A 46,243-nucleotide genomic window follows, 5' to 3' on the forward strand; every position below is an offset into this window, starting at 1 on the left:
TACTATTTCTAGTCTTATCTGACAGTATGATTGATACTGGTTAATTATCAATACGTTAGAGACAAAAATAGTTTTAAGTTATTATAAGTAATCCGCTATCTAACATTATGGAATTTTAGCTATGAATATATTACCTAAATGATTAATCTTTCTTTATATAAAAACGATCGAGTTATGACGCTGCTTTTGATCAATCCTTTAAAAAGCAGAAGGCAATACGGCACTACATTATTTAGTATGGTAAAACCTTGCTATCTAGCGTTTTTATACCTATTTTGCTATAGTATCTACCTTTATAGGGATAGTCATTTATAATTAGAAAACCCCGTTTGCTCTGGTACTTATATGGTATAGGTACTAATTAAATTACTTGCCATTTATATAATATCGTATGTTATAGATAATTTTTTAAAATTTTAGTTTAGGTTTAAATCGTATTAGGTTGAATAGGCTGCATAATGCGGCAATAATTGATGTGGTCTTACGGTCATATGATTGATGGTTGCAATCATCACTGCTAGCGGACTCAAAAAGGTGAATAGATTATGGTAGCGATTACTTTACCCGATGGTAGCGTAAAAGACTTCGAAGGCAACACCACCGTTATGGAAGTGGCGCAAAGTATCGGGGCTGGACTTGCTAAAGCAACGATAGCTGGGCGGGTTAATGGTCAGCTGGTAGATGCGTGCGATCCGATTGTGGCGGATGCAAGTGTTGAAATCGTTACGGCAAAAGATGATGATGGGGTTGATATCATTCGCCATTCTTGTGCTCACCTATTAGGTCATGCTGTTAAGCAGTTATATCCTGATGTGAAAATGGTCATCGGTCCGGTGATTGAAGATGGTTTTTATTATGATATCTATAGTGAAACGCCGTTTACGCCTGAGCATATGGAAGCCATCGAAAAACGTATGATGGTGCTGATAAAGCAAGATTACGACGTTGTTAAAAAAATGACGCCACGTGCCGAAGCGATTCAAATTTTTGAAGAACGCGGTGAAGACTATAAGCTAAAGCTGATTAATGACATGCCCGGCGAAGAAGCATTCGGTCTGTATCATCATCAAGAATATGTGGATATGTGCCGTGGTCCGCACGTACCTAATACTCGATTCCTGAAAGTATTTAAACTCACTAAGATGTCAGGTGCGTATTGGCGCGGTGACGCGAAGAACGAACAGCTGCAACGTATTTATGGTACAGCGTGGGCAGATAAGAAACAGCTAAAAGCTTACATTCAACGTATTGAAGAAGCTGAAAAGCGTGATCACCGTAAAATTGGTAAAGCGTTGAACCTATTTCATATGCAAGAGCAAGCGCCAGGCATGGTGTTTTGGCATCCGAATGGTTGGACCATTTATCAAGTACTTGAGCAATACATGCGCAAAGTACAAAACGATAACGGCTATGAAGAGATTAAAACGCCACAAATCGTCGATCGCAGTCTGTGGGAGCGTTCTGGTCACTGGGGCAACTATGCGACCAACATGTTTACCACTTCTAGCGAAAGCCGTGACTATGCGGTAAAGCCAATGAACTGCCCATGTCACGTGCAAGTATTTAACCAAGGCTTAAAGTCCTATCGTGACTTGCCATTAAGAATGGCTGAATTTGGCTCTTGTCACCGTAATGAACCTTCAGGCTCGTTGCATGGCTTGATGCGGGTACGTGGTTTTACGCAAGATGATGCCCATATTTTTTGTACCCAGTCGCAGATTCAACAAGAAGTCGCTGATTTTATTAAACTTACCCTTGCAGTTTATGATGACTTTGGCTTTAAAGACATTATTATGAAGTTATCGACCCGCCCTGAAAAGCGCGTTGGTAGTGAAGAATCTTGGGATTTTGCAGAAAAAGCATTATCAGATGCGCTTGATAACTCAGGACTTGATTGGGAATATCTGCCGGGCGAAGGCGCATTTTATGGTCCAAAAATTGAGTTTAGTCTTAAGGATTGTTTAGGTCGCGTTTGGCAGTGCGGTACGATTCAGGTCGATCCCAATATGCCTGAGCGCCTTGATGCTGAATTTGTTAATGAGCAAGGCGAACGTCAAGTACCTATCATGTTGCACCGTGCCATTTTAGGCTCATTCGAGCGTTTTATCGGTATGCTTATCGAGCATTATGCCGGTTGGATGCCAGTATGGCTTGCACCGCAGCAAGTGGTCGTGATGAATATCACGGATAACCAAGCTGAAGCATGTGAAAACGTGGTAAACGAGCTGAAAAAAGTAGGTTTGCGCGCCATTAGTGACTTGCGTAACGAAAAGATTGGATTTAAGATACGAGAGAAAACATTAGAACGTATTCCCTATATGCTAGTATTAGGGGATAAAGAAGTCGAATCAGGCAGTGTTAACGTCCGAACCCGTGAAGGTGAAAACCTAGGTGTGATGAGCGTGCCTGAATTTATCGCCTTAATTGAGACAGCCGTCGCCGAAAAAGGTCGACAGAATCAAAAAACAGATCAGGAGTAATACCTATTAAACAGTCGAACCGTTTGAACATCAACGAAGATATCAGTGCTAAAGAAGTCCGTTTGGTCAAAGAAGACGGTGAACAAATGGGCGTGGTCGATATCGCAACCGCTATGCAAGCGGCACGTGATGATAGCCTAGATTTGGTTGAGTTAGTCCCTGAAGCTAAGCCGCCTGTATGCAAAATCATGGATTATAAGCATTTCCTCTATGATCAAAAGCAGAAGGCGAAAGAAGCTAAGAAGAACCAAAAGCAAACTCAGCTTAAAGAGATGAAACTGCGTCCTAGCACTGAAGAAGCTGATTATCAGGTTAAACTGAAGAAAATCGTGAGCTTCTTAGAAGATCAAGATAAAGTTAAAATCAGCATCCGCTTCCGTGGTCGCGAAATGGCGCACCAAGAAATTGGTCGTAAGCAGCTTGATCGCATCATTGAAGATACCGCTGACATCTCGAATGTCGAGCAGTATCCAAAAATGGAAGGTCGCCAAATGGGTATGCTATTAGGTCCTACCAAGAAAAGATAAGTTGATATTAGGTTTTATTTATTAATATTGCCTATCGATTACTTTTAACCATCAATATGCTTCGGGATATTGGTGGTTTTTTGGTTTTTGTTGATGCGGTTACTAGTAGCACAACGTTCATGGCATTAATTATATTATTAAAAGTATTTAGGTTACAAAACCAGTAACCATTAATAACGGATAACATAGTAATCTTAATCATTGTTTTATACTTAGCACCTAACATAGCAGTAAATATTATATCGGTCGGGCAGCGTTATTCTTAGAAAATATAGTGCCTAACTCTCTGCTAATAAAAGCTTGATAATAGAAATAATGAACATGTGAAATAAAAGGTTTAATCATTATATTTAATTCATAATAAAAAAATTCACTTTAATACCTCACTAATACTGAATATCTCACTACTAACTATAAAAAAAATAGGAAAAATTATGCAAGAATTGACCCCGCCAGAAAACGCCACTGTACCAACCATTACCCTAACGCCACCTGAGCCGATAAAAGAAATACAAAAAAGTGAAGCCGATCAGATGGTCACCTTGGACGCAAGCCATATTCCAGAGCTGGATGCCAAAGTGGATGCGTTTGTTGACCATGTGATTAATAACTCGGTTCACAGTCCTGAATTCCAGCAAAATGTGCAATCTATTCATAATTTGGGCAACAAAGAAATTCGTGAATCGGCTCAGATATCCAATCGTATGCTAGAACTGCCGGCTAAAAGCCTAAACGAAAGCTTATTCGATAATTCACCCATCGCCAAATCATTAACGGAACTGCGCGGTATTGTTGAAGATTTAGACCCCAGTAAGAAGGAGTTAACCAGCTCGCGTAAATTGTTTGGCTTGATTCCTTTTGGTAATAAAGTACAAGATTATTTTCGCCAATATGAATCGGCGCAATCGCACATTAACGCGGTAGTGACTAGTCTCTATAACGGTAAAGACGAGCTGCTTAAAGACAACGCCATGATTGAGCAAGAAAAAGTCAATATGTGGGAGCTGATGCAATCGATTCGCCAATATATCTACGTTGGCAAAAAAATCGATGAGCAACTTGAGCAAAAGGTATATGCCGTAGAAGCCACTGACCCTGAAAAAGCACGCATTATTAAAGAAGAAATGCTGTTTTATGTGCGCCAAAAAAATACAGATTTTTTAACTCAGCTTGCGGTGAACGTTCAAGGCTACTTAGCACTCGATACCATTCGTAAGAATAACTTGGAATTAATTAAAGGCGTGGATCGAGCGACAACGACGACTATTTCTGCCTTGCGCACAGCGGTTATCGTGGCACAAGCGATGACCAATCAAAAACTGGTACTTGACCAAATCACCGCGTTAAATAAAACCACCAGCAGTCTGATTGAATCAACCTCAGTGATGCTAAAACGTCAATCCCTTGAGATTCATGAGCAAGCAACCAGCAGCACGATTGAGCTGGATAAATTGCAAAATGCCTTTAATAATGTTTATGAAACGATGGATATGATCAGTAATTATAAAATTGCAGCACTGGAAAATATGAAACAGACGGTCAATACCTTGACTACAGAAGTCGATAAAGCACAAAAATATCTTGATAAGTCCAATCAAACGACTGTGCTTGAAGTATCAAAAGAGTTGAATACGAAACGCATTACGGATAATTCAGGCAGTCTTGATATCGATATTTAACGCATGCGTTTTGCTAAACGGGCAAGGCAGTCGCTAACACATGGCACAATTGCCGCAAGATATTGTGGCGTGGTTCGTGTTAAGATAGCCTTTATTAATAATTTGAAACTAGATACGGTATTTTATGAGTTGGAATGATCCAAACGCCTCGGCTGAAGCCAAAAAATATATTAACCCTGTTCCTAGTCGTGAGCTGATACTCAGCACGATTACTGAGCAAGGAGAACTGACGCACCCACAGCTGGCAAAAGTTTTTAACATCACTGATCCTGATCAATTTGATGCGCTAGGTCATCGCCTAAAAGCGATGGTTCGTGATGGACAAGTCAATCGTGACGGGCGCCCTTATCGCTTCCGCACGGTCACGCAGCATGATGTGGTGCGTGGTACGGTATCTGCGCATCCTAAAGGCTTTGGCTTTGTCTTACTGAGCGATATGCCTGATTTATTTTTGCATGAAAAGCAAATGCGCTGGGTATTTAACGGCGATATTGTCGATGCTATTGGCACCTCAACTGACAATCGTGGTCGCACTGAAGGACGAATTGTTGAAGTTACTGAGCGTCATCAAGACCATTTTATCGGCACATTAGCACAAGATGAAGACGGTTATTGCGTAGAACTTGGTAGTCCTAACAACCATCAACCGATTACGGTTACTGATGATAATGTGCAAGCTGTAGGCGCTAAAATCGGTAGTCCAGTTAAAGTCGACGTGGTTGAATGGCCAAATCAGCATGAATTTGCGACGGGTAACATTACTGAAGTGCTCAACGATGATAATGACCGTGAACTTATTATCGAAACCACCCTCCTTAACTATGATATTCCATCAGAGTTCAGTGAAGCGACGTTAAAACAAGCCAATGATTATCGTGAGCCCAGTAAAAAAGATTTTAAAGGGCGCACCGATTTACGTGACTTACCATTGGTTACGATCGATGGTGAAGATGCGCGCGACTTTGATGATGCGGTATTTGCAGAAAAGCGTCCGGGTGGTAACTATCGCGTATTAGTAGCGATTGCTGACGTCAGCTTTTATGTGACGCCAAACTCACCGCTTGATATTGATGCCTATGAGCGCGGAACGTCAGTTTACTTCCCGCACCGCGTGATTCCGATGTTGCCAGAAGTGTTATCGAACGGTTTATGCTCATTGAATCCGAACGTCGATCGTCTTTGTATGGTGGCGGATATCAAGGTATCGCGTGCTGGCAAAGTGACGGGTTACGAGTTTTATCCCGCTGTGATGAATTCGCAAGCGCGCCTGACTTATAATCAGGTGAATGATTATCTTGCCAATCCAAAAGATGACAGCATTCCTAAATCATTAACTGACAATCTAGCCGTTAGAAAGTCGGTAGATACGCTACATCAACTGTATGATTTATTGCTTAAAAAGCGTGAAGAACGTCATGCGATGGAGTTTGAGACGGTCGAAACCTATATCGAATTCAATGAAAAAGGTGGTATTGCAGCGATTTTACCGCGTACGCGTGGCGATGCTCATAAGCTGATTGAAGAATGTATGCTACTTGCCAATACGTGTGCAGCAAACTTTGCCTTGGAAAATGAGCTACCCGTCTTATATCGTAACCATGATAAGCCGGACAGTGAAAAATCGCTGCGTATTCATGAATATGCGAAAAACTTTGGTATCAGTTTCCCAGAAGAGAGCCCAACGCAAGCAGATTATCAGCGTCTGATTGAAGCCACTAAAGATCGCCCTGATGCGATTAGTGTGCATAGTATGTTATTGCGCTCTATGATGCAGGCGAACTATTCTCCTGATAACATCGGGCACTTTGGCTTGGCTTATGATGAATACAGCCACTTTACCTCACCGATTCGCCGCTATCCTGACTTGATGCTGCATCGTGCTATTAAAGCTAAAGTGACCAATAGCCCGCAACCTGTGATGGAGTTTTCTCTTGAAGGGGCTGGCACGCAGACGTCTGATACCGAGCGCCGCGCTGAAAAGGCATCACGCTTTGTAGAATCATGGCTCAAATGTCACTATATGAAAGACCATGTTGGCGAAGAGTTTGATGGTGTGGTGACTACAGTCACCAGCTTTGGCTTATTTGTGACGTTAAAAGACTTATATATCGATGGTCTGGTACATATCTCCAATGTCGGCAATGACTTCTTTGTTTATGATGAAAAGCAACAACAGCTTATCGGTAAAGACAAAGGCACATTATTCGGTCTTGGTGATTCGGTGCGCGTTAAAGTAGCTGGCGTCAATATGGACTTGCTGCAAATTGATTTTGATTTGCAAGAAAAGCTGCAAGCCAGTCAGATGAATCAAACGCATGCGAAACCAGCTGAATCAGCGCCTGCTAAAAAGAAACCGCGCCGTAGCAGTGGTAAAAGCAAAAAAGAATAAAAGCACTCAGCTCATGCAATAAAAAAAGGCTAACGTTATCGTTAGCCTTTTTTTATATAAATAACTGGGTTTGCTCAAGAATGGATAAAGATTAAAGCTGCTATTTTTATGTGCTTGTTATACGCTCTCAATATTCTGAATAACTATTGCGCGTCACCCATTTGCTGTAAACGTTCGTTCTCTATTTGCTGAGCGCTATCTAGTTGAGTGGTGGCTTTATCCATGATAGCTTTAGGCTGTTCGGCTAACGGCTGATTATTGATATCAGTTGCGCTACTGTCAATCTTGCTATCGGCAGTACTGGAATTAACGATATTAGTATCCGCTAGTGTGTCGGTACTTACCGTCACTGCTCTATTATTTTCATGGCGATTGCCATTAATAATATTAAAGCCTAATAGCAAAACCATCGCCAGTAAAATAAGAATAATGAAAGGTTTTAACTGCATAAATCATGTCTCGTATATATAACAATGTTTTAGATATATACGATGTTGCACTTTTCATGCCTATTTTATGCCAGCTTTATAATTATTGGCATAATTTTTACTTTTTTGTTCGCTAACTCTGGTTATAAGCAACTATTCTTGTGGACTGTCATTATTTAATAAATCCGTTTCGTTAGAATGCTCAGCGATTTCTTGCTCGACCTTTTCCATCAGTTTTTCATCGGGACGCGCATTTAAGATATCATCGCAATCCTCGCCTTGCAAAATCTGCTTAGCCCGTATTTTGGCTTGTTTTTTCTCTACTGGTTCTGAGGTCATTGAGTTTATTTCTATATTCTTTTTACGCAGCGCAGTTGTAGAGGGAAACCGACTGCTAGTGTCTTTTACAGATTGTTCATGGCGCTGTGGTAATGTCTCCAACAATTTCTCTAACCCTTCATCGAAGCGCAACCGATAAATGGGTTCTGGTAAGCTAAAGCCGGCATTTTCTAGCGCGTGTTTGGCTTCACGAATGGCAATACTACGTGCTTTATAAAAGTCAGTATCTAATTGATTGACCCAAACTTTAAACTCAAGAACAATATTGGAATCGCCAACTGCTTTAATCGTAGCGATGGCTTTGGGCTTATCCAGAACAAAATCTATGTCGCGTATTACATCAATACCAACTTTAATGGCAGCCAGCGGATCGTCATTGGCATCAACGCCAAGCTCAAAGCTAAATCGCCGCTCAGGATTTTTAGTATAATTTAAAATGGTACTTTTAAAGACTTCCGCGTTGGGAATACGCAGCTGATTGCCATCAAGGGTCATTAAAATAGTTGCGCGCGAGGTAAGACGCATGACAATGCCTTCTTTACCATTGATCAAGATATGATCACGGGCGCGAAAAGGCTGGCGAAGGCTGAGCATGAGTGAGGCAATATAATTTTCGATGGTGTCTTTTACTGCAAAACCGACAGCAATACCAATGACCCCAGCACCGCCCAGCAAAGTACCCAAGATAGTCTCCGCACCGATTAAGCTCAGCGCCAATATCAAGCCGATAATAATAAAAATAACTTTGCTCGTTTGCGCTATTAATTCAGCGACAAACGGATTAGGCGTAATGCGTTGCCACATTTTTTGGCGTTTGGATAACCAGCTACCAAACCAAGCCACTATGACAAAGATGACGATGCCTACTAGCAATAATGGTAAGGCTTTAATCAGGGTTCTGGCTTGGTTTTTGAGTCCTTGATAGACCGTGGTGACATTGTCTTGTACATCCAAGGTACGATTGATGCGATCTTCTACCGTGACCACATCAGTTAAGCGGTTGGTTAAATTAATCGCTTGCTGGGCTTTTTTCTCATTGGGCGTCTCACCCGTTAACGTGACCACACCTTGGGTCACACTGACATTGACGGCATGTAACCCATCAACTTCAGAGAAAATACCACTAATACGCTGACTAATGTCGTTGTCTTTTAATGGGGTTGGGCTGGTTTCAATTTGTGCATTATTAGTGCTTTCACTAGTAATGGCTGGAGAAGTTGACGGGTCTGGAAGTGGTAACGTTGATAAAATACGATTTTGAATAGGGGTTTTAGCGCTGTCGGTCTCGCTATTTTTGGCTGGTACTGTTACGACTGGTGTGTTTGATACATTCTCAATTACATCAGCATCAACCGCGTAAGCAGGAGATAGACAAACAATACCTAACAGCAGGAGCAGCTGAGCCCAAACCTGCATAAACCTGCTTTTTAATGAGTGGTCATCAGCTGCCATAAGCATCCTTTATTGTCGGTTATTGAGTCATTATTTACGGTCTAAATAGTTTTGTGCCTCACCCAAATCTAAGGTGCCTTCATAAATAGCTCGACCAGTAATGATACCCTCTAAGCAATCACCATACGGCTTTAACAATTTGATATCTTGCATATCCGTAACGCCACCCGATGCAATAACGGGAATACCACCTTCGCGGGCAAGATTGACGGTTTGCTCAACATTGACGCCTTGCATCATGCCATCACGGTTAATATCGGTATAGACAATCGATGAGACGCCCACATCAGCAAAGCGTTTTGCCAGCTCAGTCGCCTTGGTGTCAGTGACATTTGCCCAACCATGGGTGGCAACCAAGCCATCTTTGGCATCAATACCGACAATAATATGTCCTGCAAACTCACGGCAAGCCTGTGCTACAAATTCTGGGTCTTCAACGGCTTTAGTTCCGATAATAATATAGGTCAAGCCAGCAGTAATATATTGTTCAATGGTATGCAAATTGCGTACACCGCCACCCAGTTGGATAGGCAACTTCGGGAAGGCTTTGGCAATGTCATTCACCACACTCTTATGTACTGGCACCCCATCAAATGCCCCATTTAAATCGACCAGATGCAGTCGGCGCGCGCCCTCTTTTACCCAGCGTGCTGCCATCGCAACGGGGTCGTCAGAGAATACGGTGTCATCCTCCATCCGTCCTTGTTTGAGACGCACACATTTACCGTCTTTTAAATCAATAGCAGGAATAATCACAGGCGCAGCACACATACAGCACTCCTTATAGAAGATATGAGGTTAGAATAATTGAGAGGTAATACCGTTAAATCGAACAACCATTAGATTGAAAAATAAAGACTAATAATGACTGTTATTAATAGCGACTGTTAAAGCAGGCTTTAAAAGAAATGGGTAACAAGCGGATGCCAGTATTAGCAGGCACATGACGCTCATCCTAAGCATAGTTTGATCAAACCGTGTTATAGCCTAGATTTCTAGCCAAGACTTATCGTTACTTTTTATCGACTCCCTTTCGAGCACCAACCCGTGCCGTTAGCGAGAGGAAAATAGTTGGTAGTAAAGATAAGTTTCACAATCATAAAGATAAGAGTATACCTTGATAATACCTTATTAGGGCTCTCTTTTGCAGGGTAACAACTCTCCTATAATGAGATAAAACCCATTACTAACTGGCAATTTTAGGGCAATTTAGCGTATAATCCTAGGTAAATTTGTATTTGTTTCTAGATAAAGATGAGTCGTCGTTGGTGTTATGTCATTGTTTAACAATGATAATAAATCTGCCGCAGACTAATACTAGAACATAACAAGTACAATTTTTAAAGTTTTGATAAAAAGTATGGCAATAATATCGTCAGTTACAATAAGTTGTTTTTTGCCTAGATTTTGCGGTCATACACGTGTGTGGTGATGGCGTTATGCGGGCGTTTATTTTCTTATTGTAGCCACTGCCGATATTATCATGCACCTTGGTAGCCGGGCGCACCTTTGGTAATTCGCATAAGATTTTAACGTGTTGTTAAGGAGTCTAAGGTCAGCGTTAATACTCTTAAGCAGTAATGTCTTAGCATTGTTGGTACAAAATACTTAATCAGGATTGGCTTTATAGTTATAGGCAAATACTGATTGGGTGCTTTGAGAATGTCTGATGCGCATTATTGCCGATGTATCGTACAGGACGTCTGGTATCGTTTTAGACTATGGACTAAGTTTTCGCTTATGATTACCATCAAAAAAGGTTTGGATTTGCCCATTACCGGTGAACCGTCCCGCGAGATATCTGAGCACAGACCCGCACATGTGGCAATGATTGGCTATGATTATGTGGGCATGAAGCCCACAATGAACGTCAAAGAAGGCGACATCGTAGCAAAAGGTCAGCCCGTTTTTGAAGATAAAAAACGTGTTGGCGTGATTTATACTGCCCCTGCTGCTGGTAAAGTCATCGCTATTAAACGTGGCGAGCGTCGTGTGTTTGAAAGTCTTGTGATTGCGGTTGACCCCAATGGCGAAGAGATAGACTTTCAACGCTATGACTCCCAGCAACTTGCTGACTTAGACTCTGAGATCGTTGAAACCCAACTGCTGGCTTCTGGTGAATGGACGGCATTTCGTACTCGTCCCTACAGCCGCTCCCCCGATATCGGCGCACGTCCGCATGCCATCTTTGTCACCGCGATGGATACCAATCCATTAGCGTTTGACCCGATGCTGCTGATTAATGAGCAGATTACCGCATTCAATGACGGTCTAGCCGTATTGTCAACCCTAAGTCCAAAGACCTTTGTCTGTCATCATGGCAATAGTCAGTTGACGCCAGTTGCAAAAACGGCAGCGAACAATGTCACTGAATATCACAGCTTTGCAGGAAAGCATCCAGCGGGTCTTGCTGGCACGCACATTCACTTTTTGCACCCTATCATGCGCGGCGTGAGCGTGTGGACGATTGGTTATCAAGATGTGATTGCGATTGGTAAATTGTTTACCACAGGTCGCCTATATACGCACCGTCTGCTCAGCCTTGCAGGTCCTGCGGTCAAGAATCCGCATCTGGTTGCAACTGAACGCGGTGCTGATATCAATGCGTTGACCAAAGATCAGCTGGCAGCTGGTGAGAATCGTGTGATTTCAGGCTCGGTATTGTCAGGTCGTCAAGTATTTGGCAACACAGCATATCTTGGGCGCTTTCATAATCAAATCAGCGTGTTAGCAGAAGGTCGTGAGCGCCCAGCGTTCCACTTCTTTACGCCTGGTGCCAATCGTTTCTCTAAACTGCCCATTTATATCTCGCAGTTTTTTGGTGGCAAAAAATATAATTTTACCACCTCAAGTAATGGCTCACCGCGTGCAATGGTACCAATTGGTGTCTATGAAGAAGTAATGCCGCAAGATTATCTGCCAACGCAATTACTACGTGCCTTGATTATTGAAGACATTATCAGCGCTGTAGATTTGGGCGTGCTTGAATTAGACGAAGAAGATTTAGCATTATGCACCTTCGTATCTCCTGGCAAATATGAATTCGGCGATATTTTGCGTGATAACTTAACACGCATTGAGCTGGAGGGCTAACCACGATGAAATTTTTACACAATATGTTCGATCGTATGGAGCCGTCTTTTACCAAGGGTGGCAAACACGAAAAATATTATGCTCTCTTTGAGATGTTTGATACGTTTTTGCGTCAACCGGGCTCAACCACTTATGCGTCCTCGCACGTGCGTGATGGTATCGATTTAAAACGCATTATGATTACCGTGTGGATGTGTACGTTCCCAGCGATGCTTTGGGGTATGTATAACGTGGGTCACCAAGCCTTAATGGCTATTGATCAGTTGGGTCTACAGCCCGATGGCTGGCGTACGATGATTACCAGTATGGTTGGCTATAACCCTGAGAGTATTTGGGCATGCTTTGTTTATGGTGCGATGCAATTTTTACCCATCTATTTGGTCACCTTTGTGGTCGGTATTCTTTGTGAAATTATCTTTGCGGTGGTGCGTGGTCATGAAGTCAATGAAGGCTTCTTTGTCACCTCAGTGCTATACGCACTGTGCTTGCCACCGGATATCCCATTATGGCAAGTGGCATTAGGTATCATCTTCGGTGTGGTCGTTGCTAAAGAAGTGTTCGGCGGTACTGGTAAAAACTTCTTAAACCCTGCCCTATCTGGTCGGGCGTTTTTATACTTTGCGTATCCGGCTTATATGTCAGGTGACTCGGTATGGACGGCAGTTGATGGTTTCTCAGGCGCAACCCCGTTGGGTCTTGCCGCGCTTGGCGTGACTCCAGATAAGTTCGTTGATGCTTATGGTCAAGCGATTACGTGGAGCGATGCGTTCTTTGGCAACATGCAAGGGAGTATTGGTGAAGTTTCAACTTTAGCAATTTTAATGGGTGCAGCGGTTCTATTATGGACCCGTATTGCGTCATGGCGCATTATGCTCGGCTGTGTGGTCGGCTTGGTTGCCACCTCATTAGTGTTTAATATGATTGGCTCTGCTGACAATCTGATGATGAACCTGCCGTTTCATTGGCATCTGGTCATCGGTGGCTTTGCTTTTGGTGCCGTGTTTATGGCGACTGATCCTGTGTCAGCGGCGCATACCAATAAAGGACGCTGGGCTTATGGTATTTTGATTGGCTTTATGACGGTATTGATTCGCGTAGTCAACCCGGCATTCCCAGAAGGCATCATGCTTGCCATTTTGTTTGCCAACTTATTTGCCCCATTGTTTGACTATTTTGTCACGCAAGCCAATATCAAACGCCAAACGGCACGGAGGGTACGTCATGTCCAAGCCCAAAAGTAATCTCAAGCCTAAAAGCAACAATATGAAAACCATCATCGTGGCGTTAACGCTATGTTTGGTGTGTTCGGTATTGGTATCGGTTGCGGCAGTCGGTCTAAAGCCCACGCAAATTACAAATGCAAGCTTAGACCGTAATAAAAATATTTTGGTTGCCGCGGGTATGTTCGATCCAGCTACCGACACCAATGATGATGTCGCGGAGCGTTTTAAAGACTTCGATGTTGAAATTGTTGAGTTAAATAACGGCACTTATTTAGATGATGATGCCTTAACCAAAGTAGGCATTCCTGATCGCAATGCTTATGACGCCAGTCAAGCCAATAAAAATAAGGCACTAAGCGAAGATTTGGGTGACAATGACCCTGCGAGTATTGGTCGTAAACCTAAATATGCCAAAGTCTATGTCAAAAATGATGCCAGTGGCAATCCTGAAATGGTGGTGTTACCAATCCAAGGCTACGGTCTGTGGGGCACCATGTATGGATTCTTAACCATCGGCAGCGATATGAATACCATCAAAGGTATCAGCTTTTATGACCATAAAGAAACGCCAGGTCTAGGCGCTCGTATTGAGGAGCCAAAATGGCGCGCCATGTGGACTGGTATTCAATCTTACGATGAAAATGGCGCAGTTGCTACCGGTGTGACCAAAGCTGGTAATCCTAAAGACAACTGGGTTGATGGCATTAGTGGTGCAACATTGACCAGTCGCGGTGTGAGTAACATGATTCAGTTTTGGTTGGGCGAGCAAGGCTATAAGCCGTATCTTGATCATTTGCGTCAAACAGATGCTCAAACGCCAGCTAACGCTACTACGCTTGTACCCCCTGTAACCACTGCTCACGGCAAGGAGGCATAACATGGCTGACACCAAAAGTATCTTAGTCACGCCTATTTTTGACAACAATCCGATTGGTTTGCAAATCTTAGGTATCTGTTCGGCACTAGCGGTCACAACCAGTGTTGCTAACGCCTTGGTCATGAGTGTGGCGTTAACCTTGGTTACCGCGTTTTCAAGCTTTTTTATCTCTATCATTCGTAAGCAAATCCCATCAAGTATCCGTATTATTGTGCAAATGACGATTATTGCTTCCTTAGTTATCTTGGTCGATCAGATATTAAAAGCGGTCGCTTATGATGTGAGTAAAGGCTTGTCGGTATTCGTCGGATTGATTATCACCAACTGTATCGTGATGGGTCGCGCTGAAGCCTTTGCAATGAGTAACCCACCCGTACCCAGCTTTTTAGATGGTATTGGTAACGGTTTGGGCTACTCTGCCGTCTTATTATTTGTGGCAACCATTCGTGAAATACTAGGTTCAGGCAGCTGGTTTGGCATTACTCTGTTGCAACCGGTCACTGATGGCGGCTGGTATGTTCCAAACGGTCTTTTATTATTACCACCGTCAGCATTCTTTATCATTGCCCTGTTTATCGTCATTATCCGTATATGGAAGCCAGAGCAGGTAGAAGATGCTGAGTATGTAATGAAGCCGCAGTCTAAAGGCATGGCACAAGGGGGCGGTCACTAATGGGACATTATGTCAGTTTATTTATAACCTCGGTCTTTATCGAGAATATGGCGCTTGCCTACTTCTTAGGCATGTGTACCTTTTTGGCGGTATCGAAAAAAGTCTCAACCGCTATCGGTCTTGGGGTAGCAGTCGTTGTCGTGATGGCAATTACCGTACCGCTCAACAACTTACTGTTTCAGTTTATCCTAAAAGATGGGGCGCTGGCGTGGGCAGGATTTCCTGATATCGACTTAAGCTTTTTGGGTCTGCTCAGTTATATAGGCTTGATTGCAGCTACGGTACAGATTTTAGAGATGTTCTTAGATAAGTTTGTGCCCAGTTTATATAATGCCCTTGGGGTGTTTTTACCACTGATTACTGTGAACTGTGCCATTTTAGGTGGCGTACTGTTTATGGTCGAACGTGACTATAATTTTGGTGAGTCTGTGGTATATGGTGTTGGTGCAGGCTTTGGTTGGGCACTGGCGATTACCGCGTTGGCAGGTATCCGTGAAAAGCTCAAATACTCAGACATTCCAGCGCCACTGCGCGGTTTGGGGATTACCTTTATCACGGTTGGTCTTATGTCACTTGGCTTTATGTCGTTTGGCGGTATGTCCATTTAAACCGCTAAGCTTAAAGCTTATTTAGCGCTTTGACCTATTTAATTCATTTATTCGGTAGGGATATCGAGGAGGCACGCAGATGTTTCTTCGCTCCCCTACTCCATAGATTAAGGATACCTATCATGGATTATGCTACGGCGATTGGTGGCGTTGCTATGTTTACCTTGATCATCATGGGTCTCGTTGCCATTATTTTGGCAGCGCGCTCACGATTGGTCAGTTCAGGCGATGTGACCATTCATATCAATGATAATCCCGATAATGACGTGGTGACACCTGCAGGTGGCAAACTGCTACAGACACTGGCAAGCGAAGGCATTTTTCTGTCTTCTGCCTGTGGTGGCGGTGGTACGTGCGCGCAGTGTCGCTGCCGTGTTATTGAAGGCGGTGGTTCTATTTTGCCCACCGAAACCGGCTACTTTACCCAAGGTGAAATTCGCAATCATATGCGTCTTGCCTGTCAGGTAGCCGTCAAGCAAGACATGAAAATTGAGATTGACCCTGAGTTTTTTGATGTGCAAAAATGGGAATGTGAAGTTATCTCTAACGATAACGTCGCCACCTTTATTAAAGAGCTGGTGCTCAAAATTCCAGAAGGTGAAGAGGTTAATTTCCGCGCTGGTGGTTATGTACAGTTAGAAGCGCCACCGCATGAAGTGCATTATAAAGACTTTGTGATTGACGAAGAGTACCGTGAAGACTGGGATAAGTTTGGCATTTTCAAGTATGTCTCAAAAGTAGATGAGCCAGTAATTCGTGCTTATTCAATGGCGAACTATCCAGATGAAAAAGGCTTAATTAAGTTTAATATCCGTATTGCCAGTCCACCGCCGCGCGGTCCGGATAATATTCCGCCCGGCAAAATGTCCTCTTGGGTATTTAGTTTAGTGCCTGGTGATAAGGTCACGGTAGCCGGTCCTTACGGGGAATTCTTTGCGAAGAAAACTGAAGCGGAAATGATCTTTGTTGGTGGCGGCGCTGGTATGGCACCGATGCGCTCGCATATTTTTGACCAGCTTAAACGTCTGAATTCTGATCGTAAAATCAGCTTTTGGTACGGTGCACGCTCTATCCGCGAGATGTTCTACGTTGAAGATTATGATCAGCTAGAAGCCAACTTTGCAAATTTTCAGTGGCATGTGGCGTTATCTGACCCATTACCTGAAGATAACTGGACAGGTTATACCGGATTTATCCATAACGTGTTGTTAGAAGAATATCTCAAAGACCATCCAAATCCAGAAGATTGTGAGTACTACATGTGCGGGCCACCGATGATGAATGCGGCGGTTATCGACATGCTCCATAGCTTGGGTGTGGAAGATGAAAACATCATGCTTGATGACTTTGGTGGCTAATTCAGTGGCTAATTGGCTGGTTAAGAACCCCTGCTTATTTGTCCTTTGACGGTCATTACCGACTGTATAAAAAGAGCGTCAACTGTGGCGCTCTTTTTTTCATCCATTTTTTACGCGCGGATACTTACAATGACAGCAATAAAAAATCAAACTTATGGCGTCACAGCCACTATAGCCACTATAACCACTAGCGCTCATCCGTTTAAAAACCTTACTAGTTCGCTAAAGATACTGACACTTGCTACCGTTAGCGTAGCCACCTTAACCGCTTGCCAGCAGCCGCCTGATTATAATTATCTGACGGGTGAGACCATGGGCACCAGTTACCATATCAGCTATCAATTGCCTAAAGGCGCGGATGAAGCGGCGATTCAAGCAGCAGTCGATGCGCGCTTAAAAGAAATCAATGACAGCATGTCGACTTATCAAGAGAATTCAACCATCTCTACATTTAATCGTTTGGCGAAAGACACGCCATTTACTATTGATGCCGATTTTAGCCATGTATTAACAGTGTCAAAACAAGTTTATGAGCAATCAGGCGGTGCATTTGACCCCACAGTATTGCCATTAATAGAGACATGGGGATTTGGCAGTACCATGACCGTTGAGCGCCTGCAAAGTCCGCCGAGTGCTGCCGAGATTGCCCAAGCGCGTGCCTTGGTCGATTTTGAGAGCATTATTCATAACGACACCAGTATTCAAAAGACCAAAGATGGCGTTGCTTTAGATTTCTCCGCTGTGGCAAAGGGTTATGGCGTCGATGTGATTGCCGATGTGCTCAAGAATAAATATCAAATTCGCAATTATATGGTTGAGATTGGCGGTGAAGTATCCACCTCAGGAGTCAGCGCGCAGCAACAACCGTGGCAAATCGCCATTGATGCGCCCATTGAAGGCAGTACCGTCAGTAAGCGCCAAACCATCGCCGCCATTCGCCAACCGATGAATAATGGTAACCAAATGCATTTAGCCACGTCAGGCAATTATCGCAATTCAGTTGTCTTTGCTGGCAAGCGCTATAGCCACACTATTGACCCCACCACAGGCGAGCCTATCGCTGGCGGGGCACCATCCGTGACGGTCGCAGCAGACTCCGTCGCATTAGCGGATGCGTGGGCAACCGCATTAACCGCAATGCCTTATCCTAAAGCGCTTGCCACTGCCAAAACGCACAATATTGCCGCGCTATTTGTCATACTGGCTGATGAGAGCAAATCAGGGGCTGCCGATAAGCTGGAAGATTGGCAAGTGGTAGAAACCCCTGCCATGCAGCAATTACGCGCTGATAAAAAGCCTTAAAGGATTCATTGGTTACGCAAAATCATTAGCATATCAATACATTACCATAAGCATGCTCGCTATAGATGAACGAACATGATCGATTTTTGCTATAATAACAGTCAGTCAAAACTTGTTGCGATTGTTATTATCGCTGTTGTCATTATTATTAATATGACTTTTAACATGATAAATTATCGTCACCATTGACCCCATTTTTAAACGCGAGGTTCCCTTATGCTCAGTCAATTACTTCCGATATTTGCCGTTACCTTTAGCGTCTTTTTATTGTTTTTTATCTTTATGGGTATCGGTTATATGGTCAAAAAAAAGCCGCTTAGAGGCTCATGTGGCGGTGTTGCCAAATTAATGGGCGAAGAAAAATGCTCATATTGCGGCGATGACCCTAATAAATGTGATGCTATCGTCGCTGAGCAGCAAGAAAATGCGCTAAAGGCGGCAACTCTTGGCAAGCCAGCTTTGTAATATTTGGATGTTTTTTACGCCACAATAAAACCAACTATTATTGGTTTTAGAGGACTTGTTACCATACGCTGGTAGTAATGTATGCTTATCTGCTCTTATAATAGTGTTAAATATGAATCAAGGTACTTGACACTATTTTTATAGCGTTTTGCGTGTCCTTTGTTAGGATGCTGTGCCTCTCTATTGTTATGCTAATTAATAATATTTTAAGTAATAGATTATCCCGTATTTTTTGCTGATATATGGCAACTTACCAGCAGTTAACTCACAATAATTACCCCGTAATCACCCTATCATACTTGCATTCTGCAAAACCTTTTCTCTTGCTGGCTTTACTGTCAGTTACCTTTTTAGTGGATTTTTTTTGGTGTTATTTTATAAGTGGCGGGCAACCGGTACTTTTTAATGACGTGTCCTTTTTCTTATTTTAATAGTCGTGCTGCTATGTCTACCCCCTCTAAGTTGCAATCTGAGCCACGCTCGAATAAACGTAAATTGATTAACCCCCCTTCTTGCAAATTCACTTTTTGGTTGGTACTTTGTGCCATGGTTCTGCTGGGCACTAATATGCGCGCGCCCATTGTGGCGCTGGGTTCTATTGCGCCGGTGGTACAAGATGCGCTCAATATTACGCAAACCCAAATCGGTTGGTTGGGTGCCATACCCATGCTGACCTTTGCCGTGGGCGCGCTTATCTCACCAAGCATTGGTAAGCGTTTTGGTATTGAAAATACTTTGATTGTGATGATTGTGCTGCTGACGATGGGTATGATTATCCGTGCCGTCATACCGACATGGACGGGGTTTTTAACCGGTACTATTATCCTGACCCTCGCCATTGGTTTTGCCAATACACTGGCGGCACCGGTCATTAAAATGCGCACACCTAAGAATATTCCACTAGTCACTGGTCTGTTTAGTTTGACCATGACGGTGACGGCGGGAATAGTGGCAGGCGTGGTGCTACCGCTCTCTGAAAAGGTGGGCTGGCAATGGTCGCTTGGTGGCTGGTCAATTTTAGGATTTTTAGCCGTTGCTATTTGGGTGTTTTTGCGCATGCGCTTGGGTTCTTCTGCGGATAGCCAAGCCGTCCTGCCCACGGGCACGTCCGATATCTCCATGTGGCGTACCGGTTTAGGCTGGCAAATAGGGATATTTTTGGGTCTACAATCCTTACTTTATTATACGGTTGCTAGTTTTTTACCGTCTATCTTAGTCAGCAAAGGTATGAGCGCCGTCAGTGCAGGACAGATGGGTTCGGTATTCCAGTTTATGGCACCAGTCGCGATTTTAAGTCTAACCTGGCTGATTAATCGTGGTCGCCCTATCCAAGCGCTTGCCGTGTTTGCCGCAATTTTAAACGTGATTGGGATAGTTGGTCTCAGCTATCTGTCTACTGACTTAGCATGGCTATGGGCAGGGTTGATGGGGGCAGGTTGTTCGGCTATTTTTACGTTAAGTATGATGCTGTTTTCGATGCGCACTTATACTACCAATCAGGCGAGCGAGTTGTCCGGTATGGCGCAATTTGTAGGCTATATCATCGCCTTTTTTGGTCCACTGGGTACCGGTTGGCTACATGAGGCGACCGATAACTGGGATTTACCTTTATTTTTAATGCTCATTTTTATGATTATTAACGTCGGTATTGCGTGGCTTGTCAGTCGTCCCATTATGGTTGATGGTAAAAAAGCTTAAGAATGATAATAATCATTCATTAAAATCTTTAATAAAATGGTTATTCAAAAAATAGGCAGGTTAAGTATTCACAATTAGACACTGTTGAATACAGAACCTGCCTTTTTATTTGCTACACTAAACGGATGATATTGGGATAACAGGGTGATGAGACAGACTATGAAAAATATAAAAAAGGTATTTTTAGCATTAAACAAACAGCCGTCAGCATATCCATATCGCTCATTGTCTTTGGGCGTTGCTATGTTAACAATATTAATAACCTTTAGCGGCTGTCAAAAAAAATCAGAGTCTGTGACCACCCCTGATGACTCTGTTACGTCTTCGCAAACACAAAATGCGACCACAACCAACACCTCTACACAAAACGGGCAACAAGCTAATGAGCAATCACTAACGATATTAGCATTAGGCGATTCCTTAACCGAAGGCTTGGGCGTGGCAAATGATGCCAATTATCCTGCCCAGTTAGAAGCGAGCTTACAAAATCTTGGTTATAAAAACGTCAAAGTCATTAACTCAGGTTTAAGCGGTGAAACCAGTACCGGATTAGTTAATCGCTTGGATTGGGTAGCACAAACCAAACCTAATATCACCATATTAACCATCGGCGCAAATGATGCCATTCGCGGTATTGAGGTGGGGACGGTTGACGCCAATATTCGTAAAGCCGTTAAGCAACTACAAGATAATGGCAGTACCGTCATTTTAGGCGGTATGCAGATTTATGACAATCTTGGTTCTGAGTATGTGCAAGCGTTTGCCACGATGTATCCTCGTATTGCCAAAGATATGAATGTGCCGCTTATTCCCTTCTTTTTAGCAGGCGTGGGCGGAGACCCGAAGCTAAACCAAGCGGATGCCATTCACCCAACCGCTGAAGGTTATACCATTGTGGTGAATGATAATATCCTGCCGATATTAAAACCTGAGCTTGAAAAAACGCTCGAAAAATTACGTGCTGACAATACGAGTAACAACACACCAGCACAGAGTCAGAGTCAGAAATAAAAAAACATAAATCCCAGCAAATAAGAGCCCACAATGACTTCATTAACAGACACGCCTGCAAACCTGAAACAAAACGCGCTACCTGATGCGCTGCCTAACGTCTTACTTATGGGCACGCAATTAACCAAAACTGTGCACGTCGGTGAGCAGACGCTATCTATTATTAAAGACGTTAACATTCACGTCAATGCAGGCGAGTTCGTGGTTATTATGGGTAAGTCAGGCTCCGGTAAATCTACCTTGCTAGGGTTATTAGCGGCGCTAGATTATCCTGATAGTGGGTCAGTTGAATTGTCTGGTCAAGTATTGAGCAATCTTGATGAAGATGCACTGGCGGTCATTCGGCAGCGCGATATGGGCTTTGTGTTTCAATCTTTTCATTTATTACCTACCTTGACCGTTGCTGAAAATATTGCATTCCCACTTGATATTGCCCGACGTCCGAATAAAGCACGGGTGGATGAATTAATTGATGCCGTTGGGCTTGGGCATCGGCGCAACAGTTTACCCAATCAATTATCAGGCGGTGAGCAGCAACGCACTGCTGTAGCACGGGCATTGGTATCGCAGCCCAAGATTGTGTTTGCCGATGAGCCGACAGGTAATTTAGACGAGCAAAATGCCGCACAAGTCATGCAGTTATTATTAGATTTAAGACAACAAGTGGGCTCTGCTTTGGTGGTCGTAACCCATGACCCTGCCCTTGCCGATATGGCAGACCGAGTGATTACCATGCACGACGGTCGGGTTGTGACATCATGAAGCATCCACAGCACAATAATGATAATGACACGGCTAAGAACATGGCTCAAGAAACCGAGTATGCTGGTGGTATGCTTCGCCAGCTATTAGGAGGCACGCTTGGCACGCAGTCACTAAGCCGCGCGTGGTGGCGACGCTGGGTATATCCCATATTATTCTTATTGACCCTAACGTTATCGCTTGCTACTTATCTGACCCTTGATTCGATACAACAATCGGTCGATAGCTATATCGAGGACAATCAGCGGGCGCTGGTTGGTGGCGACTTAATATTGAACAGCAAGCAAGACTGGCCAGCGGATGTTTTACAGCAAGTACAAACGCTAAAAAACACGCAAACGGTATACGATTATCAATTTAGCGCAATGGTGGTGACGGCAAAGCAAACGCTACTGGCACAAGTCAAAGGCGTGTCTCCTGCTTATCCGTTATATGGCGAAGCGGAACTCGCATCTGGTAAACCTTTATGGCAACAATTAACCAAAGATAGTGTAGTGGTTGCGCCTGAAGTGCTCAACGGCTTAGAGGCTAAAGTGGGCGAACGTATCAGTATTGGTGAGGGACAATTTACCATTGCCGATGTGCTCACAAAAGAACCCGATCGTCCATTAACCGCTTTTGGCTTTGGTGGTCGTATACTCATGACCCAAGATGCACTGGATGCCACTAACCTTGTCGGTCAGCGTAGTCGGGTTAACTATCGTATTGAGCTGGCGGGTACGCCGGAGGTGATAGCAAGCCAGCGCGAGCAGTTGATCAAAATTTTAACCAATTATCCCGATATTGAACTCTCCGATGCTGAAACCGCAGATACCGCCGTGTCACGTATCTCTGATAATGTGTTGATGTTTTTAAAGCTGTTGGTCATTGCTGTCTTACTATTATCGGCAGTCGCCATGTATGGGGTGATTACTGCTTTTGTCACCAGACAACAAGCCAGCAATGCCATTCGTATGGCATTAGGCGAACCGCTTGGGGCGATTAAAGGCAGTTATTATCGCTTATTTATCAGCACTGCTATCCTTGCCTGCATTGCTGCAACCGTGCTCAGTATTGGTTTTTTAAAGCTAAGCCAGCCTTATCTGACCGCTATCTTGCCTGCGGATATTGGTCTTGCTATCGAGCCGTTAAGCATTATTAAAACCACGGTACTGGCATTAGTATTGACGTTATTAATCACCCAACGTGGACTCAGCCCACTCAGTACGACCAAGCCTGCAACCTTACTCAATCAAGGCAGCAGCCAACAATCTCAAGGGCAATCTTGGTATCAGCGCTTGCCGTTACTAAGGTATGGACTATGGTATGTGCTGGTCTTTACAGGGTTATATGGCTTCTTTACCTATGAGGTGGGCTCATGGAAACTAGCAGCGCAATTATTAATCGGCTTAGTGATATTTATCGCCCTATTTTGGGCACTGGCACGTGGTTGGCTTTGGTTGCTGGCACGCGTTGCCACTTATACAAAAATAGGTTGGATGCAACGTATCGCTATTCACAATCTAGCGCGTAAAGGCAATCAGTCCGCGCTGTTTTTTGTCACCTTGTCGCTATCGGTTGCTGTCCTGACCCTTATCAGCATTATCAATCACAGTATTAATGAGCAATTTATTAATGCGTATCCTGAAGATGCGCCCAATATATTCCTGCTCGATATCCAAAGTGATCAGCATGAGGCGATTGATACCATCATTGGTGCGCCTGTCAGCTACTATCCAGTGATTCGCGCGCGTGTTGTGACCGCAAACGATGTCGCTGCAAAGGATATCCAACCGGCTGAAGGCTTTGATGACCCAACTCGCGTTTTTAATTTAAGTTATGCGGATAAGGTGATGGAGACAGAATTCATTACTGATGCCGTGCAAAAAAATAAACTGTATGCGCCTATTACCAATCAACCTTCCCAGAATCAACAAAACTTACCATCCAATCAAAAAATTGCGCCAATGTCGATATTAGATACTGCCGCAGGTATGCTCAATGTGGGCATGGGCGATCAGGTGCGTTTTAATATTCAAGGTATTGAGATTGTCGGGCAAATTACCAGTATCCGCTCGCGTTTTGAGAAAGGTCCTAGTCCGTACTTTTACTTTCTATTTGAGCCGTCGGTGTTATCCGCTGCGCCGCAAATACAATTTGCCACTGCCCACGTGCCAGCTGAAAACATTCCACAGCTTCAAGGTAATTTGGTACGGCGCTTTCCTGCGGTCACGACCATTGATGGCAACGTCATTGCCAAGCAAGTACAAGATTTAGTCAGCCAAATGAGCCGCTTGGTTTATATCTTTACGTTATTGGCATTATTGACCGGCATCATGGTGTTAATCAGCTCGCTATTATCCACCTCGCAAGACCGGATGCAGGAAAGTGCGTCGTTCCGATTATTGGGTATGCAAAAGCGTGATTTATACGTGCTCAATATGCTAGAGCTTGGGCTATTAGGCATCAGCGCAGCAGGGTTTGCCGTAGTGGTGGCGAGTGTTGGCGCATGGGTCGCCATTACGTATTGGTTTGATTTACAATTTAGTATGCCGTGGTTTAATTTGCTGATTGGTGGCGCGGCGTTAGTTGGCTTACTGTTGGCGATTGCCATTGTTTATGTGCGCTTGGTGATTGGGCGCGGCATTATGGAACGGGTACGGGCGATGATTTGAGGATTCAGCTAATATTACTGTAAAAGAAATAATAAAATATTTTGTTATTGTCTATCAAAAATATATTTCTCATATTTGTCAAACTTATTATAAATTTCACTCAAAATAATTGTAGGGATATGATATATGACAACTAAGTTGGAAGTGACTGACGTATTCACACCACGTAATAGTAATGTAAATTTGAATATGTACATTCATAGGCCAGAACTTGAGAAATCTCTATTAAGGTCTGTAAAAAGAAATACTCACACATTAGTTTTTGGTGAGAGTGGTAATGGAAAATCTTGGTTATATAAAAAGGTTCTAGATGAAAACAATATTCCTTATGTAGTTGTCAATTGTGCAAATGCCTCTAGAAGAAACTCCATAACTGAAGTTATTTATGAGTCTATTATCCCCCCTGGAACTGCTCAGAAGCTGGGTTACGATGAAGATAAGAAAGCTGAAGTTAATGCCGTTTTCGCAAAAGGAGCGTTGAACCACTCAGCTAAATATGAACTATCTCAGGAAGAGCCTTTACTTCGAGCGTTTAAGCACTTCAACTCTCTTCACTCTCAGAAAAAAATTATTGTGTTAGATAACCTAGAATCTATCTTTGATTCAGCAGAGCTAATGGATGAGTTAGCCAATATTATTATTCTTTTAGATGATAGCGCTTATTCAGAAAACAATGTTAATTTATTGATAGTTGGCGTTCCTAATGACGTACTACATTATTATAGAGCAACTAAAAATCTTGAGTCCGTTGCCAATCGAATTACAGAAGCTAGAAAAGTTGAAAGCCTTGATTTTCAGCAAGTTTATCACCTAATTAAGAAAGGGTTTGAGCTCTTAGAGATTGATATATTGGGACCAGACTTAATGAAACTAACCACTCATATATACAGTGTGACACTGGGTATAGCTCAAAGAGTACATGAATATGGTGAACATTTAGCGTATGCAATTCAAGATAATGATGGAATTTATGAAACAAAGTTAATTGAAAATACCGATTTTAACTGGTTAATTGAGAGTTTTAGACAAACTTATCAGGTTATTGAAGAACATCTGAATAGCCGGGAAACTACTGTAGCGAGGAGAAACCAAGTTATCTTCTGTATAGCTAAGATAATGCAACATCAGTTTGACTCAAATGATGTTGAAAGGCTAATTCGTGAAGAATTTCCCGAGACTATAGCCAATACAAATATGGGTATTGGAGCTATATTAGCTACCCTTTCTAGAGGTGAAAAGCCACTATTGAATAGAAACTCTAAAAATAATAACTACTCTGTTCGAGATGCTCGTTATATTATGTGTATAAAGTTAATGCTGAGTAAAAAAGAAGACTCTAGTGGAGTTTCACAAAGAAAATTACAAAGATAGCTAGCAAAAATTAATTTGGTAAATTTAGGATGATCGTACAAACAATTATTAATTTATAGAGCCTGTTTAGATGTACAGACTACTTTATCTACCTATTCAAAATCGAGGTATAACTTTCGTGACAATAAACTTTGCCACGACGAGGCTTTTTAGCTATTATTGAAGCGGTAGCTTAGTGGGCTGAGGTGCTTACAGCACCTTGCACATGAGTAGTGTCGAGGCAACGTGCCTAGGTGCTGTGCGCCGCAGACTGCCAACTACAATTGTAAAGCAGGATTAGCTCCAAGCCCCTCAAACAAAAACGCCAGCTATTTATTTAGAGAGCGTTTTTTCATTCAAGACATCCCTCATTTGCTATAATAGCGCCACTTTATCAAACAACTAACCTCACGGTAACGCTATGAATTTCTCAAAATTTGGGCAAAAATTTACGCAGCCAACTGGCATCTCGCAGCTGATGGATGATCTAGGCGATGCACTAAAAAGTGATCAGCCGATTAATATGCTGGGCGGTGGCAATCCTGCTCGTATTGATGCCGTCAATGAGGTTTTTCTAGAGACGTATCGAGCATTAGGTAACGATGACGCTAATAACACCAATGAGCTGAATAGTACCGCCCTAACCAGCATCGGTAACTACTCTAATCCGCAAGGCGATGCCGCTTTTATTGACGCGTTAGTTGGTTTTTTTAACCGTCATTATGATTGGAACTTAAGCGCTGATAATATCGCCTTGACCAATGGCTCACAAAACGCCTTTTTCTATTTATTTAATCTGTTCGGTGGCGCATTTAACGATGCGAGTGCCAATAACGATAGCCAAACCGTAGACAAGTCTATTTTGTTGCCCTTAGCACCTGAATATATTGGCTATAGCGATGTGCATGTCGAAGGTCAGCATTTTGCTGCCGTCTTGCCGCATATTGATACGGTTACCCACGATGGTGAAGAAGGATTTTTTAAATATCGCGTGGACTTTGAAGCGTTAGAAAATCTGCCTGCGCTGATTGAAGGGCGTATTGGCGCAATTTGCTGCTCACGCCCGACAAATCCTACTGGCAACGTGCTGACCGATGAAGAAATGAGCCGGTTGAGCGATATCGCCAAGCGCTATGATGTGCCACTGATTATTGATAACGCTTATGGCATGCCGTTCCCCAATATCATCTACTCCGACGCGCACTTAACGTGGGATGACAATACGATTTTGTGCTTTAGCTTGTCCAAAATCGGCTTACCTGGTGTGCGTACGGGTATCATCGTTGCAGCGCCTGAAGTGATTGCCGCTGTGAGTGCGCTAAATGCGGTGGTCAACTTATCCCCTACTCGCTTTGGTGCCGCCATTGCCACGCCATTGCTACAAGACGACCGTATCAAGCAGTTATCTGACAATGAGATTAAGCCGTTTTATCAGCAGCAAGCCACTTTAGCGGTACGTCTACTAAAAGAGGCAATGGGTGATTACCCAATGATGATTCATAAGCCTGAAGGTGCTATTTTCTTGTGGCTATGGTTTAAAGATTTACCGATTACCACCGACGAGCTGTATGAAGTTTTAAAGAAAAAAGGTACGCTGATTGTGCCAAGCCAACATTTCTTCCCCGGTGTCGATGTGACCCAGTATCCGCATGCACATGAATGTATTCGTATGAGCATTGCCGCTGATGAACAAACATTGATTGATGGCATTAAGGTGATTGGAGAAGTGGTACGCGCGATTTATGATGGAAAATAACTGATTGATGGCTGAATCCACTTCATTGCTAATAACGAGTGAAGCGGATTATAACTGACTTCAGCAGCTTATTTTCATTGCTTACTTTAACGGTTTACTTTAGCAATCCTGTCGGCTTAGTCACGGGCTGAAAAATATTCGTCCACTTAGTTAATGCGTAGAGTACATACGGCCAAAAACAGGTATTAAGCAAATCGTGAATACTGTTGCCGCGCTGGGTGCTACTGATCCCCAACACGCCCAGCTCGCTAATGGTAGAGCGATTGTCCAGATACTCGCCCAACAAAGCAAAGCCAGTCACCATTATTAATGCTATAAAGGCGCGGATACTGTACTTTCTGAAAATAGGGCGAAATAAAAATAAACTGAACAAATAAATACTGATGCCAAAATAAATATGTAGGGCATCTTTTTCAAGTCCAGTAACAGCCATAATGCCTAGTTTAAAATTTTGAAAATCCACTGATTTTTTCCAAATATAAAAGTGCATGATAATGTTAGCATTAAGAATAAAAAGGGTGAGCCCTGCTAACGCAAACCCACCCCATTTTTTAATTCATTATATTAAACCGTGTTGCTAACTTGCTTATCTCAATTCTCTTATCTAAATCTTCCAATCTACAAAATTCTTTAACAACTGCAAACCTGCGGTATGGCTTTTTTCAGGGTGAAACTGGGTGGCAAAGAGATTATCTTGCAAAATACTGGCACAAAACGGCTGACCATAATCACAAACGGCAGCGATTTGCGCCTTATCAACTGGCTCACAGTAGTAGCTGTGCACAAAATAAAAGTGCGCATTGTCCTCAATACCTTGCCATAGTGGATGGCTAAAATCCATCTCACTAATGGTATTCCAGCCCATATGCGGCACTTTAATCGTAGCATCTTGCTCATCTGTCCACGTCGGATTAAAGGCGGGTACTGAGCCTTCTAAAACGCCGAGACATGGCGTACCGCCATTTTCAGCAGATCGCTCAAATAACGCCTGCATACCGACACAGATTGCCATCACTGGCTTATTAAAGATGGCATGACGAATGACCTCATCAATGCCAGATTCCTGCATGCCAGCGATACAGTCACGCATTGCCCCAACCCCGGGAAAAAAAATCTTATCCGCTGCTGCCACGACTTTGGGGTCATTAGTAATAGACACTTCTGCGCCAACGGCTGACAGCGCTTTGCTGGCTGAGTGCAAGTTACCCATGCCATAATCTAATAATGCAATTTTTGTAGCACGACTCATCTAAAACGCCTCTTTGGTCGATGGCAAAGTATTTAGCGCACGCTCATCATATTCGCAAGCCATACGTAGGGCGCGGGCAAAGGCTTTAAAAGTCGATTCGATTTGATGATGGCTATTTTTGCCTTTTAAATTGTCCAAATGCACCGTCATCCACGAATGATTCACAAAACCGTAGAAAAACTCACTGAATAAATCCACATCAAAGGTGCCCACATGCGAACGGGTAAATGGAATCTCCATATGTAAGCCTGGACGACCGGATAAATCGACCACCGCACGCGTTAATGACTCATCGAGTGGCGCATAAAAATGCCCATAACGACGGATGCCCTTTTTATCACCGAGCGCTTTGTTAAATGCTTGACCCAAAGTAATGCCCGTATCTTCCACACTATGGTGATCATCAATAAAAGTATCGCCCGTGCATTTTATTTCTAAATCAAACAAACCATGACGCTTAATTTGGTCAATCATATGATCTAAAAATGGTACGCCAGTATCGACAGTGCCCTGACCCGTGCCATCTAGATTGACCGTACAAGTCACTTGGGTTTCTGCCGTATTGCGCGTTACTGTTGCAACGCGTGCAGGACGACCATGTAGATTATTATTTGATGAGGTCAAGGTTGCTTGGTTTTGACTTTGATCTGAAGATTGTCCAGTAGTATTGGCGGTCATAGCTATCCTATATAAGTATAAAAGCAATCCATTAAATAGGGCTGTCAATCAGCCCATCGTGTTCTCCATGCGAGAACCATAAAACATTAATAAGTAGTAATATAAATTAGTGAGTAAGAAATAAAGTTAATAAGAATTAATAGTAATTAAATATCGATTATCAACGAGCTACAGCCCACCTTCTCCTAGCGTAAAACGGTAGGATAAAGGCAGACTAAATATGAGTTATCCTTATCATAGCAAACCCGCTGCAGGACTGCCATGACCAAGATGCAAACCATACGCAAATTGGCGCTATTCTGCTAAAATAGCATATTCAGTTTTATCAATCATTGGTTTATGCTGATGATACGCTGTTACAGACCATTTTATAGGAACTGACTATGCCACTAGAAGCCATTGCTATCAATAATTTAGATGCGCCACTCATTCAAAAGCCTACCCGCGAGCATGAATTAGCTGAGCGTCTGCAAGCCTTGTATGATGCTGATAATAGTCAGCCGGATGGGACAGAAGTATTACAAATCATTGCGCAAGGGTTTAAACGTGGACAGTGGCTATATGTTGGTATGTTTAATGATAAGCCTATCGCTGCGGTTGCCTGTTTTGATGATGATCAAACCGATACCAAGCGCCTGCAATATTTAACCGTACACCCAGAGAATCGCAATCGCGGTATTGAAGCCAAGTTTATCAAGCAAGTTTATGATATCGAAGTCAGAAAAGGCGTACGTCAATTTGCACCGGTTGATAGTGACATTCATCGTATCATGACGGATTATGGGCTGCTACAAGTTAAAGCGTAATCTATGAGCAATACCCTTTAATTCAAACATATCAGGGTAAAAATGTGGCTTCATAGGCTTTTTTTGATTTATTTTAATAAATAATGCCAAAACATCTTGACAGCAACGCGGATATTTAGTTTAATAGCGCCTCAACGACATGGCTCGATAGCTCAGTCGGTAGAGCAACGGATTGAAAATCCGTGTGTCGGCAGTTCGAACCTGCCTCGAGCCACCATTCGTTACTCTTATTTTGCTTTTAAATAAGCATAAAAAAAGCCCCAGACCTTCGTGTTTGGGGCTTTTTTTATGCCTGCAGTAATGGCTAGCTTCTATTAATCCTCACTTTCTAATGACTACTTTCACTGATTTATAACATATCTGTGCTACATTTAAATAGTGTAGGCTCTTTATACTAAGGCTATCTATGGACAGCCGATAGGTAAGATAATGAAAGAGTTCGATTACGATTTGGATTATAAAAATCTAGACCTGCGTGCTCATCCTGAATTGTATCGGGTAGGACGCGGTGAGCAAGGCGTGCTCTTGGTTGAGCCATATAAGTCTGAAATACTTCCGCATTGGCGCTTTGCTACCCCAGATATTGCCCTTGAGAGCAGCGAGACCATTTATCAGATGTTTTTAGATTATCTAGCCGCTGATGATTTCGTTGGTGCGGATATGGCGCGTAAGTTCATTCAAATGGGATTTACCCGTGCCCGCCGTTATGCCAATCATAAAGGCGGCAAAAAGTACAAAGGGGCGGTTCCGGACGATAAAAAGGGGCAAAGTGGTGCGCATGGACGCGAGGAGTTACCACGTCAAGAGGAAGACCCTATCAAAGCAGAATCCGCGCGCATCTTTAAACAAAAATGGGATATGTGCCGAGAAAACCCCGATTATATTAAGCTGAAAGACGCACACCGCAAGCGTTATCAAGATAAATAACGTTAAGATAGCTAAAAAAGTCTAGCAAATAATAGCAAGAATGCTAGTAAACAATAATGACTAATCCGAAAAATGAGCGTAAATGATGACTAATCAAGCAATCGATAAGCAACTGTTAATTTTCGACTTTGATGGCACGCTGATTGACAGTGTTCCTGACTTGGCAGACGCTACTAATATTATGCTAAGCCAACTGGATATGCCTACGTATCCGCTGCAAACAATTGAAAAATGGGTGGGTAATGGTGCAAGAAAATTAGTCGAGCGGGCTTTATCGGGCAGCGTTGAGGTTAACGACAATTTAGCATTAGCCGATGTGGAAGCAGCTGAGCAACTATTCTTTGACGCTTATGGCGCGCATGACACCAGTAAAACGGTTGCCTACCCGGACGTTGACTCAGGCTTAAAGCAGTTAAAAGACGCGGGATTTACCTTAGCCTTGGTGACCAATAAACCCATACGCTTTGTGCCGCATATTTTAGCAGGAATGGGCTGGTCTTCATTGTTCGACATAGTATTGGGCGGTGACAGTTTACCGCAGAAAAAACCCGATGCCGCGCCATTACTGCATGTCTGTGACACCCTTAATGTTGAGCCTAACTCTGCATTAATGATTGGCGATTCTATCAATGATATCTTAGCCGGTAAAAACGCTGGAATAGAGACGGTTGGCTTATCTTACGGTTATAACTATGGTAAAGATATTCGCGACAGTCAGCCAAATCAGGTATTTGATAGCTTTGCTGAATTATTAACGTGGTTATTTAAAGAGAAGACTGACACCATAAACTAAGTGCCATTTTTCATATCACTATTATTTACTACGGTAGCTTAACGCCTCCGACACATGAGCACTATTAATATGCTCGTTGTCCGCCAAGTCGGCTATCGTACGCGCCACCCGTAACACGCGATGATAGCCACGCGCTGATAAATTTAGGCGCTGTTGTGCTAACTGCAAGAGTTGTTTTTCACCTTCGCCCAACTGAATATATGTATCAAGCTCGCTTGGGCTAAGCTCATTATTTACTTTCTGTTGGCGTTCTAATTGGCGTTTATGGGCAGCATCGACCCGTAGGCGTACTTGTTCTGAGCTTTCTCCAGCCGTGCTATTCTGCAAATCAGCAATCGGTAACGCGGGTACGGTAATGTGTAGGTCAATGCGATCAAGTAATGGTCCCGATAGCTTATCCTGATAGCGTTTGATTTGCTCCGGACGACAGCGGCTGACAACTACAATTTTAATTGATAATATGAAGGAGATAGCAGGTAAAGTTAAACAAAAATAGATGATAATTTGATGACGATTACTAAAAGTACAATATTAAACGATAATTCTCCAGCACGAATCATCCCTCGAAATCATAGAACTCTGACAGGATTTATTCATGGTAGTAACGATGGACTGTATTCTGGGTTTGAATCAAGTCTAGAACGTGACGCTTTAATACTAATTGAATTCAATCCGTCTATAGCAAGCTACCTATCTCAGCCAAGAAGCTTTAATTACTTTCATGATAAAAAAAATAGAAAGTATACACCCGACATTTTCGTCGAGCATAGCAATGGAAAGAAGCTTTATATTGAGGTTAAGTTTAGAGAAGATATCAAGAAAGATTGGGATATATTGAAACCTAAGTTCAAAGCGGCTATCAAAGAATTGGCTGACGAAGAGAATACACGGTTTAAGATTTGGTCAGAAAAAGAGATTAGAACACCCCTTTTAAAGAACGCCACCTTCCTCCTTCCTTATAGACATAGAAGTTTTGAGCAATATCAACTTGAGATGCTTAAAAAAGTTATTTCAAGGTTTCATGAAACAACTCCTGAAGACGTTATCAGAATTTGTTCTAGTAACTTGGAAACTCGTGCTGAATTCTTAAATACTTTATGGTACGCCTTGTCTAATCAGATAATAAAGGCTGACCTAACTCGTCCTTTGACAATGAAATTACCTATATGGATGTAGCCAAATGCAAGCAGTCAAATTAAATATAGGCGAGGAAGTGTTCAATGGTAATTCTCGCTATAGAATAACAGCTATTTTAGACATGGAGCATGTTTGTGTTCGTAGTAGCTTTACTGGTAAAACTGATAAGTTTCATATTTCTGAGCTGTCTTCAAGCCCTATTGATGAAGGTAGGTTGGATGTAATACCATCTATTGAGCTGATGAATATTCCAGACGATGAATGGGTTGAAATACATAATAAGGCTGGTCTGTTCAATACTATCCTTCAATCAGATTATGAGGATAGACGTGACGAGATCAAAAAGTCTGCTGAGGAACTAGAAATATCTGAACCCACTTTATATAGGCAATTGCAGAAGTACAAAGCAAGCAATGGTGATCCTACAAGCTTATTAAGAAAAAAGCGCGTGGATAAAGGACGTTTTGAACCTGAAGTTGAGAAGATTATACAGTCCTGCATAACTCAATATTTATCGACAGATAAATTAAAGGTTTCAGACGTTTTTAGAAATCTAGAAATTCAAATTTATCAGTACAATAAATTGAACGGCACTTCATTAGTTACTCCACATATTAATACTTTAAGATATAGAATATCTCAGCTTACAGCTGCTGAAATAGGATCTACGAGACTTGGTAAAAATGGCAAAGAGTCTTACCGTCCTGTTATAGGCAAATTTCCAGAAGTAATAAAGCCACTAGAAATTGTACAAATTGACCATACCCCTCTTGATCTCATAATTGTTGATGATGTCAATCGTCTCGCTATAGGTAGGCCAACGATTACATTAGCAATTGATGTTTTTAGTAGAATGGTAACTGGATTCTATATTTCATTAGAGAAGCCAAATATCTTGCTGACAGGCTGTTGTATTACTCATTCTGTCTTGGATAAGAAGAAGTGGCTAGCTGATCACAAAATAGATGCTCAATGGCCTGTATATGGTCTCATAGACACTATCCACACTGATAACGGCAAAGAGTTTCACGCTAAGGCTTTAAAAAGAGCTTGTGAGAAATACCACATCAATCTAACTAAAAGACCAGTAGGAACACCAAGATACGGTGGTCATATTGAAAGACTCTTCAAAACGTTTAACGATACAGGTATACATACTTTACCAGGAACCACAAAATCAAACATCGTAGACAAAGGAGAATATGATTCTGAGAAAAAAGCAGTCTTAACGCTATTTGAGCTTGAAACTTGGTTTACTGAACTTGTAGTGAATGTTTATCACCATACTGACCATTCTGAACTTGGGATGACACCTTTTGAAAAATATAAGGAAGGCATTTTAGGTAACGATACTACTTTAGGTAGAGGCTTACCTCCTAAGATAGAAAACGAATTACAACTTAAAATTGATTTTTTGCCTCATGAGGAAAGGAGTGTTCAAAAATACGGCATACAGCTATTCGGTGTTCTTTACTACCATGACCTTTTAAGAAAATGGATACGTCAACCCGACAAGACACGTAAAAACTCAAAGAAGTTCACTATTAAATACGATCCAAGAGACCTAAGCTCAGTATTTTTCTATGATCCAGATATGAATGCTTATATCACTGTACCTTACAGAAATTCTAGTAGACCAGCCATATCCTTATGGGAACTAAAAGAGATTAAGAGAAAACTGGCAGATGCTGATTCATTAAAGCAATTTAATGAAGATGATATTTTCGAAGCTAGAATAAAAATGGCAAGAATAGTTGAGAACGCATCAAAGGAAACTAAAAAAACGAGACGCTTGAAGCAAAAGGAGTCTGTCAGAGCAAGAGAATCTATTCCTCAGATAGCTGAGAGAACAAAGATTATTGAAGAGTCTTACTTAGTCGAAGCCGATGACATAGATTTCGACATTCAACCGTTTGATGACGTAGAGGAATAACAAATGGAACACTTATCTGATAAAGCGCGAAGCTTAATAGATGCTCCAAACGATCAAAAAATTCTCTATGCAAATACAGATAGATGGATTGGTTATCCAAGAGCTAAAGAAATACTTGAATCTCTAGAAGATCTAATGTGCTATCCGAAAACAGACAGAATGCCCAACTTATTAGTTATAGGCGACTCTAACAATGGTAAGACCAAAATACTGAAGCACTTTATGAAGCGTTATCAAGTCGATATTGATGAAGATACAGCACTGATATTGGAACCTGTTGTCATGGTTTCAGCGCCTTCAAAGCCTGATGAAAATAGCTTCTATATTCGCTTACTACAAGAACTTTGCACTCCATATGTAAAAAATGAGAGTACTGGCGTCAAAAGAGAAAGAGTTATCAGAGTCCTAAAAAAGCGAAAAACAAGGATGCTAATTATTGATGAAATTCAGCATGTTATTGCAGGTTCATATAACTCTCAACGAAACTTTCTTAATGCGATAAAAGATTTGAGCAATACGCTTCAGATCCCAATCGTAGGTGCTGGTATTGAAGATGCTTTTCATGCGATACAAGTTGATACTCAATTGGCTAACCGCTTTCAAGTAGAAGTACTACAACGCTGGAAAATAAATACATCTGCCGATAAGAAAAACTTTGCTCGACTCATTGCATCTATCGAACAAAGCTTAATTCTACCAAAAGCTTCTTACCTGTATAAAAAACCATACCTTGATCAGATTTATTATTTAAGTGAAGGCCTGATTGGTGAAGCATTCCAAGTATTAAGGCAGCTGGCTATATTTTCTATCAGGAATGAACAACCCTGTATTAATCAGGATACATTTGAATCTTTAAAACTATTGCCTCCTTCAAGCAGACGTAACCTGCTGAACCAACTAAGATGAAAAAAAAGTATCAGGGTCTAGAACTATCTTATAAGCTGCAATTGCTTCCAATATGCAAGGATGAGCTTATAAGGTCTTGGTTGGTCCGTAACGCACTATTTTTCAACATGAAGCCATCGCAGCTATCCACTATAATTTTTCAAAATACTGATATTTGGAAGTCAGATATTGATGTCCAGCTCTCTAAAAAAAGTGTTCAATCATTTCTGAATGCTATTGAAATAAAAGAAGAAGACTTACTAAGAAACTTGCTATCTTCAAAATGCGAACACTTTTATCCTCATTTAAACGATTCTAAACAAGTTAAGTGGTTACTACAGATCGGTGTTCATCAAAGAGGACAGAAAAACAGTCTACAGTACTGTCCAGAGTGTATTGCTTCAGATAGAGTGCCCTACTTTAGAACATATTGGCGCTTAGGGTTTCTTACAGCTTGCCACATTCATGACATATGCTTTTTAGATAGCTGTACCAACTGTAATTCCCCGATAGACTTAGTTCGCTACAATAAGACTGATAGTATGTCTTTCGAGCCACTAGATTACTTGAAGTGTAATCAGTGTTCTTTTGATTTAAGAGAAGCACCACGAATAAAGCCTAGTCATTATGAACTTGAAGCCAATAAAGAACACTTCAAGTTGTTAGTTGAAGGGCACGGTAGTATAGGTAACTTAACTTTCAACTATTCACACATATACTATGACGGTCTCAGACGGATCATGTCGTTCATTCTATGCAGTAAAAAAGGGATAGATATGTTTGAATATATTGTCAACGAATATAGTTTCGATTCTGAATATATTGAAAGTAGAATAAAAGTATCACGTCACTCAGAACCTGAACATCTACCTATTACTATAAGAAAAATTGGTGTTGTATTTTCATACTATATAATGAGAGACTGGCCTATAAGCTTTATAAAAATATGTAAAGAGTTTGGGATCACTAAACGGTTTATATACTCTCCGCATCTTAACTATTCTTTTTGGCTACAAGAGACCTTGGACTTAAGGTTAAATTAACATTATCAATTTTGATTAATAACGATACTTTAATCAAATACATGATCTTCGGTTATGAATTTTTCAATGACTTTGGCACTAGTAAAAGAAGCATAACTTTGATAATCATCATTTTTATCATCATCACCGAAATCAGATACTGATTTAACTGCAAAAAAAATTAAATCGTTATAGTCAGCTAACTCACAAGAAGTATAGAAGGCTGCAACCTCCATATCTAATCCTTTCAATCTTTTGTTGCTATTGTATGCTTCTAAAATAGTATGTTCATCGCCGATTACAGCACTTCCTGTAGCTATTGCTCCCTTACTGATTTTAAGACTCTCATTCACCTTAGTTTTATCACTAAATTCATCATTTATTTGATTTATACTATCTTGATTATCATTGATAAAAAACTGAAGTTTTTGATCTAATTTTCTTCCGATACTTGATTGTAAAGGTGAAGGATGAAAACGTGTGGTTCCATTAACACCTTCTAACTTCCCTTCATTGTAGTTCCAAGAAAACTGAGCAATAACTATGTCTCCATATCTACTTTGACCTCTTACACCTGCACAGATACCTGACATTACTATAAGTTTTGGTTTAAAAAGCTGGATCAATTTGGTTGCGATTATAGAAGTATGTATCATTCCTTTCTCTGAAATAGAATGTAGAACGACATCTCTATGATACCCTTCTCTATCAATAAAGGATCCTTTATACCCAAAAAGCCTATTGCCTAAAGGTGTTTGTCGACTCCAATTCCATTTCACATATTCCATAAACGCAACAGCTTCTGGATCATGCAAAGCTGTTATTATACAGACATCAACTGTGCTAATAGGATTATGAGTTTCTGTATAAGATAGTATATCTGACAATGTTTGTTTCCAAGAATCCTCAGTTTCACTATATTTGATAATTGTCCAAGCACACTTTTGGAATTGCCGCCTAGCAACAACTTCTAATTTATCATAAGCAGTAAGTCCAACACTTACTCTTGGTAAATTATAAATATTATCTCGATCATTGATTTCTTTGATAAATTTTAATGTCGAATCTAGATCTGGTTCAAAACCAAAATTTGATGGTAGGTTTAAATCTAATATCATTAAATCATATAATACCTCTTTATTCCTTAATTTCTCTTTTGCTTGATGTACTGTCATTACATTATCAATCTTTACCTCATTATCATTATATTTATGATAAATAACACTAAATATAGACTGGGTTTTTTCACTATTATCATCAACTATTAATATTTTCATTTACTTCCTGTAAGAACACTATTAATCTTTCTTTCCAATCGTCTATTAGGCCACTGTATTTTATTACGCTAATATCTAATTTTGAGGAGTAATCATTTAACTGCTTTGTAAGCTCACTTAACGATATATCTGATACGCTCTCATTAGAATCGTCTAGGTTACTGAAAAAATCGTAAGCAGTTACTACAACAATTGGAATACATCTACCATCTCTAAAAATCTGACGAATAACTTCTTTCCCTCCAAACCCCTGCGGTCTACCACCAAATTCATTTCTACTAATATCGAAAGTTGGTAGTGACATATCAAGAATAATACAGTCAAAATACTCTTTACTTTTTAACAAATTCTTGGCTGACTTTACTGAATGAGCTTCTGATATTACAGATTCTGAGAAGTTCTCTTCGATCAGACTTATAATATTTTCTTTTTTGGATAATTCATCTTCTACAACTAGAACTCTCATACTGTATACCCACTATTAGGATTGAATCGTTGTTGTAAATTTAGTATAAAGTAATCATTCTCGTAGCCAAAACTTATATCCCCATCAGTATCCTTATATAAAACCATCGCAGCAATTTTGTATAGACCTGAATTACCTTCAGATGTTAATTTATCATAATACTTACGCTGTTTTATATTTTCTCTAATTTCATTTAGTATCGTTTTATTTTCTTTTTCCATTTCATATGTTATTTTATTCTTAAAGCTGTATTTTATTAGTTTATTTTTATGATCTAATTTAACATTGATATCCAGAGTAACCATATCCATATGAACATGATCATTAATATTACCAATAATTATTTGTATAATATCCGCTAATGAAAGTAAGTTTGTAATCAATAGCTCTACGTCGTTTTCAACACTAATTTTGCATTCTATTTGAGTAGAAGAATGCCTTGCAATAGCTGCTTCTATAGCAATTTCTAGCCACTTTTCTATTTTAAAAAGTGGCTTAGATGTTAGTCTATACTTAAAGAACCAGTCAGATGCTTTCCTTAGATTTTCAGATGATAATCTATTGGAGTTAATTATTTGACGGCTCATAATGTCATAATATCTTTTGTCTGATTGTGAGAATATATTTTTAAGGTTGCTAGATAACCTATCATGTATACTTGAAACTTCTAAGCAAAACTCATTTTTAAATCTTGTTCTAAGGTTACCTAAGGAAGGATCTAAAATACTCCAAAATAGATTGAAGCACGTCGTTACAAAATCCTCCATATCATAATTTTGAATTAATGCTCGTAAGATAGTAAGAGTGTTTTTATCAATTTCAAGTTTTAGAATACCATCAGGATATTTATTACTGTTAATTTGAATATACTTATTTTTTATATCTTCCAAGTAAGTATCAAGTTCGTTCGTAAATTGCCTCAGCACTCTATTTATTTCATCATGATAATACTCAGGTGTTTTCGACATCCAAAATTCGTTTGGTTTATAAGCTTCACCTTTAGAAGGTTGATTTGTTACTAAGTGATACTTGTCAGGCGCTGCTCGTACAAAGCCAATTATAGAGTTATGTCTTATTCTTAAGCTCAAAAATCCATCTAAGCCAAATTTTGGGTGATGTAAAAAAAGACCCTTTATATCATTAACAATTTCTAAGAGTAAACTGTCGGCTTCATTATTGGGAGTGCTCAAGATATTCTGAAGCTCAAGATTTTCTTTACTGTTAATAAAGGCATCAATTACTTTATCAAAGTTTTCAGAAACACCAATACCAGCTTCTACAAGATTTTTATACCTTGTAAAACTACTTTGATATGTATCAAGTATTAAGTTACTTAGAGCTTCTTCATCAACATGGATACGGCTACCATCTATGTATTCTAAACCAGATTTAACTTTTAACTCTGATGTTATTTCAAGTATTTCCTGATGATAGCCTTCTGAATTTTCATTATCTATTTTAATGAGACTACTTAATATCCGTCTACGCTCTTCACTTAAATCTTTAGAGCTTTCAAAACTATCACAATTGTCTAGTATGTTATAAACACATACTTGTGAAAAGAAATAGACAAGTTGTTTTTTAGTAGCGTCTATAATCGAAACATCAATTTGAGAAGGAAAGCTTATATTTAACAGCTCAAGTTGAGTGTTTAAGATGTACGATATTTCACTTTGGAGATCATCTGAAAACAAAATCGAATTATACTTGTGTAGGACGATTAATGTAGGTATCAAATTATTACCGCATTCAAAGCATTTGTTTGCTATTTTAAAAGGATCATCAATTATGAATGTAATCAAACTATCTTCGAAATCATCGTTAAGAATAAAGTTACTCAAAAAATTAATTTTTTTGGTGGTTATATTTTTTATAAAATCATTTTTTAGACTCAACAAGTTAAATAAGTTATTAAACCTATTATCGACAACCTGCTTATTCAAAAATATAGAACTATTCGAATTAAACAACTGATGATATAAATATTTAACTTCGTCAGAACCATGAAGATAATTGATAAAATCTTTATCGCCCTGAGATTCTTGATAATCTTCTATAAAAGAAATATAGTTCTTATCAAACGTTTCAAAAAATAAAATAAAATTTTTCAAGTAATAAAAACTATCATTTCTTGATAAAAGATCACATAACAGGCTGAGAGTAGTTAAACTCAACTCATATTCTTTATTGAATAGTAATAAATCTTGCAAAAGCAAACTTATTTCATTTAGAATATTTATCTCATCTCTATTGATATAACCTTTTTTCTTGAGAGTTTGGCTAAAAATTTGAGGTAGAATATTTTTGTCATAGTCTTTAACTATTAGATCTTGAACAGTATCTAAATCTTGCTTGGTCAAAAAGTTTGAGAAAGATAGCTCTTTCGATATAAGATTTCTTCTAAGTGTAGTACTTATGGTCTCGAATTGATCAACAATATTGAACTTCATTTCATAATGTAATATTTCATTCAAGCTATGTTTTTCACTTATAGTCTCGGAATTTAATTTATAAGATAAATAATTCCTTAAACTTAAATCAATTAGATTACCATTATCATTAAAGTATTTTTCCAAAGAATCTCTAAATCTATTAATATCTGTCCCTTGTTCATTTTTAGTACTCAGTCTATGTATGATAAAAGGCAGTAGTCCCGAACTAGATCTACTTCTTATTTCACTCAAATAGCGTTTTTGTTTTTCTAGACCAAAATACAGTTGGTAAATTGTTAATCTGAGCGATATAGACCAAAGACTTTCGCCACATATTTTATCCATAAAATTTAGGCGTTGTAATAACTCATCTATTTTATTCTCTAAGAGATACTTATATACTTCTTTCTTTAGAGTAATGAATTCTTCAATTATTTTTCTGTTAGCGTCTATCATTTTAACTGAAAGGCTTATATTCAAGAGTTTTCTATCTTCAAGTTTTTTTTCATCGTGCTTAAATATACCAAAAGGTCGTGGATATCGACTTAACTGATAACCTACAGATTTTTTTGTCCACACTACAAATTTTTGATAAGTATGCGTATCAAGTGTGACTCTAGCTTCTTCCAAAATATCTATGATAGATAGCTCAATCTTTACTGAGCGCTGTAGTTTAAAACCCTTAGAAAATGTATTTGAGTTTCTTCCTGCGAACACAGGAATGTTGTTGTTGTTTGCAATTACTCCTCTAACCTTTTTTCTAAGTTTTTTGTGCTCATTTTCTACAGACATTTCTTATACCTTTTGAAATAATAAGTAAGCTGCTAATATTATACTTAGCGAACTCATTGTAATAAAAACACCTCTAAATATCTGTCCATAAGTAAAGACTTTATTTATTTTTTTGTCTGTATTTCTATTTTTTAAATCATCATTATCATTACTGAACAAATTTATACCAGTGGTGTTAAATTGATTCTCAAAACTAGCCAAGGCTTCTTCACTTCGCTTAATTAAGAAAGAGGTACGTTGATCTAATTTATGGAACAAAAAACTAAATAATGTTAATAATATGCATAAAGTAACTTCTAAAGATATAAGATCTTTCGTTGATTGAATACTATATCCTATGGCAGAGCTAATAACGCCGCATATTACAATATAGAAGTTAAATAGCATCATTCTTTGCTGTGAATGTATTGTAAAATACTTCCACAAATGATCAATTACAACTTTAGAATCCATTTTAGTGCCCTCAAATCGCCTTCGTATAATTTTATTTTTGAATATAATCACCAAAAATTAGTATTCTTTAAGAAATGATAAATACGTGCATTAGACTACATAATCCAAATAAAGATCATCCAAGCTACAATAGAAGCTAAAAAGCAGATAAGGCTGATTGTTTTGCAGAAAAAGAACAAACGAAACTTATCTGAGGGGATAACATTCTCGTATCTGTTGGTTCCCTTCAAGAGGAGGTGTAATCGTTGAATACTTAGTTTATCAACTAGGTCTCTTTCACTTCTTATATCAGTATATAAGTAAATAGCTCCAAAAATTATACCTAACGCATTAGTAATAATAGCAATCTTAAACAGAGTTAGTTGATTACTTTGTATGAGCAACGATTGACTATCGAACACTGATGGCATTCTTGTAATTTGAGATACTATGACTGAGAATACTCCAGCAGCAATAGCAATTAACCACTTCATCCATTCATAGTCTTTTTCATTGGCTGCGTTTTGACGCTCTGCACATGCTCGCTGAATTTCATCAAGCGTAGGTTTCAGTGTTTCATGATGATGATAAAAATCTACTGTTATCCCTTCTCTATTCATTTTGTCTGATAGCTGATTTTGAAGGTTTTTTAATTCTTGCTTACTCATTAGCTCATAACTCGTTTAATCAACCATTTTAGGATTAACATACCTAGTAACATTAGATATCCAAACCACCAATACCCTTGTATGGTATTGATAACAATTAAAGGCGCTTGCTCAAGGGCTACAATACTGCTGTTCATAGTAGAGATGTGTTTTCTTCCTATGAGATCAAGCACAAAGTATCCAACTAAAGCCGCAACAGTAAATATCATTACTGCCATCAAGAATCTTTCATCAATTCTCCGCATGATACTTTACCTCAGTGGTTCTTGTTTGGTAAATAGTTAGTAGACCACAACCACTTAGGTTGAAAGCAGAGCCAGAGTGTTGCAATAGAGATTACTAGCATAGGAAATATAAAAAATACAGTGATGTAGTTACTCATTATTCATATTCACAGACAATTGTATACTTATTATAAATTATTAGAAGCTTTTAGCCATTGCACATATTTTATTAACGATTCTATCTTTGATAGACTCATTAACGCTAGTATGATTCAACCTATTGACTACTTCGAATTTGGATTTTAAGGTTTTTCCAATTCCCTTGCCTTTGTCTTTACTAATTTTGTTTATAATTTTTTCTAACTCAGTCTCACTTATACTCAATGAATACTTAGGACTAGTAAATAGATATAACCCATATGTTCTACCTTCCTTAGGTTCAATATCTAAGCAATACACAGTAAAACCGTCTACCTCATCTATGTTTTCTATTTTTAGTAATAGCCCTTTTCTGTCTCTAAAAGAAATCATAGACCATTTGGTTCCTCTAAAAGAGAACTCGCCATAAGGTTCAGCAGCATTTATTCTATTTGTAGGTAATGCTGTAATTCGCCAGTCGTCTTGTTCTACCTCAATTTCACTGAATGTTATAGAAATATCGGTAAATGACTTAATTTCAGTTGCATCTTTACTAGTTTCAAGCTGCACAGGATTAATTGTATTACCTTGACTGTAGTTCTCTTCTCCTGAAGATCCTTGATTTATTTCATGATTTTTTTGAATCTGCTCTAGTTGGGTAATGCCGACAGCGTTATAGATCAACTCTTCACTGTTTCCTTTTTCTTGTTTCTTCTTTACTGGTAACTCATCGAGAAACGGAAAGCGTCCTTCTTGATGAACGTCAATTCTTAATTCAATCTCTTCTGCGTTGGAAGGACTATCAATCATCAACTCTATGTCCTCTTGCTCAACTGAACTTTGTTCTTTTGGTATTCTGACCTCATATTCTTCCCTATCACGATCTGGGAAAGTCTCCGCACTAATAATCTCTAATTTATTAAATGGCCAAGAATGATGACATGTCTGTATTTTTCGGATTAGGAAATATTTATTAATACTATTTTTTTTGCTTACATAGTGACCTATGACCTCAAGCTTTGCTCCACCTACAAAAGGTAGGTTCGTTGTTAAAGGTAGTTCAGTAACATTGTCATAATAACCACCGATCTTTGACTTTTTTAAGTACCTATAAGCATGACTGTGAACTTCTCGCATTGCACTCATTGCCACATCGTCCAGTAAACCTCTTGCTAAGAATGGAACATCACTATCAAGAAAATGCCTACTATTTAATTTTATCGAACATATATCTTTATTGTCTTCTATATTTCCTATCAATGTGGCTAATTCAGCAATTAAGTCTTCACTGAATAAACGACGAATAAAGTATTTAGAGGCGGCAAAATAATGTCTGACAATTTCAGAATGGGGTATTAGAACCGTGACGGATTCGCCTTTGAAGGTAGAGTTAGGTATGCATAGTAAGGATAAATTATTGTTGTTCTTAAGAAATTTAAACTGCGCAGAGTCATCTAACTTATTTATCATTTCTTTATAACTAGTGTCTTCTCTTTCATCACCTAATTCGATAGTTTCAGCTTCCTTAGGTTCAAAAACTTTTTTGATAGTTTTTGAACTAGTAGCCTTCCAAATGGAGCCTGATGATAAAATATATAGATACTCGATTTCTATGTCTAAAATAATCGATCTTGATAAGAGGTCATAGCCCATAAAATCAAAGTAAGTGTCATAATCTTTTTTTGCAGATAGCTTTTTAAATTCCCCTAACTGGCGACTATCTTGTAATTGTATAAAATTGACTGTAAGAAACTTAAATAAATCGTCTTTGCGAATTTTTCTAATTGCTTCTAACCTATAAAGGCTACCTTTTTTAAAATAATTATCCTTAAATATTAGCTTCACATCGAATCCCTGTACTCTTGTTTAGAGGACTCTAGATATTATCATTTATGTTTGTTTTTATCACTTATATTTATAATTATTGATTAGTGTTGTAGTTGTCAGCGGCAGCGCCCTGAACCGTCGCCATCATAGCCGCAGGGACAAGGATTCATCGCTGCAACCAGCTGAAAGTTAGCCGGAAACGTCATTTGTGAATTGGCACGGCTGATGGTGATTTGTTTAGCTTCTAATGGCTGCCGCAAAACTTCCAATACGCTACGCTGAAATTCTGGCAGCTCATCTAAAAACAACACCCCTTTATTCGCTAAAGTAATCTCACCAGGTTTTGGACGCGAGCCGCTGTCAATTCCAACAATAAGTGTCATAATAAGGTCTTATTTTTTTGCCTACAGCATATTATTACCTAAATTAGATG

Annotated in this window: 38 protein-coding genes, 1 tRNA gene and 2 pseudogenes; 26 read left to right on the forward strand and 15 right to left on the reverse strand. The window is 40.2% G+C overall.

Translation table 11 applies throughout. The features are described from left to right. Positions 1 to 545: 545 nt before the first annotated feature. The 4 genes from thrS to rnr all read left to right on the forward strand — a co-directional run bounded on the left by thrS (position 546) and on the right by rnr (position 7,075). Positions 546 to 2,480, forward strand: coding sequence for a threonine--tRNA ligase (gene thrS / locus AAEY78_RS11500; protein ID WP_352339484.1), 1,935 nt, complete (start codon positions 546 to 548; stop codon positions 2,478 to 2,480). A gap of 23 nt (positions 2,481 to 2,503) precedes the next feature. Further along, positions 2,504 to 3,007 (forward strand): translation initiation factor IF-3, encoded by a 504-nt coding sequence (infC, locus tag AAEY78_RS11505; protein ID WP_352339485.1) that lies wholly within the window; start codon positions 2,504 to 2,506, stop codon positions 3,005 to 3,007. Between the two features lie 434 nt (positions 3,008 to 3,441). Next, the gene (locus AAEY78_RS11510; RefSeq protein ID WP_352339486.1) at positions 3,442 to 4,686 is read left to right on the forward strand and encodes a toxic anion resistance protein; all 1,245 of its coding nucleotides are present in this window, start codon (positions 3,442 to 3,444) and stop codon (positions 4,684 to 4,686) included. A gap of 124 nt (positions 4,687 to 4,810) precedes the next feature. Then, a complete protein-coding gene (rnr, locus tag AAEY78_RS11515; protein ID WP_352339487.1) occupies positions 4,811 to 7,075 on the forward strand; it encodes a ribonuclease R in 2,265 nt (754 codons plus the stop codon). A gap of 143 nt (positions 7,076 to 7,218) precedes the next feature. On the opposite strand, the gene AAEY78_RS11520 is transcribed toward rnr, so the two are convergent. The 3 genes from AAEY78_RS11520 to hisA all read right to left on the reverse strand — a co-directional run bounded on the left by AAEY78_RS11520 (position 7,219) and on the right by hisA (position 10,065). Further along, positions 7,219 to 7,524, reverse strand: a complete 306-nt coding sequence (locus AAEY78_RS11520; RefSeq protein WP_352339488.1) for a hypothetical protein — start codon at positions 7,522 to 7,524, stop codon at positions 7,219 to 7,221. 132 nt (positions 7,525 to 7,656) lie between these two features. Next, positions 7,657 to 9,294, reverse strand: coding sequence for a mechanosensitive ion channel domain-containing protein (locus tag AAEY78_RS11525; protein ID WP_352339489.1), 1,638 nt, complete (start codon positions 9,292 to 9,294; stop codon positions 7,657 to 7,659). Positions 9,295 to 9,324: 30 nt separating this feature from the next. Then, on the reverse strand, positions 9,325 to 10,065 hold the full coding sequence (gene hisA / locus AAEY78_RS11530; RefSeq protein ID WP_352339490.1) for a 1-(5-phosphoribosyl)-5-[(5-phosphoribosylamino)methylideneamino]imidazole-4-carboxamide isomerase: 741 nt from the start codon (positions 10,063 to 10,065) through the stop codon (positions 9,325 to 9,327). A 969-nt stretch (positions 10,066 to 11,034) separates the two neighbouring features. On the opposite strand from hisA, the gene AAEY78_RS11535 reads away from it, so the two are divergent. The 14 genes from AAEY78_RS11535 to AAEY78_RS11600 all read left to right on the forward strand — a co-directional run bounded on the left by AAEY78_RS11535 (position 11,035) and on the right by AAEY78_RS11600 (position 28,124). Further along, a complete protein-coding gene (locus tag AAEY78_RS11535) occupies positions 11,035 to 12,387 on the forward strand; it encodes a Na(+)-translocating NADH-quinone reductase subunit A (protein ID WP_352339491.1) in 1,353 nt (450 codons plus the stop codon). Positions 12,388 to 12,392: 5 nt separating this feature from the next. After that, positions 12,393 to 13,628, forward strand: coding sequence for an NADH:ubiquinone reductase (Na(+)-transporting) subunit B (locus AAEY78_RS11540; RefSeq protein WP_352339492.1), 1,236 nt, complete (start codon positions 12,393 to 12,395; stop codon positions 13,626 to 13,628). Continuing rightward, on the forward strand, positions 13,609 to 14,487 hold the full coding sequence (locus AAEY78_RS11545) for a Na(+)-translocating NADH-quinone reductase subunit C (RefSeq protein ID WP_352339493.1): 879 nt from the start codon (positions 13,609 to 13,611) through the stop codon (positions 14,485 to 14,487). Before AAEY78_RS11540 ends, AAEY78_RS11545 begins: the two co-directional genes overlap by 20 nt. A 1-nt stretch (position 14,488) precedes the next feature. Next, entirely contained in the window at positions 14,489 to 15,160 is a 672-nt protein-coding gene (locus AAEY78_RS11550; protein ID WP_352339494.1) for an NADH:ubiquinone reductase (Na(+)-transporting) subunit D, read from the forward strand. Beyond that, positions 15,160 to 15,768 (forward strand): NADH:ubiquinone reductase (Na(+)-transporting) subunit E, encoded by a 609-nt coding sequence (gene nqrE / locus AAEY78_RS11555; protein ID WP_011281361.1) that lies wholly within the window; start codon positions 15,160 to 15,162, stop codon positions 15,766 to 15,768. Before AAEY78_RS11550 ends, nqrE begins: the two co-directional genes overlap by 1 nt. 122 nt (positions 15,769 to 15,890) lie before the next feature. Further along, the gene (gene nqrF, locus AAEY78_RS11560; protein WP_352339495.1) at positions 15,891 to 17,126 is read left to right on the forward strand and encodes an NADH:ubiquinone reductase (Na(+)-transporting) subunit F; all 1,236 of its coding nucleotides are present in this window, start codon (positions 15,891 to 15,893) and stop codon (positions 17,124 to 17,126) included. Positions 17,127 to 17,255: 129 nt separating this feature from the next. Then, the gene (locus AAEY78_RS11565) at positions 17,256 to 18,428 is read left to right on the forward strand and encodes an FAD:protein FMN transferase (RefSeq protein WP_352339496.1); all 1,173 of its coding nucleotides are present in this window, start codon (positions 17,256 to 17,258) and stop codon (positions 18,426 to 18,428) included. A 216-nt stretch (positions 18,429 to 18,644) separates the two neighbouring features. Continuing rightward, positions 18,645 to 18,893 (forward strand): (Na+)-NQR maturation NqrM, encoded by a 249-nt coding sequence (nqrM, locus tag AAEY78_RS11570; protein WP_352339497.1) that lies wholly within the window; start codon positions 18,645 to 18,647, stop codon positions 18,891 to 18,893. 444 nt (positions 18,894 to 19,337) lie between these two features. After that, positions 19,338 to 20,591: an MFS transporter gene (locus AAEY78_RS11575; protein WP_352339498.1), complete on the forward strand. Its 1,254-nt coding sequence runs from the start codon at positions 19,338 to 19,340 to the stop codon at positions 20,589 to 20,591. Between the two features lie 159 nt (positions 20,592 to 20,750). Then, the gene (locus AAEY78_RS11580) at positions 20,751 to 21,602 is read left to right on the forward strand and encodes an arylesterase (RefSeq protein WP_352339499.1); all 852 of its coding nucleotides are present in this window, start codon (positions 20,751 to 20,753) and stop codon (positions 21,600 to 21,602) included. 33 nt (positions 21,603 to 21,635) lie between these two features. Beyond that, on the forward strand, positions 21,636 to 22,364 hold the full coding sequence (locus AAEY78_RS11585) for an ABC transporter ATP-binding protein (protein WP_502943752.1): 729 nt from the start codon (positions 21,636 to 21,638) through the stop codon (positions 22,362 to 22,364). A 41-nt stretch (positions 22,365 to 22,405) separates the two neighbouring features. Further along, positions 22,406 to 25,018, forward strand: coding sequence for an ABC transporter permease (locus tag AAEY78_RS11590; protein WP_502943757.1), 2,613 nt, complete (start codon positions 22,406 to 22,408; stop codon positions 25,016 to 25,018). Positions 25,019 to 25,144: 126 nt separating this feature from the next. After that, positions 25,145 to 26,389, forward strand: coding sequence for an ATP-binding protein (locus tag AAEY78_RS11595; RefSeq protein ID WP_352339501.1), 1,245 nt, complete (start codon positions 25,145 to 25,147; stop codon positions 26,387 to 26,389). Between the two features lie 400 nt (positions 26,390 to 26,789). Continuing rightward, positions 26,790 to 28,124 (forward strand): valine--pyruvate transaminase, encoded by a 1,335-nt coding sequence (locus AAEY78_RS11600; protein ID WP_352339502.1) that lies wholly within the window; start codon positions 26,790 to 26,792, stop codon positions 28,122 to 28,124. A 94-nt stretch (positions 28,125 to 28,218) separates the two neighbouring features. On the opposite strand, the gene AAEY78_RS11605 is transcribed toward AAEY78_RS11600, so the two are convergent. The 3 genes from AAEY78_RS11605 to hisB form a co-directional block, all read right to left on the reverse strand. Further along, a complete protein-coding gene (locus tag AAEY78_RS11605) occupies positions 28,219 to 28,587 on the reverse strand; it encodes a hypothetical protein (RefSeq protein ID WP_352339503.1) in 369 nt (122 codons plus the stop codon). Between the two features lie 141 nt (positions 28,588 to 28,728). Further along, complete coding sequence (hisH, locus tag AAEY78_RS11610; RefSeq protein ID WP_352339504.1) at positions 28,729 to 29,373, reverse strand: imidazole glycerol phosphate synthase subunit HisH; 645 nt, start codon at positions 29,371 to 29,373, stop codon at positions 28,729 to 28,731. After that, entirely contained in the window at positions 29,374 to 30,051 is a 678-nt protein-coding gene (gene hisB, locus AAEY78_RS11615; RefSeq protein ID WP_352339505.1) for an imidazoleglycerol-phosphate dehydratase HisB, read from the reverse strand. A 383-nt stretch (positions 30,052 to 30,434) separates the two neighbouring features. On the opposite strand from hisB, the gene AAEY78_RS11620 reads away from it, so the two are divergent. The 4 genes from AAEY78_RS11620 to AAEY78_RS11635 all read left to right on the forward strand — a co-directional run bounded on the left by AAEY78_RS11620 (position 30,435) and on the right by AAEY78_RS11635 (position 32,577). Continuing rightward, the gene (locus tag AAEY78_RS11620; protein WP_352339506.1) at positions 30,435 to 30,857 is read left to right on the forward strand and encodes a hypothetical protein; all 423 of its coding nucleotides are present in this window, start codon (positions 30,435 to 30,437) and stop codon (positions 30,855 to 30,857) included. 141 nt (positions 30,858 to 30,998) lie between these two features. Further along, positions 30,999 to 31,074: transfer RNA gene (locus AAEY78_RS11625), tRNA-Phe, on the forward strand. Positions 31,075 to 31,286: 212 nt separating this feature from the next. Next, positions 31,287 to 31,784 carry a DUF4385 domain-containing protein gene (locus AAEY78_RS11630; protein WP_352339507.1) on the forward strand — a complete coding sequence of 166 codons (498 nt, stop codon included), beginning with the start codon at positions 31,287 to 31,289 and terminating at the stop codon, positions 31,782 to 31,784. A gap of 82 nt (positions 31,785 to 31,866) precedes the next feature. Then, the gene (locus AAEY78_RS11635) at positions 31,867 to 32,577 is read left to right on the forward strand and encodes a phosphoglycolate phosphatase (RefSeq protein ID WP_502943753.1); all 711 of its coding nucleotides are present in this window, start codon (positions 31,867 to 31,869) and stop codon (positions 32,575 to 32,577) included. A 21-nt stretch (positions 32,578 to 32,598) separates the two neighbouring features. Here the strand turns inward: AAEY78_RS11635 and AAEY78_RS11640 are convergent. Further along, positions 32,599 to 33,009, reverse strand: a pseudogene (locus tag AAEY78_RS11640) (magnesium chelatase subunit ChlI family protein); the annotation flags it as partial. Positions 33,010 to 33,084: 75 nt separating this feature from the next. On the opposite strand from AAEY78_RS11640, the gene AAEY78_RS11645 reads away from it, so the two are divergent. The 4 genes from AAEY78_RS11645 to AAEY78_RS11660 are packed head-to-tail and all read left to right on the forward strand — an operon-like array spanning position 33,085 to position 37,575. Continuing rightward, positions 33,085 to 33,753: a TnsA endonuclease N-terminal domain-containing protein gene (locus tag AAEY78_RS11645; protein ID WP_352339508.1), complete on the forward strand. Its 669-nt coding sequence runs from the start codon at positions 33,085 to 33,087 to the stop codon at positions 33,751 to 33,753. A 4-nt stretch (positions 33,754 to 33,757) separates the two neighbouring features. After that, positions 33,758 to 35,647 (forward strand): TnsB C-terminal domain-containing protein, encoded by a 1,890-nt coding sequence (locus AAEY78_RS11650; RefSeq protein WP_352339509.1) that lies wholly within the window; start codon positions 33,758 to 33,760, stop codon positions 35,645 to 35,647. Between the two features lie 3 nt (positions 35,648 to 35,650). After that, complete coding sequence (locus AAEY78_RS11655; protein WP_352339510.1) at positions 35,651 to 36,553, forward strand: TniB family NTP-binding protein; 903 nt, start codon at positions 35,651 to 35,653, stop codon at positions 36,551 to 36,553. Further along, positions 36,550 to 37,575, forward strand: a complete 1,026-nt coding sequence (locus AAEY78_RS11660; protein WP_352339511.1) for a TniQ family protein — start codon at positions 36,550 to 36,552, stop codon at positions 37,573 to 37,575. The genes AAEY78_RS11655 and AAEY78_RS11660 overlap by 4 nt, the downstream gene beginning before the upstream one ends. A gap of 29 nt (positions 37,576 to 37,604) precedes the next feature. On the opposite strand, the gene AAEY78_RS11665 is transcribed toward AAEY78_RS11660, so the two are convergent. The 8 genes and pseudogenes from AAEY78_RS11665 to AAEY78_RS11700 form a co-directional block, all read right to left on the reverse strand. Next, positions 37,605 to 38,831: a phosphorylase family protein gene (locus tag AAEY78_RS11665; protein WP_352339512.1), complete on the reverse strand. Its 1,227-nt coding sequence runs from the start codon at positions 38,829 to 38,831 to the stop codon at positions 37,605 to 37,607. Further along, the gene (locus tag AAEY78_RS11670; protein WP_352339513.1) at positions 38,812 to 39,297 is read right to left on the reverse strand and encodes a response regulator; all 486 of its coding nucleotides are present in this window, start codon (positions 39,295 to 39,297) and stop codon (positions 38,812 to 38,814) included. The genes AAEY78_RS11665 and AAEY78_RS11670 overlap by 20 nt, the downstream gene beginning before the upstream one ends. Further along, positions 39,294 to 42,521, reverse strand: coding sequence for a hypothetical protein (locus AAEY78_RS11675; RefSeq protein WP_352339514.1), 3,228 nt, complete (start codon positions 42,519 to 42,521; stop codon positions 39,294 to 39,296). Before AAEY78_RS11675 ends, AAEY78_RS11670 begins: the two co-directional genes overlap by 4 nt. Positions 42,522 to 42,524: 3 nt before the next feature. Further along, the gene (locus AAEY78_RS11680; RefSeq protein WP_352339515.1) at positions 42,525 to 42,974 is read right to left on the reverse strand and encodes a hypothetical protein; all 450 of its coding nucleotides are present in this window, start codon (positions 42,972 to 42,974) and stop codon (positions 42,525 to 42,527) included. A 95-nt stretch (positions 42,975 to 43,069) separates the two neighbouring features. Continuing rightward, positions 43,070 to 43,621: a hypothetical protein gene (locus AAEY78_RS11685; RefSeq protein ID WP_352339516.1), complete on the reverse strand. Its 552-nt coding sequence runs from the start codon at positions 43,619 to 43,621 to the stop codon at positions 43,070 to 43,072. After that, positions 43,621 to 43,839 (reverse strand): hypothetical protein, encoded by a 219-nt coding sequence (locus AAEY78_RS11690; protein WP_352339517.1) that lies wholly within the window; start codon positions 43,837 to 43,839, stop codon positions 43,621 to 43,623. The genes AAEY78_RS11685 and AAEY78_RS11690 overlap by 1 nt, the downstream gene beginning before the upstream one ends. A 204-nt stretch (positions 43,840 to 44,043) precedes the next feature. Continuing rightward, positions 44,044 to 45,828, reverse strand: a complete 1,785-nt coding sequence (locus AAEY78_RS11695; RefSeq protein WP_352339518.1) for a hypothetical protein — start codon at positions 45,826 to 45,828, stop codon at positions 44,044 to 44,046. Positions 45,829 to 45,929: 101 nt separating this feature from the next. Beyond that, positions 45,930 to 46,175 (reverse strand): annotated as a pseudogene (locus tag AAEY78_RS11700) (ATP-binding protein); the annotation flags it as partial. Positions 46,176 to 46,243 lie beyond the last annotated feature (68 nt).

The sequence above is a fragment of the Psychrobacter sp. 16-MNA-CIBAN-0192 genome (genome assembly GCF_040309565.1).
Taxonomy (GTDB): Bacteria; Pseudomonadota; Gammaproteobacteria; order Pseudomonadales; family Moraxellaceae; genus Psychrobacter.

Excerpts from the sequence above, each read along its gene's own strand:
- nqrM (WP_352339497.1), top strand. The coding sequence starts at position 18,645 with ATGCTCAGTCAATTACTTCCGATATTTGCCGTTACCTTTAGCGTCTTT.
- AAEY78_RS11585 (WP_502943752.1), top strand. The coding sequence starts at position 21,636 with ATGACTTCATTAACAGACACGCCTGCAAACCTGAAACAAAACGCGCTA.
- AAEY78_RS11540 (WP_352339492.1), top strand. The coding sequence starts at position 12,393 with ATGAAATTTTTACACAATATGTTCGATCGTATGGAGCCGTCTTTTACC.
- AAEY78_RS11510 (WP_352339486.1), top strand. The coding sequence starts at position 3,442 with ATGCAAGAATTGACCCCGCCAGAAAACGCCACTGTACCAACCATTACC.
- AAEY78_RS11595 (WP_352339501.1), top strand. The coding sequence starts at position 25,145 with ATGACAACTAAGTTGGAAGTGACTGACGTATTCACACCACGTAATAGT.
- AAEY78_RS11650 (WP_352339509.1), top strand. The coding sequence starts at position 33,758 with ATGCAAGCAGTCAAATTAAATATAGGCGAGGAAGTGTTCAATGGTAAT.
- nqrE (WP_011281361.1), top strand. The coding sequence starts at position 15,160 with ATGGGACATTATGTCAGTTTATTTATAACCTCGGTCTTTATCGAGAAT.
- AAEY78_RS11620 (WP_352339506.1), top strand. The coding sequence starts at position 30,435 with ATGCCACTAGAAGCCATTGCTATCAATAATTTAGATGCGCCACTCATT.
- AAEY78_RS11680 (WP_352339515.1), bottom strand. The coding sequence starts at position 42,974 with ATGGATTCTAAAGTTGTAATTGATCATTTGTGGAAGTATTTTACAATA.
- AAEY78_RS11635 (WP_502943753.1), top strand. The coding sequence starts at position 31,867 with ATGATGACTAATCAAGCAATCGATAAGCAACTGTTAATTTTCGACTTT.
- AAEY78_RS11600 (WP_352339502.1), top strand. The coding sequence starts at position 26,790 with ATGAATTTCTCAAAATTTGGGCAAAAATTTACGCAGCCAACTGGCATC.
- AAEY78_RS11565 (WP_352339496.1), top strand. The coding sequence starts at position 17,256 with ATGACAGCAATAAAAAATCAAACTTATGGCGTCACAGCCACTATAGCC.
- AAEY78_RS11655 (WP_352339510.1), top strand. The coding sequence starts at position 35,651 with ATGGAACACTTATCTGATAAAGCGCGAAGCTTAATAGATGCTCCAAAC.
- AAEY78_RS11645 (WP_352339508.1), top strand. The coding sequence starts at position 33,085 with ATGACGATTACTAAAAGTACAATATTAAACGATAATTCTCCAGCACGA.
- AAEY78_RS11590 (WP_502943757.1), top strand. The coding sequence starts at position 22,406 with ATGGCTCAAGAAACCGAGTATGCTGGTGGTATGCTTCGCCAGCTATTA.
- thrS (WP_352339484.1), top strand. The coding sequence starts at position 546 with ATGGTAGCGATTACTTTACCCGATGGTAGCGTAAAAGACTTCGAAGGC.
- AAEY78_RS11535 (WP_352339491.1), top strand. The coding sequence starts at position 11,035 with ATGATTACCATCAAAAAAGGTTTGGATTTGCCCATTACCGGTGAACCG.
- AAEY78_RS11520 (WP_352339488.1), bottom strand. The coding sequence starts at position 7,524 with ATGCAGTTAAAACCTTTCATTATTCTTATTTTACTGGCGATGGTTTTG.
- AAEY78_RS11545 (WP_352339493.1), top strand. The coding sequence starts at position 13,609 with ATGTCCAAGCCCAAAAGTAATCTCAAGCCTAAAAGCAACAATATGAAA.
- AAEY78_RS11670 (WP_352339513.1), bottom strand. The coding sequence starts at position 39,297 with ATGAGAGTTCTAGTTGTAGAAGATGAATTATCCAAAAAAGAAAATATT.
- AAEY78_RS11660 (WP_352339511.1), top strand. The coding sequence starts at position 36,550 with ATGAAAAAAAAGTATCAGGGTCTAGAACTATCTTATAAGCTGCAATTG.
- nqrF (WP_352339495.1), top strand. The coding sequence starts at position 15,891 with ATGGATTATGCTACGGCGATTGGTGGCGTTGCTATGTTTACCTTGATC.
- AAEY78_RS11665 (WP_352339512.1), bottom strand. The coding sequence starts at position 38,831 with ATGAAAATATTAATAGTTGATGATAATAGTGAAAAAACCCAGTCTATA.
- AAEY78_RS11580 (WP_352339499.1), top strand. The coding sequence starts at position 20,751 with ATGAAAAATATAAAAAAGGTATTTTTAGCATTAAACAAACAGCCGTCA.
- AAEY78_RS11525 (WP_352339489.1), bottom strand. The coding sequence starts at position 9,294 with ATGGCAGCTGATGACCACTCATTAAAAAGCAGGTTTATGCAGGTTTGG.
- hisB (WP_352339505.1), bottom strand. The coding sequence starts at position 30,051 with ATGACCGCCAATACTACTGGACAATCTTCAGATCAAAGTCAAAACCAA.
- AAEY78_RS11690 (WP_352339517.1), bottom strand. The coding sequence starts at position 43,839 with ATGGCAGTAATGATATTTACTGTTGCGGCTTTAGTTGGATACTTTGTG.
- AAEY78_RS11575 (WP_352339498.1), top strand. The coding sequence starts at position 19,338 with ATGTCTACCCCCTCTAAGTTGCAATCTGAGCCACGCTCGAATAAACGT.
- AAEY78_RS11630 (WP_352339507.1), top strand. The coding sequence starts at position 31,287 with ATGAAAGAGTTCGATTACGATTTGGATTATAAAAATCTAGACCTGCGT.
- AAEY78_RS11685 (WP_352339516.1), bottom strand. The coding sequence starts at position 43,621 with ATGAGTAAGCAAGAATTAAAAAACCTTCAAAATCAGCTATCAGACAAA.
- hisA (WP_352339490.1), bottom strand. The coding sequence starts at position 10,065 with ATGTGTGCTGCGCCTGTGATTATTCCTGCTATTGATTTAAAAGACGGT.
- hisH (WP_352339504.1), bottom strand. The coding sequence starts at position 29,373 with ATGAGTCGTGCTACAAAAATTGCATTATTAGATTATGGCATGGGTAAC.
- AAEY78_RS11675 (WP_352339514.1), bottom strand. The coding sequence starts at position 42,521 with ATGTCTGTAGAAAATGAGCACAAAAAACTTAGAAAAAAGGTTAGAGGA.
- rnr (WP_352339487.1), top strand. The coding sequence starts at position 4,811 with ATGAGTTGGAATGATCCAAACGCCTCGGCTGAAGCCAAAAAATATATT.
- AAEY78_RS11550 (WP_352339494.1), top strand. The coding sequence starts at position 14,489 with ATGGCTGACACCAAAAGTATCTTAGTCACGCCTATTTTTGACAACAAT.